This window comes from Alteromonas sp. IB21 (assembly GCF_016405965.1).
In the GTDB taxonomy this organism is placed as follows: Bacteria; Pseudomonadota; Gammaproteobacteria; order Enterobacterales; family Alteromonadaceae; genus Alteromonas.
In genome coordinates, this window is record NZ_JAEFCD010000036.1 from 1 (window position 1) to 48,153 (window position 48,153).

Sequence of the window (48,153 nt, forward strand, 5' to 3'; positions counted from 1 at the left end):
ATTGTACCCACGTTTACGTGGGGTTTCGTACGTTCAAACTTTTCTTTTGCCATTTCTATTATCCCAGCAAAGTTACATTAAAAAATTTAGAGTTTTTTACATGAGCTGGGGAGAAATAAACTGGTGCTGATAGGCAGATTTGAACTGCCGACCTCACCCTTACCAAGGGTGCGCTCTACCAACTGAGCTATATCAGCACTGATTTGGAGCGGGCAGCGGGAATCGAACCCGCATCATCAGCTTGGAAGGCTGAGGTAATAGCCATTATACGATGCCCGCAATCCTAATTCTCTGGCCACCTCATAGAGAAAGTGGTGGAGGGGGCAGGATTCGAACCTGCGAAGGCTGAGCCGGCAGATTTACAGTCTGCTCCCGTTGACCGCTTGGGTACCCCTCCAGATTGATGGTGCCGACTGCCGGAATCGAACTGGCGACCTACTGATTACAAGTCAGTTGCTCTACCAACTGAGCTAAGTCGGCACTACATCAAGTGGGTGCGCATTCTAGAGTATTGTTTAACTCTGTGCAAGTGTCTTTTTGAAAATTTTTCAATTTTCTTTTTTGACCAATTTTTCAACTAATCAAAAACTTACGTCGATGTTCACTTTAAAAGTTCACTTCGAGCGTAGCGGGCAAGACCCTGCATCACCAAATGAGCGAGGCGCATGTTATCAGCAGATTTTAAGAATGCAAACACTTTTTTGTCTCCACCCCCTAAAATTATGTCAAAATCGGTTTGTTTGCTTGATATGTAATCAACCGCGCTCAAATAAACACCATATAGGGCAGCATGACACCCTGTTGCCACACAATCTTCTGTGTCGGTCCCTACCCCAAAGGTGGTCGGAATTTCGTCATTCGCGAACACTTTTTTAGTAGATGCCACCAGTGCATTACGCATAACTTGAAAACCAGGCACGATCCAACCGCCTAAATGTTGACCATCTACAACAAAATCTACCGTTATTGCCGTACCCACATCCATCACAAAAAATGCTTTTTTTGATTTTTCTGCAGCGCAGATCATGGCAAGCCATCGGTCAACGCCCATTTTTTGAACATTCGCGTAACTATTTTTTATGCCGAAAGCTTCTTTCTCTGTGTGTTTTTCTACAAAAATAATGTTTCGCTCATGACACATGCTGGAAATTTCATCAACCAGTTCCTGGTTTCTCACCGAGGCGATGTATAAATGAGAAATATTTTTCTGCGAATCGATAAAAGAGAAAAGAGATATGGCATCTTCACATGCATTTGGCTCTTCTTCAGCGTGACAAAGCAGTGAATATTTTATTCGGGTGTTACCAATATCCACCAAAATGACGTGGTTTTCTTCAATGTTGTTCATATTTTTTAGTTTCAATCGCAACGCAATGCGTAAAACGAACGGATAAAATATTTTATAGAAAGCATCATGGCCAGCTACGAAGTGCGTTCATAGCGAAATTTTCAAAATCGTCGCCGTTCAACCATGAAACGAAACACTAATTGCCCCTCAGGCTAACTTCGCCACCGTGGAATCGTGTAATACCGTCCTGCGTTTCAACGAGTAGTGCGCCGCTGGCGTCCACGCCCCTATCAATACCGGAGAAACGCTTCTCGCCCATTTGCAAAACAATGCGTTTATCAGCGTATAAGTCGAGGGCTTCCCAATATGCAGTAAATGGCCCAAAACCTTGTTGAGTAAATTTAGGTAAATAAGACCACAGCGATTTAATAATTTCTGCTGCTAGTTCGTTTCTATCGGGAATAGTGCCTAAGTAAGAAGCGAGATCGCTATGGGGCTGACCCACATCGTATTGGTTATCCGGTACACAAACATTTAAGCCAATGCCGATAACACTATGGGCGGTAGCCCCTATCTGCCCTTCTACCTCAATAAGTACACCCGCAAGTTTTTTGCCTTGCAGATAAATGTCATTCGGCCACTTTAATTCGGCATCTTCTACACCAAATTCTTTTAACGCGTCGCAAACGGCTAGCCCTACCAACAAAGAAAGACCCGCCATGCTCTGATAACCATCAGGAAAAGACCAATACATAGAAAAAGTTAAACTTCCGCCAACCGGGGCTAGCCAAGTTCGACCGTGACGGCCCCGCCCGTCAGTTTGAATTTCAGCGAAAACCACATCGCCGTTTTCAAGGTCTTCTCGTTTACTCGCAATACGTTTTTTCATTTCTGTATTGGTAGACGGTAACACTGACTCCACATCAATAACTGCACGCTTTGTATTGCCTAAATGGCGTTTAATGCTGTCGGCGCTTAACAATGGAAAACCTCGTTCTAAACGGTAACCTTTACCTTTAACTTTAAATACATCTAACCCCCAATCGGCAAGTTGAGATATATGACCTGCTACAGCGGTACGTGAAAGACCCACTTGCTGGGCAATAGTTTCACCAGAGTGAAAGTGACCGTCAGACAACAAAGCCAGTATATGTTTTCTTATAGCTTTTGATGCTTGTCTCATAGCGAAATAAGTCCTTTGCTTCCTAATAAGCGCACTTCTGGCTCAAGCTGTATACCAAACTTACCCTGTACGCTTGCTATGATATCTTTTGCCATGGTTATCACGTCCCCTCCGGTGGCTCCACCTAAGTTAGTAAGCACCAATGGCTGTGTAGGGTGGCATCTTACTTTATTCAAAGTCTTGCCTTTAAAACCTGCTTGGTCGATAAGCCAAGCTGCCGGTATTTTTATTTGTTGTTGAAGTGCTGGCAATTCAGTACTTCCGCTCACCACAAAATGTGGCACTGAATCGTATTTCTGTGCAATAGCTTCATACAACGCTTTTGGCACGACTGGGTTTTTGAAGAAGCTTCCTGCATTACCTAGCTCATCAGGATTTGGAAGTTTGCTCTTTCTAATTTCTATTACCTTACTATACACCTTTTCTGGGGTAGGCTCAGAAAGTGCAGCTAACTCACCGTAACTGGTTTCAAGTTCGTAATGTTTCGGTAGTTTAAAATTCACATGAGTGATCAGTACTTTGTTTGCGAGCGCATGTTTAAACACGCTATCTCTATAACCAAATTGGCAGTCTTCATTACTTAGTAATACCTGTTCGCCGGCTTCAAGAAATACGCATTCTACCTTATCGATTAATCTATTCACCTCTACCCCATAGGCGCCAATATTCTGAATGGGGCAAGCGCCAACCGAACCAGGTATTAACGCTAAGTTCTCAAACCCATACCACTTCTCTTTCATACAGAGGGTTACAAAGTCATGCCAGTTTTCGCCAGCACCTACTCTTAAGTAATGGTGAGCTTCAGTATCGAAATGACTAATACCTTTAATTTCGTTAACTAGTACTGTTCCATCAAAGTCATTGGTAAAAATGGAATTGCTTCCACCTCCTAATATGTAAATGGCGTTTTTATCATTTTTAGAAGTATTGAAAACAGACAGAAATGAAGCAACATCGGTAAACGACTGAATAGAATCACAATAAGCGGCAAGGCCGAATGTGCTGTAAGTTTGTAATGAAGGCATAGAATTTTACGAACTGCGAACAATCCGCTAATGGTAGGGGAAGGAATCTTTAAATAAAAGTGTAAACACGCAAATAAGTAGTATGTGGATTGGCCTTCAGACTTTTTAAGCGTTCTGCTCATGTGGTTTCGAATTTAAAATAGATACTAGAGAACATGCTCTCTTAGGCTCTCAATTAGCTTTATGAATAGTACTGGAGTCAGAGCAATTACTCTGACTCCGGTATTTTTAACTCTTTATGATCGCTATAAGTTCTTTCGCTTTACTGTTATTAGGGTCTATCACCAGTATGCTTTCTGCAACATCCAATGCTTGTTTTTTCTTACGTTCTTTATATAACGCAAACGCGTAAGCTATTCTGCTGCTTGGCTTAAGGTTGTCTAGAGGATGAGAAGTTCTGAAATAGGTGATTGCCTTTTTGTAATCACCCAGAGTTGTAAAAATCACACCTAGATTTTCTTTAACGAGCGAAAGTGTTACTGGATGTAACGGTTGTAAGAGCAAGCTCTCACCAAGCTTCGCGGCTTTTCTATATTCTTTTGTCCCCATTAAGTAAACAAGATGAGTGTTAACCATTACACCATCTAACTTACCATCGCTGTTCTCATACATTCTATCGAGTAATAAACCAGCTTTTACCTTGTCATTATCTAAATTACCTTCCCGTATAAGATACTCAGCAAAATTATGCATAGTTCTAACATTATTCGGGCTCCGTTCAAGCTCTTTTTCATAGAAAATCTTTGGGTCTTTCCACTCACTAACTCTAGCGTGAGTAATGCTTGTTAAACCCAACACTACGATAGCTGCCGGAATAATGAACCATGCTTTTACTAAACTATCGATTTTCTTCTTTGAAGTAACCAAACCACATACTGATACTAAACAAAGTACAAGAGCAAAATTTGGGAGGTAGCTTCTGTGCTCAAAGGCTAGATCAGTAATCGGAATAAACCCAGATTCCACAGAGTGGAATGTATAGAAAAGCAATATACCTAAAGATAATAGTGGGGTTTTATTCCTAAAAGCGAGTGCACTGATTAATATCAGCAAATGCACAATTAATGCTCCAACTTTCTGAAAAGACGAAAAAGACGCCAAAGTTAACCCATAATCCAGATGCAAATTCATGGGCAAAAAGAATTTCTGGATGTAAACGGTAATTATTGAAGACTGAACGAGTAAATATTCTAAACGACTTATGTCGTTACTTTCCCTAGTTAGAGCATCGACTTGATGAAAAACGCTACCTTCACCAGAAAAAGCAAGGCCAGTAAAAAAAATAACAACAATGGTTGTTAAGAAAATTAATGGATATCGCAAACGAATTGACCTGAAAACAATCACTTCTATTAGCACGAGGGCAACAGGTATCGTCACTGCATTCTGTTTTGTGAATAAAGCTAAACAGGATACAAGAACGCATAACCCAAAATAGAGATTTCTTTTTGCGGCATCACTAGATGTTCTTGCACAAAGGTACAAGAGAACAGCACCAAGGTAGAACATTGTAACCAGAGAAGCTAATCGCTGAACGACGTAAACAACTGCTTGCGAGTTTAAGGGATGAGAAAGGAATATCAGTGCTGCCAATCCACTTAGCAGCATAGTTCCATTTTCAGAGATATCCAACGTCGAGAGTTCAAGAAGCTTTCTCGTAAGGCCGAATACCAAAAAGCCGTTTATCAAGTGGATAGCTACATTAACTAAGTGATAGCTTACAACCGCCTCTTCAGCATACATGTAATTTAACCACAATGTGAGATAACCTACAAAGCGCATACCATATGCTTCAAAAAGCGAGGTAATACTTGCATTTTGAAAGTTAACATTGTGAGTAATTGAACTTCTATCATCTAAATAGAATGGAACCTCTAAGGCACCATAGTAACCAACGGCGGTGACCAAGAGAGAAACAATAACAAAAATATAAATGTTTTTACTACCTGACACGCATTTTCTCCCTATGCGAATTTCTTGTGAATGTCTTAATCAGTGGTGTAATGGTATCATTTGTTAGTATCTGTATTCATCATTTAACTAACGTTCTTCCGAAAACAAAGGGGTAAGGGTTGTTTCTCAAGCCGGAATCACTTCACTATTTAAATAGTATATTGAACAATAGCGACTGGTTAACTTTTTCCAAAGACTTACACCAGTCGTTATCTGTCCGACGAAAACATATATCTTCAGATAGTCACATTAAGTCGATACTTCCATGCACAGCCCCCTCGGGAGAGTTGGAGCTTTTTGATGTATTGGGGGTAATAGTCGAATCTAGAAACCATCCAAACTTAATTCCTGTCGTTGAAGAAGCCTTGAAGTATCTTAAAATTCCTGTGCAACTTTTCCACGGTCCTAGTAATGGCGAACAGCTAAACAATTATTTCGCGAGTTATATCAAAGAAAGGAAGCTATTTTTATCCCCTCTTGCCACCGATATATTACCGCCGTCAGACTACAACCGCCTACTTTTATCTCACTGCTTCTGGGATCAGCTAAAAACAAGGTATAAAGTTTTATTTTTTCAATGTGATGCTGCTTTTTGTGTTCATTCAACATACACGCTTTCGGATTTTTACTCTTTTGATTACATTGGCTCATGGTGGCCCTGCGAAAGACCGGTAGGCGTTTATGCGGAAGGTGGGAATGGTGGTTTAAGTTTCCGAGACTGGAAAGCTCACTACGAGTGCCTCAATAGATTTAACGCGGCAAACTGGCCTGGCGCAGAGGATACTTTTTTCGCGTTCTACCTATCAGTAATGAAGGCTAAAGTGGCAAGCAAAGAGATGATGCTTAAGTTTGGAACACAACATGTATTCAAGTGCAATAGCTTTGGAGCTCATAAAATCGGCTGCCTTCCGGCGGAACAGCAAGCCCTATTTTTAGAATACAGCCCTAATGCTGAAAGGATATTACAAAACCCATAAATAAACGGAGGAGAAGAGCACTTCTCCTCCGTTTATAGAGATAATGACCAACTCTGCATTTATTCGTGACTATTAATCACTCTCATCCTTTCAATTTGTAGCTCGTCAACTAACGATTCAGCTTCTTCCGGTGAGTTAAGAATATAAGGAATAATCATCACCATTAATTCAGTTCTTGTCTGCTCCATATTCTCCCCTCTAAACAGGCGGCCGATACCTGGTAGCTTGCCAAGGACGGGAACACCAACTTCGCCATCACCGTCGTTTGACCGAATCAGACCGCCAATAAGTACAGAGCCTCCATCACGCAATGTCAATGTGGTCGTAATATTTCTTGTTCTGATCGTAGGAGAATTAATACTGCTAGAGCTAGTAGACAAAGCTTCACTTAACTCCTGAGAAATTTCAATGTCTACAAACCCTGTCGCGTGAACAGTAGGTTTGATATCTAACAATACCCCAGTATCCTGATAAGTAACTTGTTGGACGATTTGAGCGTTAGATGAATTAGTACTTTGCACGTTCGACGTGATAGTCGGCACGCGGTCACCTACATCAATCGATGCTTCTTGCCCACTTTTAACCATAACCCTAGGTCTTGAACGAATTTTAGAGCGACTATTCTCGTACAAGAAATTTAATGCGGCTCGAGTTTGGTCCCCGCGCGAAAAGTTCAAACTCAGTCCGCCGCCGGTAACACCAAGGGCGCCATCTGTAGAAGCGACAGCATCGTAAGCACCAATAGCTCTATCAACAAACCACTCAATAGCAGATTCTTCTTTTTCCTCTAAGCTTACTTCTGCCAATATCACTTCTATCATTACCGAAGGCGCTGGCTTATCTAAGCGTTTAATCATTTTAAGTGCAGTAACCCAATCCTTGCCGCTACCACTAAACAATATTGTGTTAAGCTGTTCATCAACCGCGTACCTTCCAGTTGAGGCTCTTGTTCGTTGACCGTCTCCGCCAGCACTTCCTTGAATTCCATTCGAACCACCAACTCCCAATTGATTCAACAACTCTACAATATGGCTAGCTTGAGTACTTTGAACCTGATAATCAAACAAGCCATTTTCAACATCTTCCTCACGCTCTTTTTCAAGTTTTTTCGCCCAATCGACAATATGGTCTAAAATTTCAGAGGTAGAGGCGAAAACAGCAAGTTGGCCCACGCTCGTTAGAGGTAAAAGCTTTATCGGCGCCCCACCAGAACGTTCTTGTACCGCAAAACCTTCTGTTTTCAAGATATCTGTTAACGTATCAGCAAGCTCTGTCGGCGTATTTATTGATGGTTGAAGAATAACGCTACTCATTCCCTCCATACTTGGAACATCCAATAACTTGGCTGCTTCTACAATAGCAAGCACCTGTTGTTCTTTTCCTGATATTATTAGTGCATTACGTTCAATGTCTTCTTCGATTTTTGCGCCCGACCGTGAAAACAACTTGTACAACAGACTCCTAACCTGCGCAGTTTTAAGGCTTTTTAAAGGATAGATAAAAAACACCGGCCGATTACCTGCCGGTACTTCAGGCAGTGCGTTCCCTGTCATCAAGATAGGGGCATCGTCCGAAGCCTGCGAGGAATAATCGAATATTAAAACACCATCTGATAAGTATGTGGTAACTCCGTAACGCATCAACGTTTTCGTGGCAAGGACGTAAAAATCCTTTTCGTTCATAGTACCACTGACTCTTAGCGTAACGAGATCAGGCGCCTTTTGTAACGCAGGCTGAATGACATAGTTTAAACCAAGTTGATTCCCATAGATTTCATTAATAAAAGCAGGGATTGGCAAATTGTTGTAAGACTGCTTATTGATGTTAGATGATTTTAATTTGGGAACAACGAGTTTTTCTGCCTCTTCTACCGCTTTCTCTATTGGCATAGAGGGAGGACGAATAACTGTTAGTTCTTTTGAACTTGGGTCTTCATCTTCTTCATTTGCAGCGTTAAAAAAATCAGTATTAACTTCTTTGGGTTCTCTTAACGGTTTGCCGAACGAGGCATCGTCTTCTTGTGCTAATTTGTATGCAGGTCCTCGCAAGTTTGCACAACTCGCAAGTACAACAACTGCTAGAGAAACAGACACTATTTTTACACAGCTACGAAGCGAAGACGCTTCTATTAAATTACACATACCTTGGCTGATATCCCATTAAGTACTATTTAAACAAATATTGAGTGAATTCTTCTTTCGTTTTTTGATTTACCCATAACACGTTATCGTTTTCCGCCCGCTGAAGACGCCAAGGAGCAAGCCACCCCTCACCTAAAGGGACTTCACGTATATTTGGCTGATTACGAACGACAATTAAAGCCTTTGCGGATGGTTCAGTAACCACCCCCACTAGAGTACCGTCTTTTATCGACCATACTCGCTCTTTTCTTTTAGGTTTAGTCTTGGGCTTCTCTTTTGGAGGTGGAGTAAAGTAATCACTAACTTTCTTAAAACTCGCTTGCCAGTCTGCATTAACGTCAGTATTTTGCTCAACAGTTGCAGACTCGCCATTTGACTGAGACTGGGGCTTCGAATAAGAAGAATAAGTTAAATATGATGCCATGAAGATAACAACAAAAACTGCCGGTACCAATACTGCAAGCTTTTTCATCACACAGCCTTTTTATACAAATAATCGACGACAGCACTAATTCTATCCCCAGATTGAGGAATATATTCAAGGGAGTTTAACCTTATATTCGTCTTCTCTCCGTCAAAATTGCTTAAGAAAGAGATAAGCGACTTTTCGGGTAAACGCCCTGTAACTTGAATTCTTACTTGCCAGTATTCTGACTCACCGATGAATATGGACTCACTCCCGACCAGTGAGATACGAGAAGAAACTACGGAAGTCGCAAAAGTTTCAGCGCCCACTTTCAATGCTTCGGCCTCGGCTACATTTACGCTCACTGAACTTGGTATATTGCTTGTTAAATTAGCAACTTCCGCTTCTAGTGCCTCTAATTCATCTACATCGACATTTTTGTTCGCGGCATCCTTTAGCTTTTCAACCATGACAAACTGTTGTCCAACTGCTGACTTTTCTTCAGAGATGCTATCGAAAATACTTTTAGAAAGACTGGCAAGTAAGATTACTGCAACGACGAGCAACATCCACTGTAACCTTGGATTTGCCTTTACTTCAAGGTAAAGACGGCTTGACATAAATTGCTCACGCATCTTTTACTTTAACCTCTAAATTCCATGTACCAGCGCGACTGTTTGGCCTTATCGATACGGTATCAAATGCACCGGAACTTTCCAAATTCGCAACTAACGCAGCGATGTCTAATTCAGACGTTCTCAATACCACTATCAGCTTATGTCCTTGCCAGTCAATAGCATCAGCATGCCATTCGGTTTGCTCAACAACATTATCTATCACTGTAGCTAAGCTTGTAGGTAAAGAGGCATTTGCTAAGGACCATTGAATTATTCCGTTTTTTGCAGCTTGTGCGCGCTGAACCCTGTCTTGAAGTGCCAGTTTACCCCCTAGCTTATCTTGAATCAGTATCTCTTCAGACTTCAACGTTGAGCTTGTTCTTAGATTTGCTAGTTGTGCACCGCCGAGAAAAGCAAAAATCATTAAAAAAACAACAAGAACAATACACGCCCAAAAGGCTGGAGTTATCGACAATTGATCAATTTTTCTCTGGTGTGCCCAAGCTCTCCCTTTCTCTTCAAAATCTGCCAAAGAAGAAAAGTGTGCTCCGTCGGGGAGATACGATAACGTCTCACAAACCAGCATTTCCTCATCTTTCCATCGCTGTCTGTACAAAAACGTCTTTCCTTTGACGTAATGAAGACCGTCTGGTAATGGAGCTTGAAGCGCAGTTTCAGGGGTGCCTTCCAATTCTTGTTTAGAAAACCAAAGGCATAGATTATTAGCACCCCTAAAGACATGAGTATTACCATTGTTAAAGGGGTTCAGATGCCTTTTCTGTAAATCAACCCAATTATCTAAATTCGTGCCACGCAGGCCCGAAGGATAGGGTTTAGACAAGAAAATAGTATTGGTTGTGCCATCTATGCTTGACTCCTCACCCCAAAAAGTATTCTCTATCAAATCGAGAAATTTCGAAACCCACTTGGAATTATTTAGCGCAATTATTGTCAACCTAATCTCTCTCATCTAGCTTAAAGCTCTGAGTTAGTTTACCATACACTCTACTTTTGGATATACCCTGAAGCAGAGCTTTTCGTCTTTTAGACAACTATTTATATCGGAAATTTCGCAGTCATTATGTCAATCCACATTCCCGTAAATCTTGACCAACTAATTCTGAAAAAACTTTTAAATACTTCGGAAATAGATGAACGTCAGTTTCATCAGGTTAAAAATACAGCCGAAGATTTATCGTCGGATGAGTTGACCGCCATTTCTCGATTAGGTTTCGTTGGTGATGATTTTTTATATGAAAATATTGCGAAAGAGCTTGAGTGGCCTTTAGTAAATAAAGTCGAGTCATGCCCGGCTGCAGAGCGTGTGCTAATTACGACAAAAGAGTATGAATTAAATATAGATTGGTGTATTGAAAATCATTTTTTTATCGTAAAAGAAGATAACACAGCTCTGGTTTATACAGATAAACCGAGTTCGTTTAATGCCTGGAATGTGATAAACCTTAGCTTTAAGGGGGATGTTGAGCTCAAACCTATTTTGCTCACCCCTGCGATGGCTGCAACCATAGAAGACAGCATAGCGCAAGAAAGGGCGGTTTCGGAGCTTTTTGGCAGCTCCACGACAGACATTGCAGCGCTAGCGGAAGAAGCGCCTGTAATAAATTTAGTAAATAGTATTGTTGAGCGAGCCATATATTCAGAAGCGTCAGATATACATATTGAAGCTGGTGAGAAAAAAATGACAGTTCGATTCAGGGTAGACGGCAAACTTACAGAGTTCATGCAGCAACCTGCTTCGAGATTTTCTGCCATAGCTTCTAGAATTAAGCTACTGTCCGAACTCGACATAGCTGAAAGGCGACTGCCACAAGATGGTCGATTTAGCACTCGTGCAGGAAAAAGAGAGTTCGATGTTCGTGTCTCAACGGCTCCAGATGTTCATGGTGAGTCGATAGTAATGCGCCTATTACCAAAAAAGCGCGATAAGCTCTCGCTTGAATACTTAGGCTTTGAAGATGACCACCTTACGCTTATCCGTAAGTGGGGCAAACTGAGTAATGGTATAATTTTGGTGACAGGGCCTACAGGTTCAGGTAAATCAACAACGCTTTACGGTTTACTATCGGACATTAAAACCGGGGAAGAAAAGATCCTAACTGTTGAGGACCCTGTAGAGTATCAGCTAGATGGGATTACTCAAGTTCAGGCGCGCTCTGATATTGGTTACACATTCGCGAGGGCACTTCGCACCTTCCTGCGTCAAGATCCAGACATCATAATGGTGGGTGAAATCCGGGATAAAGAAACAGCTGATATTTCAATACAATCTTCTCTTACCGGCCACCTAGTGTTGTCTACCCTCCATACTAACGATGCAAGCTCCGTATTTCCCCGCCTTTCTGATATTGGGGTTGAACCCTATCTAACCGCGGCAACAATTCAAGGCGTTCAAGCTCAGCGTTTAGTAAGAAAGCTTTGCCAAGATTGTAGCGTCAATTCAGCGGCACCTGAATTTCTTGCCTCAGACCCTCGTTTAAAGGAAGTATTGAGCCAAGTAGAAGCGCCAACTTGGAAAAAGCCTGTTGGTTGTTCTAGCTGTCATGGAAAAGGGTACAAAGGCCGTGTCGGAATCTATGAATTAGTTGCTGTGACTCCTGAGATAAGAGAGTTAATTTCAAAAGAAAGTGATGTCACTAGCATCAGAGAGCTAGCCAGGGCTCAAGGGTTTCGCTCATTGTTCGAAGACGGTCTGTTAAAAGCAGCTAAAGGCATGACAACGATTGAAGAAGTGCTTCGTGTATGCTCTACATCTGGAGATGAAGAGTGAAGTACGTCTATTCTGGAATTGATACATCAACACAAAGCGAAGTAAGTGGTGATATAGATGCTTCTTCAGAACAAGAGGCCATACGATCACTCACTAAAATGCGAATTGAGGTTTACAAGCTAACGCCGAACGAAAATCTTCAGATTGGCAGTAAGAAAGTATCTGCATCAGACCTTGTTTTACCTCTTCAAGAGCTTTCTACCCTATGCGAATCTGGCGTGCCCTTGGTGGATGCAGTAGCAGCATTGGCACGAAACAAAGAACATCCTGGATTGGCCAAAGGCTTCAAAAAAATTACGAGCCTTATTGAAGGTGGGAGTAGCTTTTCACAGGCTATTGAAGAGTCAAAACTCCCCTTCCCGCCTTATGTAAAACATCTAGCTAGTTCAGGAGAACTGAGTGGAAACTTAGCGCAGGCTTTAAAAAATGCCTCAGAGCAGCTCAACTACGAGCAAGCATTACGGAACGATTTTAAAAGTGCTCTCACCTACCCATTAGTGCTTATCGGTTCTGGCATAGCAGCTATGCTAATCATTTTTTTTGCCGTTGTACCAAAATTTTCACACATGCTTGAAGAGGGAAAAGAACTTCCAACGTTAGCATGGCTTGTATTAAAATCTGGTGCAGCGGTGAATGAAAACCCAGTGCTAGTGCTTGGCACTATAATTGTGCTGATACTCTGCGTAGCGGGTATTTTTATGAACAGCAAAGTGCGTATTGCCACGTTAAACTTAGCGCTTGAACTACCTGTCATTGGCCCTTGGTTGTCAGAACAAGATACCGCTCGGTGGGCATCTTTGTGTGGTGCAATGTTGGAAGCGAAGGTAAATCTAGTGACAGCACTAAAGCTTTCGGCAGAGTCGAGCAATTTTGAGAAAAGACGTGTTAAAGCGAAACAATTAATAGGAGATGTACAATCCGGGACATCGTTAACTGAGGCGCTATCTCAAACAAATCTCGTGCCTGGAACATCACTCAATCTCATATCTGTAGGAGACAAAACCGGCAGGTTGGCTCAGATGATGACCGCGGTTGCAAAGCTTCATGATGAGGCGTGTAAACGTAAAATGAAGCAAGTACTGACATTGGTTGAGCCCGTTGCGATCCTTGTCGTAGGTGTGATGATAGGGATTATGATTTTAGGCATTGTTCTGGCGATAACGTCATCTACAGATATAGCAATTTAATTATAAGAAAGTTAAGGAACTATTGTGAAAAGACACGTACACGGTTTTACGATGATCGAACTGTTAGTTGTATTGGTAATTCTCGGGTTACTTGCAGGTCTTGTAGGCCCTCAATTTTTCGGGAAAGTAGACAGTTCAAAAGTGAGAACTGCCGAAACGCAAGTGAAAATGCTGAAAATGGCACTCCAAACTTATAGGTTAGATGTGGGGACTTATCCGAGTTCACTTGAGGCTCTCTCGACGGCGCCAGCTGCAGATAAAAATTATTGGGACGGCCCGTACCTAGAGGAAGAACTCCCCTTAGATCCGTGGAACAACCCTTATGTCTATCTAAAAGATAGTTCAGCTCCTCAAGGCTTCTACCTTTATAGCTACGGAGCCGACGGAAAGTCTGGCGGGGAAGACTTAAACGCAGATGTAGGATATGTTCAGGAATAATTCGCACTCTGGATTTACGCTTATTGAGCTTTTGGTCGTATTGCTTATATTGGGGATGTTAACGGGGCTGGTTGCTCCTAATGCGTTTTCTTGGCTAGACAGCAGAAAAGCTGCGACTCAAAGGGATGAAATAATAGCTATGTTGGCCACGTTACCTTTAAAAGCACGTCTTAATACCCAAACATATGTATATGAAACAGGGGAGGATTTGTTACCGAACGTCGAACAAAGTGACGTAACTATTACATTTACTCCCCCGCTTGTTGTTATGCCTAACGGCTACTGTAAAGGAAGCCAGATGGCAATTACCATAGATGGCAAAAGTTACACTTATCCAATTTCAGAGCCAAACTGTGACGTATCGAAAGAGTAACGTTAATAAAAAAGCTGGCGGCTTTACACTCATTGAATCGCTTGTCGCTTTAGTTATTTTATCTACTATTTTCGCTGTGACATGGGAATGGTTTGGTGTAGCCGCAACCGCTACAAAAAAAATTGAACGAAATTTAATTCTACCCGATGCTTTTGAGTCTTTTTTAACTCACCTAAGTCAACAAAAGCTCGAAGAAGTAAGAGAGGGTTCATACTCTCAGCGGGGACTAGAGTTTGCTTGGAAAGCTTCGATAAAGCGCATTTCCACAGAAGAATATATCCGAAGACAACCCGCATGGGTCGTTGCATTATTCACAATAGAGGTAAAGGTAATTGCAGAAAACGAGAGCCAAATGACAAACTTCAGCTTTGATTATCTTCACCAGTGGCGAGATAAAAATTACATAGACGATAGATTTTTCCCGAATGAAAGCTAAAGGTTTTACACTTATCGAAGTTCTCGTCGTTATGGTTATCCTAAGTTTAACTACAACTTTACTTGTCAGCGGACTTTCTACTACATGGTCAAATTTTGAGAGATTAAACACAAGGCAGCTAAAAATAAATGCCTTAGAACTACCTAAAGTTTGGTTTAATGAGAGTTTTGCGAATGCGCTTCATTCTCATCCTCACTCTGTCACTCTTCAGGGGGCAGAAAAAAGCGTTTCATTTGTAACATTCTCGGTACCAAACGATCGTTCTAATACACCTCAAAATGTTACTTGGCTCATAAGATCCATTGAGTCACGAACCGAGTTATCATTTTCATCCAACGGCGACGAGGTTGTTATTGCTACAATTCCCCCAGGCGCTACTTTTCGTTATTTACACAGTGGGACATGGGAAAATACCTTTTCCTACGCAGGAAAACTGCCAAAAGCGATTAGAATAATCACGCAAAGTGGTGAGGTTTGGACAGAGAGCGAATTACACCGAGATACTGAAGCGTATTACCCACCTGAACTCAAGTACTTTGGTGCGTATGAATACTAGACTTTCAAACCGGCAAAACGGTGCAGCATTGGTTACCGTTATTGTAGTCCTGCTAATTTTAACTTCATTATTAATGGCTGCAACGCGCATTATAGAGACTAGGTTAGACCTTGCAGCACAAGCGAAAGCTGCTTTTCAAGAAGAAGTCAACATAGTATCGCATATGAATAATATTGGATACTTGGTAGCAACCCAGCGCTCCACGCGCGTAGGTATTAGCCAAGGAACCTCCGAGAAAGGTGCCATGAGATCGGGCGTAGACTGGATGCACCAAGTTATTGGGGACGAGCTGAGAGTTGACGGCACGTACAGAAAAGTAAATAACACGAGCCAGGTATTGTATAGTTTGCAAGACGAACAAGGGCTTATTCCTGTCAATACCTCAAATAACTTTTGGAAAGAGCGCTGGTTAATGGCATACGGCATTAATGGGATTGAGCAACGCAAGCTACTCGATGCGTTAATTGACTATTCTGACGCAGACAACCGCAAAGAACCGGCCGGTGCAGAGCTTAATGAATATGATTCTAGCAAAATGCTCCCTCCAACAAATTACCTTCTTCAAACATGTACCGAGCTAAATAATGTTATGAATTGGGAGTCACTTTTAAAAGTTTATCCAGCCATGCTTACACAATGCAGTTTATCTCGTCGACCTTCAATAAATATAAACGCAATGCCTGAAAATTTATTACGTTTGCTATGGCCGAGCGAAGCTGATTCTGTGCTTCGTAGTAGAGAAAACGGAAGGTGGTTTGCCAATCAATTTAGTGCAGCAGCGAGTATTCGTGACTTAGGCTCCATGCAAGATGACTTTGTGAGCTTTAATCCAAGCAATCGCTTTATACTCATTTATAGCTTGGAGGGAGAGATAAAAAAACGAGTAATGTTGACGCGTGGCGACGGAATTTTACCCCCTCTGATACGTGAGAATTTGCCGATAGCAGCTATATAAACTAACTGTAAGCAACATCAAATACTCGAGGCACCTAATACACGACTGACTTTTTGAATAAAAATCACGCTAAAAATGTATTTTACACACAGTAATATATCTGTAAAATGAAGATGTTATGTTGTGTATAGAATTGCAGGAAGCAGTCGTGATTCACTACATGACACGTAAAAATAACAATTGCGAATAAAAAGTTGATCACAAAAGCTTCGTGATGTAGCTTTATACACGCAGTCTGGTGCATTGTGTCACTAAGGACTAGGTGGCGTAAGCCATGACATTTAAAACTATAGTTACTCTTGCAGGAGTTAAGCATGTTAAATAAAAAAATCTTAGCCGCGGCTATCGCTGCAGCTATGTCTAACGTTGCTGTTGCAGCCGTCGATCTAGACGCAGCTGCTCCAGTTGCAGCAAATTACGCTCAAGAACTAGCATGGGGTCAAAACCCTGTTCTAGTTGAGAACATTGAAGGTACGCCTACGTACGTAACAACTGAGGTTGGTTTTACCATCTCAGAAGGTACTTCAAAATACCTACGTTACGACCTTGAGGGCGGTGCTACTTTCGCTGCGCAGCCTACGCTTTCATTCTCTAATCTTGGAACTTCACAGCCTCAAGCAACAGTTGCTGTTGGCGGTGATGGCGAGTCTTTCGTTATCTTCGAACTAACTGCATTTGAAGACCAACCGTTGGTAAACGAAGATATCGCTTCAGACCTACAGGTAGAGCTGCAAGTAGCTGCTTACAACCTACCAACTGATGTTGACACAATCGTTCACTACCGCTTGTACGAAGACGCTGTTGACGCGTTCACGCTAGGTAATGCTAGCCTAACTGACACAAGTGAAACGCTTAAAAACGAATCTGCTGTATTAGCAACATTCGGTGCTGGTGTTACTGGTGAGTTCGCTAACGAGAACGACAACACTGCGTCTGTAGACACAGAGTTTACTCGTTTCCTCGGTGATGCTGCGGCAGTTGATTCTGTAGTAGCGTGGGACGGTGCTTCAGTTTCTGCAGAAACGGCAAACGTTGGTGAAGTTGACGTTGATCTTCTAGCAAGAACTGGTTTCTTTAACCTAGACGGTGGTGTATTAGACGGCGCAGATATCGTAGGCGCAGACCCAGTACTTACATTTAACGGTGATTTCTCGTTCGGTACTTGGACTGTTCACGAAATCGCAACTACTGCAGCGGCGGCATGTGCTGACGGTACTACCGAAACTTCACGTACGTATACAATGAACACTGCGATGAACACTATCACAATGTCTTTCGCTGGTGATCAAACAGTTCTTGAAACTACTGACTACGCACTTTGCGTTGACGTTTCTAACCTAGATCCTACTCGTGACGACGTTATCGTTGACAACGGTTCAGGTGCAGAACAGCCGTACGCTAACAACCGTATCCGTAAAGGTAACTACACAACTACCCTAGTATGGGACACTGTAACTCCAAGTGCTACATACAATTGGGATCAAACTGACGGTGGCATGGGCTCACCATACACTGACGGTCTTGGTTACATCCACTACGATACAATCACTGTAGAGGTTCCTTACCTAACTAACCTAAGTGACTACAACCAGCGCGTTGTTATCGTAAACGATGGTCCAACAGATGCTAGCTATGTTGTTGAATTCATCGCTGAAGAAGGCTTCACTGCAACTGGCGGTTCACAAGCTTCTGGTTCAGTAGCTGCTGGTACTACTCGTATCCTACGCGGTTCTAACATCCTTGATAACGTAACAAACGGTGTTGCAACTCGTACACGTTCTGCTGCTAAACTTTATATTGACGGTAAAGATGATGACATCCAAGTTATGATCCAGACTGTTAACATGAATACTGGCGCGACAGATACAGAAGTACTTAACGCGAACAGCGTAGTTGGCGAAACAACTAACTACCTAAACGAAAAAACGCCTAGCAGCCTAGACTAATAGGTTAAAACGTATTAAAAAACCTCGCTTCGGCGAGGTTTTTTTATTTTAACTCAGACACAATATGAAAAAATACTTACTCACCGGAATACCTCGTTCCGGCACCACCCTTTCTTGTAAGATACTTAACTCGCTTCACAACGTGATTGCTCTTCACGAGCCTCTGAGCCCTAATAAACTGACTAGTATTACGCCTGAACACGCGATTATTGAAGTTAAACACCAAATCGATAGTATTGAAGGGAAGCTTGTGAGAGGAGAACCCTTCGAGCACGGCAGTACTGCCTCACTCATCTTAGACAATCCAATACAAGAAAAACATACCGGTGAGCTACGAAGGTTACGGGCCAGACGAGGGTTGCTTGCACTACCACCCCAAATTGAAACAGCTAACTTGATCATAAAACAAAACGCGCTGTTTGCCGCACTGTTACCGCTGGCTATTCAGTATTATCAAGTAGTATCAATAATTAGGAATCCGGTAGATGTATTCTTGTCTTGGATGAATGTTGACTTACCTGTCAATCGTGGACGAATTCCTGGCGGAGAGCGCTTTAACAACGAACTCAAGCAAAAACTTGAAGCAACATCACGCGTCTCTGAACGTCAGGTAATAATTTACGAGTGGTTTATAACGCAGTATCAGAACTTTGCAAGTCGAGTTTTGAAGTACGAAGACATTGTTGATACTCAAGGCGCCATACTAGCTAATGCGTTTGGCTTTACTGAAAAGCCGACTGTTGAAATAAAGAATATTAAGCGCAGTTACGACAAGAAAACTATCGACCAACTTGAATCCGTAATCTCTACCAATTCAGAGTCACTCTCCTCCGAACACTACAGCATCAATGATATTTCACATAGGCTTGAAGAAGTTTGCGCCTCCAAGCAATAGATGATGTTTAAGCCATGTGGTATATTTCGAGATAAATAACTTCTATTAAGTCGCTAGCAAAGGGAACAGCGTGAACAAAATAAAAAACGTAGCAAAAAGACTACTCGGCAAAGAATCTCCGAAGCCTTATGTTATAGACAGCGTGGCTAGGACATCTTCTGGCTATTGTATCGTCGGCTGGTACGCTACCAATAGCGTAAAACGTGTCGGCATAATAGAGCAAGCTGGCTCCCCTATCGCATCAGACGTTACAAATATAGAAAGGCCTGACGTTGTAGCAGCAACTGGCAAAGCAGCCAAAGGCTTTCAATTGGTTTGCAATACCTCTCTCGACATTAGTGAAATTCAGTTCGTTGCAAGTTGTACTGATGGCAATGACATCAAAGTTGCTCTCACTCTTAGAGGGGAAATCCAGCCGGTCAAGGGAATTGACAGCACAACAATAGATTTCGATAAAGTTGCTTCAAGTGACACTAAAGGCTCTTTCGAGTACGCATTGTTCATCGATAACTACCTCTATGTTGCAGGCTGGTTGCTTGATGGAGGTAAAGCTCAGAGACTTGAAGCGAATGTCAAAAAAGCAAAGCTTATTGATACTACAATTATACGCTATACAAGACAGGACGTAGTAAACGCTTTCGCTAGTGAAAAAACGAACACTATAAATTCTGGTCTTCTGCTCGTTGCAAAGTATGACAGTACTTTGCTTTTAAATTCAGCTAAAGAATTGACATTAACATTTGAACTTGAAGGCGAAAACAAAGAAATATCAACGCATCAAGTATTCAATGCTAAAAAAGAGCCTATGATTAATGCCCAGCGATTACTAAACGCTTGGCAAGCTCACAGTCCATCTCAATTAGCAAAAGCTGACATGTTTATACCTATACTGGATAAAATGTATTCCGCTAATATCAAGCCTAGTGTACGTAGACTTGATTTCGGAACTGCACCATCGACCCCTAAAGTATCCATGGTGATACCACTATACGGGCGCATTGATTTTATGCGCTATCAACTATCCAACTTCGAGCGATTTTTAGATAAAACGCTGGTTGAAGTAATCTACGTGTTAGACGACCCGAAGCTAGTTAACGAAACAACAAAATTAGCTAGGGAAATGTCTCAAATCGTTACAATGCCATTTTCCGTGCTAATGCTAGGAAAAAATGTAGGTTTTGGAAGGGCCAACAACATTGGAGTAGAGCACGCAAAGGGCGATACATTACTGCTATTGAATTCAGACATTCTACCCAAAACTCATCAATGGCTTGAAAAGCTGTTAGAAAGTGCAGAAAAAGACGATGTGGGCATCGTAGGTTCTAGACTATTGTTCGAGGACGAAACGTTACAGCATGATGGAATGGCGCCAATGACCGTTAGCGAGTACCCGGGTTTACTCTTTAATGATCACCCTCGAAAAGGATGGCCACTGCAACTCGCTCCTTTTACTGAGAACGAATCACCGTGCACACTACTTACCGCAGCTTGTTGGATGATAAAGAAATCGGACTTCGAAGCTGTGGGTGGGTTCGACCCCATGTATATTTTAGGTGACTTTGAAGATTCAGACCTTTGCCTTAAAATTGAAGAAATAGGCAAAACCAATGTAATAAGACGTGATGTCGAGCTTTATCACTTAGAACGTCAATCTCAAAACTTGGTAGAGCCTGGCCGCTGGAAACACAATATCACAGTAATTAACGCCATCAAGTACAACAAAAAGTGGAAGAGTAAGTTAAGCGCAATGGAAGAGAAGCTGTAAGAAAATGAAAAAAATAATATTTATCTCACACGGCCATCCTGAACTGAGCAAAGGTGGCGCTGAAGTTGCCTCTTGGAACCTGTATAAATTACTCAAGGAACAAGGTTACAATTGTCTATACATAGCAAGAACAGACGGTGCGTCTCATGGCGGCTCTACATTCTCAAGCCGTGGTGAAGAAGTTTTGTTTCACACAGGCATGTCAGATTGGTTTAATTTAAGTACAAGTCATCTTAAACCGCTGTTCACCGATTTAAACGAGCTTATTGCGCAATTTTCTCCAGATGTTGTTCATCTCCATCATTATGCTCATATGGGTATCGAGCTGTTCCCTGCTATCCGTAAAGCAGCGCCTAAAGCCAAGATAGTATTTACTCTGCATGAATTTATGGCGATGTGCATGCATAATGGTCAGATGGTTAAGAGAGAAACACTTAAATTATGTAACAAGGCACTTCCTGCCGATTGTCACAAATGCTTTCCAAGTCACTCACCTGGTGACTTTTTCTTAAGAAAAAATTATGTCCTTGACCAGTTTTCTTACGTCGACGAGTTCGTATCACCCAGTGACTTTTTAGCGAAACGTTATGTTGAATGGGGGCTACCTGCAGAAAAAGTGCACGTAATTGAGAACGTGTTACCGAACCTTGAGCCAGCAAAGCCAAGAGTGTTAAACCATGGTGAAAAACGCACCAAGCTGGCTTTTTTTGGTCAAGTAAACCCTTACAAAGGGCTAGATATTTTGTTAAAAGCTATTTCTTTGCTACCTGAAGAAGTGAAAGAACAAATTCAACTTGATATTCACGGTGCTAATTTAGATATTCAAACGAGTGAATTCAAAGAAAAGGTTGAAGCACTACTCGATGATGTGGCCGACATAGTAGACTTACGGGGTCCCTATGAATCAGAACAGCTTCCCAGCCGAATGGCAGAATGCGATTGGGTTGTAATTCCGTCTATTTGGTGGGAAAACTCACCGGTGGTAATTCAAGAGGCTATTCACCTCGGCCGCCCATTAATCGGTTCTAATATTGGTGGAATGAAAGAAAAAATTGATGGGATAGCAGGACTTACCTTTGAAGCACGAAGCGCCGCCTCTCTTGCATCAACCATCGTTAAAGCAATAGAGCCTGAAGTGTTCGATTATTGGCATGCAAAGTTGGCCAACGAACAGCCTGCTATTGATCAGCATTTAAAGTTTATAAATCAACTATGCAACAACCAAGAAGTATAGTGTTGTAGATAGGAAATAGAATGAAAATTGGTGTAATTACCAACCTTATCAAAATTGATGAGTTCGTAGCAAAAAAAATGGCTACTGCCGATACAGACAGCTGGATGGAAGCAACCGGTGGAAATACCGGAAATGTGGCGTTCGTGCAAGGCATTAAGAATATTCTTGGCGACGAGTTCGGCGTGGTCAACTGGGGTGATAACCCAGAAGCTGTTAATAGATACTATGATATGCTTGTTATCTGCTGCGCCAACCAAATTGGTGCTCACGTCGACTTGTCAGGCTGGGCAGACAGACTGAGGCACTTTGATCTTCCAACGGTATTTATTGGCTTAGGCGCCCAGAGTGAAGCCATAGGTACTATGCCTGATATTCCTGAAGGAAGTAGAGAGTTTTTAACGCTAACGAAATCACTCAGACCTGATGACACTAAATCAAACATTATCACAAGAGGTACTTTTTCGACTGAAGTGTTAGCCCACTATGGTGTTGAGTCATCGCCTTTTGGATGCCCTTCTCAATTTATTTCAACAGAGTTGGACTTAGGACAAAAATGTTTGGCTCATCAGCAAAGAACAAAATTCGATAGGATTATGACTGCTGCCGGTAATCCTTGGCATCCGTCTGCGACTCTAGAGAATACGTTAACTGAGATTGTAGAAAACTATCGTGGCGACTATATTCTCCAACATCCCCAAGCTTTGATTCAACTTGCTCTAGGTGAAACAGAAGGGATTACGCAAGACCAAATTAAGCGCTTAGAGAATGTGTACTCGCGTATAGGCGACTGGGAACATATTAAAGCGTGGTTTGAAAGCTTTTCTGTTTTATTTGCAGACGCGCAAAACTGGATGCACTACTCGAAGCACTTCACTCTAGCAATTGGGCCACGTTACCATGGAGTAGCACTGCCTATTCAAGCTGGTGTTCCTGGAAAAGTTATTAGTATTGACTCTCGTACAGAAGAGTTGTCTGTTACAACTGGTATCCCTACCGTGAAATATAAAGATGTTGAAAATATGACAGCTGAAGAGCTTATTAAGTCTTGTCGATGGGAGCAGAGTGACGCAGTAAACTATGATGACATTCGAAGCAAAAATGCAGTGAATTATAAACAGTTTTTAACTGACAACGGACTACCTGTAAGCGAAGCGATAGAAAAGCTGGCAATATCGAAGGAGACGAACTAAGTGGCAAAATTAATGGGGTTGGGGTCAGGCAATAACAAGCTTGTGTATTCTTACAAAACGCTTTACGAAGCAGCATCGAGCAATACCGGTAACTTGTTATTTAATTTTGCACTAGAATCTCTAATTGAGTTAGCTGGGACCGATGTTCGCTGGGCTACACCAGCAGATAGCATTAATGCCGATGGGCACGACTTGCTTATTCCAATGGCGAATAACATTGGAAGACATACAGATTTAAAGAAATCAGGACCAAAATTAGACGGCGTTTCTGTACATAAAACAGTAATGGGGCTAGGTGCTCAGTTTCAACTTGATGAAGATTTTGAGTCTGCCTTTGACGCAGTACCAGAAACATCAAAAGAGTGGCTCGTAAACCTGTGTAACAGTTCTGATGTTCCCAACGTGTCGGTACGCGGAAAGTTGACCCATCAAGTTTTTAAAAAACTTGGGGTTGGCGATAAAGCGGTGCCACTGGGCTGCCCATCACATTTTTTAAGTGCCAATAAAACACTTGGGCAAACATTAAAAAAGCGCGCGGCGTCACTTTCTATAGAAACGCTTAGCAATGGGATTGCAGTTACTGCAGGTAACCCCGCTATACCAAATTTAGTAAAAGCAGAGCAATATCTTATTTCTCTGCTTAATGACTTCAAAGGTCGCTACATAGTTCAACACCCTAAAAACCTTATTTGCCTAGCTGAAGGTTGGTATGACGATTTGAGCGATGAAGAAATTGAAGTTGTTCGAAGTCGATTTTTCCCAGCTTTATCGACAGAACAAATGAAAAATTGGCTAAAACTATACGCAAGTACGTATGTTTCAATCCCACAGTGGTTTAGTGACATCAGTAAAGTTGATTTTGTTGTAGGTACTCGCATTCACGGTTGCCAACTTGGTATTCAAGCGGGTGTCCCTAGTGTAGTACTTCATATAGACTCTCGAACTAGAGAACTGTGTGAAACCATGCATATTCCTACAATGTCAGCTCGTGAGTTTCAAAAAGCGCCTTCGCTGGAGCAATTGATCGATATTGTGAAAAGCTGGGATTGGGATAAATATGATGAGAACAGATTATCTCTGGCGCAGCAAACACATGATTTTGTTGTTCAAAACGGTCTCACACCATCGCGTCATTTTAAGGCTCTCATAAAGTAGCAACTTTATGCAAAGCGAATTACCTTTTCTGTTTATAAGCGGCTTTCATCGCAGCGGCACATCACTTGTGGCTCAAACACTCTATTCCAATGGAGTTAATATGGGCCACCAGTTGATGGGGGCAAGTTTTGACAATCAGAACGGGCATTTCGAAGATTTACCCCTTGTAGAACTTCATGACAAAATTTTGGGTTCACAGGGGTTAGATTGGCAGACCACTTTCGACAAAGCTATCGAACCACCTGCTTTTTTAAGCCGCAGGTTAAAAGATTACGCAGAACACCGTGAATCACTAAGAGAAAGTTTCTTTGGTGCAAAAGATCCCAGAGCACTTTACTTCTTAAACGCATGGGAAGAAGCCTTCGAAGGCAACATACTCTTTCTTCTCGTATTTAGAGGCTGGAAATACAGCGTATCTTCGCTGTTAAAACGCCACAGCAGAAAGCTATTGAATACTACTGCCGAGGTAACTACTAGGCCAGAAGACTTTCTATTCTGGCAAACGCCAGACTTAGCTGCAAAAATGTGGGCAGCATCAGCAAAACTTATCTTATCTCAGTATGAGAAAGCGCCAGAAAAAACACTGCTTATACCACTGGAAGACTTATTAGTAAGAAGCGATACATTCATGCAACGTGTATCTGAAAAGGGCCTACCACTGACGCTATTTGATACTGAAAAGTCATTTTCTGAAGGCCTTCTACAAAAGCAGATACCTGCTTCGGCCATGAATATGATATCGCCTGATGTTTATAATCAATGTGAGGCGCTTGAATCACAATTATACGAAGCGTTTGGTTCAAGTAAAAGCCGGCAAACGATTACGTTAAGCAAGCAAATTGACTTAGCCAAACAATTTTTAGCGAGCCAAGAAAATATAAGCGCTGCTATAGCACTTCAACCAACCGCCCCTATAAAGCTTGAAGGCTTTACTGTAGATGAAGCAATAGAGCTTATAAATCAACTTCCCACCACATCGTTACCGTATGTAAAGTGGGAACAATTAATAGATAGAGGTGAGCTCAATAATAGCGATCTTCAGGCAATTTTTGAGTTGGCTATGCGAAAGCGGCAGCTCAATATCGCTGAAATAGCCATGCAACGAGCAATTAATAACCACCCTGCCCCTTGGCGATGGATGAACTTGGGCGACGTTTATCTGCAAAAGAGACTTTTTGGCACGGCGCGCAAATGCTATGTAAAAGCAAAAGAACTTGACCCAACTAATTCTACATTTATCGCAAGACTTGCCGATGTTGAAACATTGCAAGGTAATGTAGAAGAAGCACAAAACCTTATAAATAAAGCCATAGAACTTGACGACACGAAACCTGCGATAAAGTCGGCGATTAAAAGACTGGAAGAAGCCGCTAATAAAAGCGATAAGTCGCAAGGCGATGATAATAGATTTTTGCAAATAATTAGTGACTACCAGCGTGTTGTTGAACTTATGTCATCTAACAAGCAAGCTGGCTTGGCTTTAGATGAGTATGTAGTTAAAAGCGCTTTTGTTACTAAAAATATTAAAGCCTGGCTATCTTCTGCATTATCCCAGCTAAATCGCCTACCGGGTGAATGTTTACTCGATTATCTACTTGCTCACTTTTCTCGATATTGGAGTGATGTTGTTATAGAAACTGAGTTACTTGGAGATGTGCCAGTAGATGATAATCAAGTAGCACACCTCACCAACGTAAAATGTAGTGACTCAGCATCGATAGGGGTTCACATACACGTATTCTACCCTTCCTTACTACCAGAAATCCTTAGTTTTTTAGCAAACATCAACCGGCCAATAAAACTGGTTTGCACATGCACATTAGAAAATAAAACGTATGTTGAACAAATACTTCCCGGTGGTGCCATTATAAAAGCATGTGAAAACAAAGGTAGGGATATTGCTCCTTGGCTAATACACGCAGCACCAGCGCTTAGCGATTGTGATATCGTTTTGAAGCTTCACACAAAGTCATCAAACCACGATAGCGCACTATATGGCTGGCGATTACAACTTCTATGGTGCCTGTTGGGAACAAATAACGTAGTTAACGAAGTCATTGAACGATTTAATTCCACGTCCGAACTGGCAATACTGACCGCACCATATCACCCCGTTTTAAAACATGATATTAATTGGGGGAAGAATAAGGATATTGCAACTGCGCTTGCGAATCGGCTGGGCATCTCTCTTCCAGATGTAATAAATGACTTTCCTGCTGGAAGTATGTTCTGGTATAAGCCGAGCCAGCTAAGCGCAATAACAGAGCATGAATGGTGCATAGACGATTTTCCTGCAGAGGAAGGACAAATTGATGGAACTGTTATGCATGCTATTGAGCGGGTTTTGGGCGCATTTAATCTACAACAACCAGCGCACCACCTTTTAAATAAAGCAGCTTTTTTTTAAAGAATACTATTTCTAAGTAAAAACTCTCGTCGAACTTTAATTGTGAAAGCCAGTGAGTTCAAAAAACTAGGACACCAAACATAATTATGCACTTTAAATAAAAAGGAATTTTATGCAAGACTCAAAAACTCATTTCGACTCTTCACCTCTTACTATCGCAGCACGGAAAGCCCGCTGGATCTTTGATGGCCTCGACACAGGTCAAGAAGATAAAGTAACACTTTTAGCTCAAGCTATGACAGCCGTTGTCCATGGATATGATATAGCCTCTGCGCTTCCCAATTATCAAGGAATCAATTTCAGAAAGTTTACACGAGATACGGCAGGCGCATTTTCATTAAAAAGCGTCAAGGAAATTTTTAAGCAATGCTTCTCTATCTTAGGCGTAGGCGAGCGCTGTAGACTGGAGTCGGTGCAAAATAACCATGAGGGAACTGTTTCAGTCGTTTGTGGAGATAGTGTTGAATTGAAAAACGTTAGTTTCAAAGGGAAAAATTCTAGGAATCTTGTTGTTATTTGCAATAACGCGAAATTATCAGATGTCTCTTTTAACCTTAATGGTATGGGTTTAGTAATTATAGGTGCTAACGCAAATATAACTAATTGTAGTTTCGACACTAATGCCAATAATAAAAATGGATGTATTCTTCATAAAACTCTTCTGGTCTACCCAAATGATGTCCTAATAAATAGCAACATCGATAGAATACTCAGAAGAAAGGTAATTAGTTCGGCGCCGAGCAAGCCTCAAAACGATACCTTAAGCACCGCCCCCCCTCTACCCCCGACAATAAGTCATGTTTTTTCAACCGCAATGTCAAATCAGTATTCAGAACATTTGCGCAACATTGAGGATACCAAAGAGTATCGACGCGAATTGATGTCAAAAGATGAGTTGTTTCACCAAATTTTCTTAATTCATAATACACACTTCGCCTCTAAACCCGATATAGTCTCCAGAAAAGGACAGCCTCGTGTAGCCTGTTTAATGATGCAAAGGAATGAAGAAAGTCTACTTAAGCCTTGGGTCGAGTATTATAGTGAGCTTTTTGGTTCGTCTAATTTATACATTTTTGACAATGGAAGTACAAATTCAAAAGTAACAAATTACCTAGCAAGTCTGTCTAACAATTTTGGTATTCACGTAGACTTCTCTCATCAAAGCTCAGCCGACTTTAGAAGAAAGGGCGTTATTTTCCAAAAATTAATAAAAGAATTAGAGGCGCTAGACTACTACGACTTTTTTATTCCATTAGATTGCGATGAATTTATATCTCTTAAAACATCTGAAAACGAGTTTTGTAACTTTACGCTATCTAGGGACGAGATATACACAGAACTTAATATGTACAAGTTCTCCGAAGCAGCGCTTAAAGTCACAACTTTTTTCAACAATAAACCACATTGCAAAGACAAATTCTATGAACAAAAGGGAGAAAAGACTTTTTTCACTGCAAATACAATTTCTTCTCTCGACCATGGCTTTCATAAAGGTGAAACCATATCAAAGGAAACGAAAGTTACAGCACTATCATATGTTCATTTCCACAATAAGCCTTTGAGTGAGCTAAAAGAGCATGCTTACAACAAGCTCATACCATTTTTCGATATAGACGACGAAAAGGTCCTAGCTGAATTAGTCTCACAAAGAAATAGACTTGCATTAAATTTATTGGACTCAAAAGAAACCTACGAAAAACGATTCGATGGTAAAGCCACAATTGTAAACGACACTCTCTGCTCTTTAGTTAATATTGAAGAGTTAGAACGAGTTTAATATCGCTCACAATTGTCAACTTCTGAAGCGATGCAATACTGCATAAAGCAATGAGAAAAACGTGTCCAATGGGATGGACTCCTCCTCAACTTAAATTATTGTCCTTTTTTTGGTCAATATAGTGATGGTGAGTTACCCATATTCAAATTAGGAGAAGGCCATGCGGCAGATTGCTCGAGTCGATGTTGATATTGCAAAGTCCGTGTTTCATGTGTACGCATCTGCTTAAATTTTAATCCATCAAAGTAAACTATAACGGTACTTTAAAACCAACAAGGAAGGTAGATAATGGGTGAATGGTCAGATTACTTCGAAGATTTTCCAGAAGAGGCGCCACAAGGCTCCACCTCACATAAAAATGTTAAAGAACAACGGGAAAAGGTCTTACAATCAATGAATGCAGAGGCTTTTGCATTGATAGCAAAAGCTCGACAAAAACAAATTGAAGCGGATGAAGCTGCGAAAAAACCTTATTTGAAAAGTGTAGAGCTATGCCCTCAGTGCGGTGAAAACGCTTTAAACTTGTACAAACTTAAAAATTCGGCATACCTTTGCGAATGTCAAGATTGCGGTATATACGGGAAAGGCGAAGATTCGTCTCTTGCACTACAAGATACTATCGCTGCAATTAGTGAAGAAAGGGATTGGCGAGTCAGTTCACTGTTTGTTGAATAACGTGCTATTAGTGTGGCGGCCTTGCCAGTTTAAGCACCATCTTGTATTGCAAAATCAATAACGTAAAAAGTGGCGCTGGTTAATCGGCGCCACTTTTTGTTACTCGGCTATTTATTTAAATGTTTGCTCATGCAGGACACAGCATTAGCAGCTAAAGTTAGGCAACAAGTCACTTCACTAGTTGGTATGTTGAGCACGACGCAACGAAGTGAGTTAAATACCCATCAATAAAACTCACTTTCAGTTTCTAACACTTCAGGCCGCCCGACTTCAAACTCTGAAGGCTTAATTTTCTCAAATTCTGGATAATCAGTTAATGAACTTGAACTTGTAAAAGGCTGAGGGGTTTCTATTTGCAACTTTTGCTTGGAATCAGCGCTAAATAATAGTGCAAAGCTTGTTAAGCTAGATGCTCCAGTGAGATAGTTTACATCCGAATAAACACCAGCCATTTCCATACGATAAAATACAGGCGCAGCAAGGGGGATATCTTCTTTTTGGCTTCCAAAAAACAACCTAGAAAAGACGTAATTACTGCCACTTTCGGCAACAATATTCTGACCCGTTGATGAACGTCTGAATGCTAGGTCATCCCTTCCATCACCATCGTAATCAGCTGGCATCGGAATATCATCTTCCATTGAACCAAAAAATATACGAAAAATACTGCTATCACTGCTGTAGCGGATGAACCAAAAGCCAGAATCTGGCCGTCTTACAGCAAGATCTGCAATGCCATCTCCGTCATAGTCACCCGGAAGCGGAATGTCACTTGCCTCTCCACCAAAATATGTTCTTACTATGCTGTTGCTTGAAGAAAGTCGGTAAACCCAATGTCCTGTTGATGGGCGCCTTATTGCAATGTCATCGACTCCGTCGCCATCGTAATCTGCAGGTACCGGAATATCGTCGACATTAGCACCAAAAAAAATACGCTGAATATTTGATGGAGAGCTTGATTGACGAATTAACCACTGACCGGTTGAAGCTCTCCGTATAGCAATATCAGTAATTCCATCCCCATCATAGTCTGCTGGAACTGGGATGTCGCCACTTTGGTTTCCGAAGGTCACTCTATCTATATTACCGTCACTTGAGCGTTTTATGAGCCATTGACCAATACCTGCTCGATAAACGGCAATATCTGCAATTTTGTCACCATCAAAGTCACCAGAAACAGGGATATCTGTATCTGAGCTACCAAAAAACACTCTATTAATCGCCCCGTCAACCGAGCGTTTAACAAACTGCATCCCGCTCGAAGGGCGACGAACGGCAATGTCTGCGATACCGTCACCGTCATAATCGAATGCTACAGCAGCTGCACTCTGCCCCCCTGTAAAGACTGGTTGTGCCCACTCACTTTTGGGCTTTATCCGCCCTAGCTCTACGCCAACACCATCGAATTCTAAAGCTAAATAAATTCTCTCACCGTAAACTTTTGCTGAGTCATTGATGTACATAGTATTGTTAGCCCTTACATTATCGCTTAATCTCCACAACGACTCAGAACTTTCTTCATATGCCCATAATTGCATACTAGACAGGTAGCCACCATTTTCATTTTTAGCCTGAAAATATAAAACGCCATCAATGACAAAGGGCTCTAATATTTCCGTTATTCTTGCAATTCCATCTTTAAATGCGGGTACACGTTCAAGTATTTCACTCACGTGGTTGTATCTGAAGATATCGCCTTCATAAGCCTGATTTGGATAGGTCGCGTAGAAATAGAGTGAGTTTTGGTATTCAATAAATTCACTTATCAAGCCTAACTCTTCAGCACCTAATTGCTTCGCCTCCTCTGTTTCAACATCGTACTTCCATATTGTCTTTCCGCTATTTCTTTCAACTGCAAAAAATATTTCACTATTGATAATTTCAAGAACGTTTACAGAGTTAGCGTCAGTTTCTGGTATTAGCGTATCTATTGGCCTATCTTGCATATCGCGCAAGTCGATATAGCGTTGGCGATAAGTGTCATCATCATAATAAGCCTCATATAAAAATATGTGACCTACCTCTCCAGTCTTCCTATTTAGCCCAGTAGAAATGGATTTTATGCCATCGCCCAATTCAAGTTCAGTTATTGAGTTTGTAGTTATGTTATAGAGTGAGTATTCATATATGCTATCCGGGTTGTAAATGTCTCCCGTATCGATAGGTGTCTCAAATACCAAGATTACAAAATCACTCCCTCTATAAGTAATTCGAGACCGAGAAACGACGCCTTCATTTTCTATTGAATAAAATAAAACTGGGGCGGATGCCCCTTTATTTAATCGATAGTACTTGGTAGTTCGCCTAGGGGTATAAAGGTCTTCGTTCGAATTGACAACCACACTAAAAATCAAGGCGTCTTTCCCAACTGCTATGTTACGTGCAGTTAATTCGGATTCCCCTTCAGCTCCAAAATAAATTTTTTGTAGCGTATTAGTCTCTTCATCTAAGCGAGATAACGTAGCTAAGGCAGTTTGTGACGTTGGTCTATAATTGAATACGTACAACTCATCATCGAATTCATACGTTTGTGTATAAATCTCAGTACTGTCAGAAGAGATTGTAAAAGTAGCCATGTCTACTTCAAACGCACCTTCGAAAGTACGCACATAAAGTCTATCCCCTTGAAAAATAGGGTGATACCTATCTACAGAGACTATTTTACCCGTGTCACTGTAAGTGAGAATCTTATTTTCTTGAGTTTTTTTGTCGAACATCCATAACGTTGAGTCATCTTCGTAATTAACCAGCGCTATTAACTTTTCTTGATACAAAAACATCTCTCTAGGGTTACTTCCGTCATTTTCATCATAGCCCTTCGTTACTTGGATGATTTCCTTATTGACTGGATTATAACGCCATAACTCTTCGCCTGAATGCCCATCGCTAGCGTAGAAATAAACCTCATCATTGTAGCCATATATAACTCTACCACCTGATGATTTCTCTCTAAAAGCATTCTCTGGGCCCACTCGTAAATCAGTCACTAAAGATACTTTTTTACTTTCAGAATCGTAAAAGTACAGTTCTGTTCCAGAGATACCGTCGTCATGCGGGAAATAAACACGACTACCAACCACTTCTAGGGTTAGATAATCACCAAAAATAATGCCTTGGTTTAGGTCAAAAACATGAGAATATTGTTTCGTATTAACATCTAACACCCACATTTGATGTGGGGGACTATTTCCACCGGTAGTCGAAAAGATTAATTTATCGTTAACAGGGGTGAGAGTTGGAGAACGTCTTCCAATATCTGTCGAAAATGGAAGTTCTGTAATTCTTCCGTTAGCGGGATCATAGGCAAATATTGCCCTGCCTTTCTCTCCATCTGCCCAAAAGTATAATTTGTCATTCATCACAACTAGGCTTTCCGGCGATAGCCCGTCTGAATAAGTTACCTTTCTCACCGTCTCTTCTTTAGTCGAGAAGTCTAGCTCCCACAATGCTTGGCCATCTGAGAAATAAATTTTATTTTTTAACAATGTTAAAGAGTTTACATATTGTGTGTCGCTACTCTGAAAATCAATCTGCGTAATCGTATTATCCATAATGTCATAGCTGAACAAATACGTACTGAAAGACTGATCGCAAGTAACCGCTCTTTTGCACCCGTTGAAATAGATTTTTCCGTTTACAGCAAGCGTTTCGGTCATGAAGAGAAAACCGCCGCTTTCATCATCAAATAAATGCAAGACTTCATGCAAACCAGTATCAATATTTATTCTCGATATCCCCCCCCAATCCTCGAAAGGCTGATCCCAATAGCCCGAGATTCCATAGATGTATCCATTTTCTACTGGCTGGTACAGACTGGAATAAGTGAGCCCTCTTATCTTGAACACTCTGTCCTCATCGAATAGGTAAGGAGTTGGGTCGATAAAAAGGCCGTTCTCTCCCCTAAACAATTCAACCAACTCATGGTGGCCATCGGATAGATCAAACTTGAACGCGCGATCTACAAATAAATTTGAACGTTCGTCGTAAACTGGATAGGAAAAATAAAAACTATCGCCATGCAAATGCATAGCACGTTTGATATGGCTTGCTTTGTTGATATCAGAAACAAGCTCAATATCGCTAGCAACGGCTTGCGTACTTAAAATAAATACCAAGCTCATTAACCTCATCCAAGTCTTCATTCGTAGTCCCTTATTGATGTTGTTTAGAGGTATTAACTTGCTGAAGTTAGCAGCAATTATATAGCTTTGTTAACTTACTTTTAAATACCCAGTTATAAATATGCATACCAATGTTATTTAAGTAATAAAAGTATGGTAAATACAACAGCTTTTAGCCACATGTACACCCCGTCGTAAGCTTGTTGTAGCTAACGACCTCAACGTTTACAAGTATGTTGGATTGCGTTAATTGGCGCAGCCAGTTCGAATCAAACAGTTGCTGTTATAGATAGCTTGATAAACGTTAAATCGGAGCGCCTGACGGTGACGGCTAATCTCTCGTTAGAAAGCAAATTTCCTATATTCAACATTTACTTATTAGTAAACATTGAGCTATGTTTACTAATAAGTAAACCGCCACACTTTAACAAGGACCGTTTATGCTGAAGAAAGCATTTCCAGCTTTGCTATTTATGTTATCGTCTTATTCAATGGCTAGCCCACTTCTAGACGAAACGTTTGAGAAACTACAAGGAAACTCTCCTGTTTCATTTAGCGCTACCCCCGTTCAGGGCTTTGCCAAAGAAAGTTATAGCGTAATGATTCCAGAAGACAATAATCGCGGAACCGTCTACGTCGCCTACGATACCGATGCGTCGTTCAAAAAACAGTTTCCCGTAACAATTAGCAAAAATAGTGAAGAGATTACATTTTCGGTTGATGAATCACAAAATGTTGTAGTATCGAATACATCATTTGATATTTATTCTCCTCTATTTGCCGAACAGTGGGATGAAGAAATAGCATCATTATTACAACAAGCACACCAACAGGGTTTGTTACAAAGTACATCTTTTATAGAAAATATGTTGTATGTTTCATCCCGCATTTTCGAAGAAGACAATAAATTATATACCTCTGGATACTATGAAATTGAGTTGGTCATTCCCCAGCGCGTTTTTGACGATTTTGCTGGTGGCTGGCCTGGTCCAGCGCGTATTGCGAAACCTACTTACTTCGCCAATGAAGTAACAGAAACTCAAATAGAAACAGTCGAACACACTGCTTTTAAAAACAGTCAGCACTTATTAGATAAATGGTTGCTTCCACTATATATCGACTCTGATTTATATGGGCTCGGTAAACGTCGCGAGCTTAGTCATGAACTAATAGATCTCTCATCTCCTGTTCATAGCTCGCATTTGTTTGATATTTCAATTAATGTTCAAACTTCATCACAAAGTATTTTATTGACTTACAATGATACTTCAGTTCGTTATTCACCTATCTCATATACAGATAATCACTATGTTTTTTACGTAGAAGTAGAAACAAGTGAGGAAACATTTAAATTTGTGGCCGCTGGTTACAAACTACTCGAGAATACCGAAGCATTTACGAACGCCCTATCAAGCCAGTTTCCTTTTGTGCAAACCTCACACTTAGGTATGGGAATAGAGGAACGGTTTGACGGAGACCAAATAGCTTGCGAATGGATGGTAGGTTATGAATTTCTTTCAGACGGCTCTATGAAGTGGACTCTATGTACAGAGCGTCTTACTGGCGAAAAAAATGTAATTGATAGAAACCCATTCATCAGCGGAACAGAAGGATGGCAATGGCAGATCAGCAATGACATTATCGAATTTGAAAATAATCAACCATATACCGAGCTAAATAAGCAAACATGGGTACCAATACAAACCAATGAGCAAGGCTACACGATTATTTTAGAGTATTGGGAATATGCTGCAAACTATGAAGGTGCTCCCCCCAATGGCTACGCGCTAACTCCTAGAGCCAACATGATAAAACTGGTCGACGTTAGCCAATATACCGAAGCATACGCCAACGGTGGCTTTGGCGGCGATGCAGACGGCGACGGCATTGAAGACGGGCCTGATACCGATGACGACAACGACGGCATGCCTGATTACTATGAAGAATCGTTCTCGCTTAACCATTTGAACAGTGCCGACCGCGATGAAGACCTAGACGGTGACGGCTTAACTAACTTTGAAGAGTTTACGTTGGGTACCTATCCTAACGACACTGACTCTGATAACGACGGCATTCCTGATGGTGAAGACACTTCACCAGTGCCAAGAGATAATGAGCCGCGTACCTCGTTTGATTACGACGGCGATGGCATTTCAGATATTGTTATTCGCCGCCCTGAGATTGGCCAGTTTCTTGTGGCTCGCTCGTCTGATGGTGCCATTATGCGTGCGTTCTTTGGCTCACTAGGTAGTGATATTCCCCTAGCCGGTGACTTTGATGGCGATGGCACAACAGACCTTGCTATTCGACGCCCTTCGGTAAAACAGTTTATTTCCCGTACGTCTTCTGACGACAGCATTAACCGTATTTTCTTCGGCTCTCAAGATGAAGACATTCCGGTTATTGCCGATTACGACGGTGATGGTGTTGATGATATTGCCATTCGCCGCCCTTCTAGCGGACAGTGGTTTATTAAGTACAGCTCCACAGGTGACATTATGCGTGAAACCTTTGGTACGAGTACGTCTGATATTCCTGCCGTGGCCGATTACGATGGCGATGGTAAAGCGGATATTGCTGTACGCCGACAAGATGCAGGCCAGTTCATTGTTAAGTATTCAAGCACTGGTGAGATAGACCGCATCTTCTTTGGTTCAGAGGCCACCGATATCCCAGTACCCGCCGACTATGACGGTGACGGCAAGGCCGATATTGCTATTCGTCGCCCTGAAAGCGGATTCTGGTTCGTGAAACGCTCTACTGATGGCGTTATTGAACGCACTTTCTTCGGCTCACAGGAAGATGATATTCCTGTTGTGGCTGATTACGATGGTGACGGTAAAGCCGATATCGCTATTCGCCGCCCTGCTTCGGGAACCTGGGTAGTTAAACAGTCGTCAGATGGCAGCTACACGCGCCTCTTCTTTGGCAGTAAAGCCACCGACATTCCGTTGGCAGCGCCGCTTAATACCGTTTTAGGTATGTCAAATTATACAAGCGCGACCAGTGCAACAGAGTCGCTTGCTGGGTTTGAAATTGATAGAAGCGAAACGCTAATTAAAGAAGCAATTCGCGGTGAAGAGAATTGGCTCACAGAAGAGGTAACCAATCCAGACATAGGCCTGTAAAGGGCTAAGTTAACAGAATAGCCGCTTTTTCAAGCGGCTATTCTTCAGGTAATATCAACCTCACCCCCCCCACTTTAAAATAAACAGCCTTTTATATTTTGGATATAATTTCACGTTAGATAATTGGTGAAAAGAGCTTTAAAGAATTAGTATTGAGTATGAACAGGGATAGTTGTTGTGACGAAAAAGTTGTCGCATATCCTTATAATAAAAAAGGAAAAAGGATACATAATGAAAGTAAATGCTAGCCTAACAACTGGGCTTTACGCACTGGCAATTCTAACTCCATTTGCTAATGCGTCCTCGATAGAAGATTTCATTAACTCAGATGAGCGGTTCTACACAACTACGCAAGCTGCTGAAGGTTTCGGTATTAATCCAAGTTTTACACTGGAAAAAGTATCTGAAAGCGACTGGAAATTTTCTTCGGTGTCACCAACTAATGCGTGGACGAAGCAAGGAAAGTTGATAATTGATGGTGAATCAGCTTTCATTGAGTTTCCTAGCGAACAACAATTCACAATGGAAACTTTTCCGGTTCTTAACTGGAACTCTGACGAATTTAGAAACAAATGGGGCGACCTAGTTGCTGACCAATTGATAGCGGCGAATGATCAGGGCCTCATCTACAACCCTCAACTGCGAGTAAACCATCTAGATACAGCCGTTGAGATTCAAGCCATAAATGATGCTGATAAACTTTATACTATTGTTACTGTATCCAAAGCAGAGCAACTAGTTATTGACCAACATATAATCGACAACATCGAAGGTGGTTGGCAAGGAAGCACTGCACCCACAGTTAACGTTTCTCCACTAATTTATGGGGACAATGACTTCCGCCATTATATTGAGGGTTTTGGAACTAGTAGCGTAAATGCTAAGGAGTTATTTACTGGGGAGTGGGCGATTCCAATTTATACCGACCTTGAAGTTGCGTTTGGTTCTGACTACCCAGGCATTGCATATGACATCGTAAACTTTGATGATACAAAAACACCATCAGTAGAGTTTGCAATTTCAGCTGACGTCAATGTCACTGACAATTTAGTTCAGCTAATGTACGAAGATAAAATCCTAACCTATCAGCCCATATCAGAAACATCCCAACAAATACTGACGTTAATCACTGTCGAAAGCGAAACGAATAGCTTTACTTTCATGTCAAACTTAGTGAAGAAAACCGACACCTATGAGCGCTTTGCGCGAGGTATTCATACTCACTTTCCATTCGCACAAATTGCTTATACAAATGGACGATATGCTGGTCAGTATTATGACGAAGGGCAACTAGAGTGTTTTAGCCTTTGGGGGCATATCTTCAATATCGACGATTTTTCTATGCATCGTGGTGTGGGCTGTAATGACGGCCCCGGCGACGGCAGAGATTTCGACAGTATCATTTTACCTAACCCTGACACTTGGGAGTGGGAAATGAACAATGCCAGACTCACTATGCGTTATGTTGGCGATAACTATGAAACCTTTAGAGAGCGTTATTGGGATCCTATCACTTTTACTCAAGATGGTTACGGAATAGTTTTAGAACGTAGCCTTCGTGATGACGATGGATCAGGTGAAGCGGGTTATTTTATACGCCCACGCCTTAACTATATTAAATTAACCGATTTAAGCAAATACACTCAAGAATACGCCAACGGTGGGTTCGGTGGCGATGCAGATGGCGATGGCATTGAAGACGGGCCTGATACCGATGACGACAACGACGGCATGCCTGATTACTATGAAGAATCGTTCTCGCTGAATCATTTAAACAGTGCCGACCGCAATGAAGACCTAGACGGTGACGGCTTAACTAACTTTGAAGAGTTTACACTGGGTAGCTACCCTAACGACAGTGACTCTGATAACGACGGTATTCCTGATGGTGAAGACACTTCACCCGTGCCAGTTGATAAAGAAGCGCGTACCCCTTACGACTACGACGGCGACGGCATTTCAGATATTGTTATTCGACGCCCTGAAATTGGACAATTTATTGTAGCGCGTTCTTCAGATGGCGCTATTATGCGTGCGTTCTTTGGCTCACAAGGCAGTGACATTCCCCTTGCTGGTGACTTTGATGGGGACGGTACTACCGACCTTGCTATTCGTCGTCCGTCTGTAAAACAGTTTATTGCACGTACGTCGTCTGACGACAGCATTAACCGTATTTTCTTCGGCTCGCAAGATGAAGACATTCCGGTTATTGCCGATTACGATGGTGACGGTATAGATGATATTGCTATTCGTCGTCCTTCTTCTGGTCAATGGTTTATCAATTACACCACAACCGGTGACATTATGCGTGAAACCTTTGGTACCAATGCGTCTGATATTCCTGCTGTCGCCGATTACGATGGCGATGGTAAAGCCGACATTGCGGTGCGCAGACAAGACGCTGGCCAGTTCATTATTAAGTATTCAAGCACTGGTGAGATAGACCGCATATTGTTTGGCTCTCAGTCTACCGATATTCCAGTACCCGCCGACTATGACGGTGACGGCAAGGCCGATATTGCTATTCGTCGCCCTGATAGCGGATTCTGGTTCATTAAACGCTCTTCTGATGGCGTTATTGAACGCACCTTCTTCGGGTCCCTCAGTGATGATATTCCTGTTGTCGCAGACTACGATGGTGACGGTAAAGCCGATATCGCTATTCGACGTCCAAGCTCTGGCAGTTGGGTGGCTAAACTATCTGCTGATGACAGCTACGCACGCTTTTATTTCGGTAGTAAGACTACTGACATTCCATTAGCAGCACCGCTTAATACCGTTTTAGGCATGTCAAATAATACAAGTGCAAGCAATGCGACAGAGTCACTTGCTGGGTTTGAAATTGACACTCTTAACTTACTATTAAAAGAGTCGATTCAACCTGATTCGTCGTGGAAAACAGAAGTGGTTATTGAAGACTAACAATTGTAATTACATCGGCCACAGTCTGTGGTCGATGTATTCCCCCGCTACCTATCTGAGACTAAAAAATAAAAATACATTAACATTCTCGCCCATCTAGGCACATGAACAGATTGATTTGAAGCGAAAACTCTTTCATCTTTTATGGTCTGTTGTGGAAGCGATAGAAAGTCGAATATATCTTCAAGGGTTTCAGTATGCTTGTTCAATAAGCATTCTTGAGTAATGACCTTAACATTGTTTTTGGGAAAGAACCGATAAAGCGTTCTCAATTGCCGCTTATATCTTCCTCTTATCAAATAAGAATGGTCGCGGTACTCACTTTTAAATTCGCTTGTTGGAAGGTTCTCGTAAAAACCAATCATTCGCTGGCGCTCGCTCCAAAACGCAGCTAGTGGCTCAAGGTCTTCTCGACCTTTCTTCTTAGACATAGCGTAATGCGAAATTGCACGCTCGACAGGATCTCTTAGCATTACAACATGCATTGCGTTGGGGCATGCCCCAGCACACTCTTTAACAAATGTTGGATGCAGCATAGTTATTGGTGTCGCGTCTAAAATATAGCGTTCACCTTTATAATGTCCCAGCTTACGCATGTATGCCTGTTCGATAAATGCTTTTTTATCTTTAGTTCTCAAAAGCTCAGGAGCATCAAAAACGTGAGCTTCTTTGTTATCAACCAAGCAAATGTCTTCATGCTGAGATAAAAAAGAAGCTAAAGCTGTTGTTCCGGCTTTTTGGACGCCAGGAATAAAAAGGTTGGGTAACGGAAAAGTATTGTGTGACATGTTATGACAGCGTGCTATTTGGGGTAGTATTTCTGTATAATTTAAATTCTAGATTCATTTTGCTAAGGCTTTGGCTTTATTTTTTCATGGAAAAAAAAACAGTTTCATTTTATCGAAAATATTACAGTTATACTGGCGGTCATCAGAAGGTAAAAGATTACATTCACCATTTTATAGCGAGCAACTACCAGCCGCTGCTTTTCACTGAAGGCGAAGCAAGCACGTGTCCAGACCTTTTTAAAAACTTGGAAAATGTCACTTTCCAAGAACACTACAAGCCTCAAGATGCAGACATAGTTATGCTGGCAGGCATGGACTGGAAAGCTTACATGGACTCAGGCGCTAAACACAATAACATCTTTAATCTAATTCAGCATGTTCGCCATGCTGATAGACAACTCCCACTTTTCGAATATCTAGAAAAACCAGCGGTAAGACTATGCGTCTCTAACTCAGTGAAAAATGCAATACTTCCTTTTGCCAATGGCCCTTGTCACACTATTAATATGGGGATCTATTTACCACACCTAAAAAACCGAAAAAGTTCTGATTTATACATTCTCGCTAGCAAGCAACCAGAACTTGGCCATGAAATTTTAGAATGGGCCAATGGCAAAGGCATAAAAACAATACTTCATGACGCAAAAAAAGAAAGGATAGACGTACTAAGCGCAATGTCTTCTTCAAGAGTGACTTTGGCACTTCCCAATATTTCAGAAGGTTTTTTTCTTCCTAGTTTGGAAGCCATGCACTATAGTAATTTCGCTGTAGTTCCCTATTGCATAGCCAACAATGAATATTATCACCCATGCGCTAACTTAATTATTCCTGATTATGAAGTCGATGATATAAAAAGCGCCATTTTACGCGCGTTAAGCTCACACCACTCTGTATCCACTGTAAAAAAATATATTGGACAAAGAATTGTAAGAAAGTATTCACTTAAAAAAGAACAACAAGAGCTACAAAAAATACTTAAGCTATATGTCTAGGTTACTTATTTTTCAGACGTCGAAGTAACTTAGGCAAAATTTCATTTAATTTATTCTTGTAATACTCATAAGCACTGGGAGCCGTATGAGAACGTATGATTTTATATAACCTAGAATCATCTATATCATGTGCTTTATGTGAAATTTGTTTATTTAAGGCCAGGGCCAAATCTAAACGCTTATTTTTCAGCCTATCCAAAACAAACTTAAGATCTTTGACAGTTTCACTTTCATTGTAAAACGGCAAATGATCGAAACTCGCAAGTAAGGCGTTAAATTTGTTTTCATCCAAGTTTTTTTCTGCAGAGAGAACCTTCATTGCGCTTTCTTTAAGCGCATGTTTTAGTTCTGCCACATCGCTTGAAGATAGAAGGGAAAAATTTTCTCTATTTTCGCTTTCTTTTTGCAAAAAGAAATCAAGTTCACGTAACAGCCATTTCTCTGCAAAAGTGTTTGCGAAGCGCATCAATTGTAGCGCGCCAGCAGAATATTGAGTGTTCAAGCGCTTTTCCAACTTGGGCGGCGGAATAAACTCTTCAAAACAGCAGCTGAAGTCACTGTAAAGCGACCCTCCCTCGAACGACTTGTCTCCATAATAGCGATATACGATGTCAACTCCAAATGCCCGAGCTAAATTCGATATAATAGACAAATTAGTAAAAGTTATTTTTTGGGGAACTGAGAAATCAGCGGTTCTGCCATGCCGCTTTACTTCTTGATGAAAGCCTGACTCCAAACTTGAAATGGGGTGTCTTATATAAAAAATATATTTCGACGACGGTAACCGACTAAAAAACCACAACAAGTAATAAAAAAAGTGCTCCGATGAAATAAGTAATGTTCTGAAATTGCTTTCATTAAACTTGTTAATAATAGCGGTAGCTTTGTCATCATCAAAAAAACCCTTTCCATCTTCAGCAAATGTAACAAAATTTTCGAAGTTTCCAGAACTAACACCATTTTTATCAATCTTATGAGGAGGATAGAATATACCTAATTTTTCGAGAGATTGTGTAGACCTATTGAGCCACGACTGAAGTGCTGATGTACCCGTCTTAGGTGGTCCGACATGGACATAAATTTGCTTGCCTTCATGAACATTCATAGCCGCCCTTTTAGAATAACGCTCCCACCTTTTATTGAAGACGCGCTTAGCTTCGCTATAAATCATATAATCATTAGCGTAGAGCTCTCTTATTTCACTGAGTGTTTCTTCACCGAGTAATTTATTTAAGGTGTCGCCATTGTTATATGCAAATTCGCTTTGTAGTAAATGCCCGTACTGGATGCGTGTGAGCTGAGACAAATGCCACTGCTCACTGAGTAAAATTGAATGATAAAAGGCTTCATATATGCCTACAAAGCCAATTTTTTCAATAGGCATGTTTTTAAATGTACGGTAGTAGAGTTCAATTCTATTCTTATCTCTATAAAACTCTCCAAAACTCTGCTGAAAAGAAGGGTCGCTTTTAAAAGCACAGAACGCTTTCCATAGGCGTGTTGCAGGGTCTGCTAACACAATCCCGACATTTACGTAATTAGCCGGTTTCAAACCGGCAACAAAGTTTTGCGGGCTTGTGTTAAGGTTCAGACTAACGTTGTCTAAAGTACAATCCGCTATGAGCTTTATAAACTTCGATGCTTCGATATTGGGAAAAGAAAGGATAGTTTTTTCTGGTGCGCTAAGCATTGAAGCAGGTATGTTGTTCATTGAAAACTTCAGATATATTTCAAGTTTGGTAATGGAAAAAGGTTCATGGCTGAACCCCAGCAAGTAGATGATTACTGACTATAAGTGTCCTGGAAGCTTGAACCAATCATGAAATGTAATAATACCATTTGCACATGTCGTTGCATATTCTTCTCTATCACGCATATCTACAGGACAAAAGCGTTATCTAGTGTTTACTGCTCATCCTTAATTAACTGAGTGCTCTCAAATTTGCTTAACAAGGTGTCCCCCCTTGTATAGCCCTTTTAAATCTATCTAATCGAAACCATCTAGAAAAAGCTCTGCCTCATCATCTTTCAAATACGACTTTGCGTAGTCAACCGCGCTCTTTTTAAAGGTGTTTTTTATACGAGTACGCACATCTTCATCGATGAGAAAAAGGCGAGGGAAAAAGTTATAAACTGTCGTAATATTCTCAGCTTTTGACTTTAACAAAGACTCTTTAGAGGCAAAGCCAAACGGGAGTAAACGTTTGAAGTCACTTATTATGTCTCCCTCTGCTAATACACGTTTGTTGTAAACTTTGGTTAGCATCGATTGGCGGCCATAAATATCACACCAAAACTCAGACAAATTTGCTGAATAATCAAACTGCCTCGTTGGCGCTGTCTTTAACCAATCCTGTGGCTTTATATCATCGTTAAAATATAACTTAACTAAAAGCTTTCTTGCACTTAATATCATTTCGGAATTACCAGAGTTCAGCGCGTCATATAAAGAAGAGTTGTTCATCTGCAAGTATTGTAAAAACGCTGACTCTATTATTTCAAAATGATTCCGAACATAGTACACCACATAAACGTCTGCTATGTTCGACAAAGCTTGAAAGAATTGATATTTGTAATCTCCACGCTCCGAAAAGTTTCGCATATTTGGTAAGCCAGACTCAGAACTTACTACGATATTTTTTTGTGAGGCATTTTCAATTTCATAATAAAGTGATTTGTATTCATCAGGTGTTGCGTTGAAGAGTCGATGATGAGCGTCACTCTCATCTCTCGTTGTCTCAGGATATAAAAAATCACTCTCTTCAGTTTTTGAATGAGACATCAGGTACTTTTGTATGGACGAAGTGCCCGTCTTACCATGACCTATATGAAAAACTAGTTTCTTACTCACGCGGTTTCCAGTTAAATAGCTATCAAAGTATATTACCACATGGTATTTCTGTGTGCTTTGTACTTAGAGATGTCCAGTCTCTCTGTGTCTAGAGAGAAATGATCGCACAAATCATTAAATCGTGTGAATGCCTCTTCGCATGAAATTGAAGGGATTTCCTTGTAACATAATATACTGTGCGCGGGATGGACAAGCCTCGACTTAACTTCTGCCCATGCGTCGAAGAGCGCGCCTACGTCTAGCGCTATTCCTCCTCTTTCTTTAATTATTTGGCAGTATACTTTTCCGAGTCCCCCAGCACCAACTAGATAAATTGCACCTCTATAGGGAGGGTCAATGTTTTCTGAAGTTTGTAAAAAGCCTTCAGGAAAATGCGGCGTTAACTGATCCCCAGCAAACCTAGCCTCACCCTGGATAGGGTGATGCTTTATATTTTTAACGTGAAAATTTTGTCTCAGTTCCTCGCAAACATCTCTAGGTGTTATTAAACCTAAAAACTTTTCTCCATTTAATAGCTTCCTGAATAGGAGACAAAATTGTAGATAGCGATGAATTGCGGCATCTGTAAAAATTTGTTTTTCATTCACTAAATCATAATGTTGTAATGAGTCAAAAACAGCTTGATAATAGGGATGCCTTAGAATTTGCTTATCCCGAGGTATACCCACTATATCAGCATTTTTTACTGCGTTTCGTATGCGGTCTGCGATGAAATTAGCTTCCTCATCACTAACTACCTTACTTCCAAACCATACTTTAAAACTCCTGTTGATGGCATTTCTATTCGTTATTTCAGGATATCCCATCAATGCACCTTCACCATCTCCCAAACGAATTAAAGACATTGGGGTCTTATTTGCGACAGCCTCTTCAATCTTTTGGTACGTATCAAAGCAGTTAAGTTTCCTGTAACTATTGTTTTGCATTCTAATTTTCAAAATCCCATTGATTAACGTTCTAACAAGCTATGGCATATCTTGTTATCGCATTGTAGTTTTGTCTTTTTTCTTCATTTATCATACGATTATTGAACAGCCATAAAAAAGAGCTTCATTTGAATTCAATAGCTTATTTTATCGAGATCGACAGTCCAAACATTACAGAGGACTTTATAGAAAAACCACTCATCGGTGTTGAATCTGCTGAACATTTCTTCTCTTGTCAGATTAATCATGATAAGGATGTCGATTTAAACCTTCACATTTATTCAGAGAAATGGGCTATTAAAACGGTTGCGATAAACGAAGGACTAATTAGAATTCCGCTAAACAGTGAGCGTAAAGATATTCACTTCAAAGTTACAAGTCTAGAAAGTGCTGCAGAAATTCTAATTTACGGTTGTATTCAGTTCGTAGATAGATTGCCAACCCCAGTTTTTGTAGTTGGTTCTCCTCGCTCTGGTACGTCTATAGCGGCTAATACTCTACGAGAAGTTCTCCATTCAAAACACTCTAGTGAGACACATATTATTACAGCATTTGCCGACATAGAGACGCAACTGAATAAAAACTTCTATAACAGTAGAGCAAGCCAAATTAATGGGATGGCTCTTTCTTCCTTTCCTAAAAGCTACGTAAAAGCAGAACTAATTAAACTAATAAGAGGCGCCTTCTCAACTACATACATGAATTCATTTTTCATCGATAAAACCCCCGGGAAATTAATGATCTCAATGCTTGATCTAGCACTTTATGCTTTTCCAAAAGCAAAAATAGTATTTTGTAAAAGAAGAGCCATTGAAAATGTTATTTCAAGAATGGACAAGTTCCCAACAATGAGTTTTCAGCAACACCTTGAAGGATGGGTCAAGTGTTTTTCAGAATGGACAGCCATCAAGCTCAAGATGTCAAGCATCCTTAAAACACGAAATTGGTATGTAGAGTTAGACCAGTATCACATCGCTAATAGTCCTCGCTCTGCAGCCTCAAAGCTTGCTTGTTTGTTAGGCCTTGATATTAAATTGGAAGTTAAAATTTCTGAAAAGTTCTCAACAAACAAACCGGAAACAAAGAATTTATCTATTCGTCCGATTAAAAGCTTAGCGAGTGCGGAATGGAGTGATGAAGAAAGGTCTCTTTTCTTAAAAATATGCCAACCCACAATGGCAGAGCAAGGATATTCATTAGATGAGTATTATTTTTCAAACAAGTGTTCCGACACATAACTCAGTCACTTAGGCAAACATAGGTGAATTAACCTTACAGTCGTAAATCTAAAAAGATTATAACTCTTGTGCTTTATAACCGATACGAAACCCGCCCCAGTGCTTACCTTTAACATAAATAGGCGCTGATAGATCGTGCATTATCTCACCGGTATCCCGTTTATATGTCTGGAGTAAAAAAGTAGAGGTATTACTACCACAACGACTTCCCGTTTTATCGCTAAATATACGTTTCGTGCGATTATTCGCTAAGTCGGTTTCGTAATCACCGGTAAGGGGCTGGCTAAACTTTTTATTGTGAGTAGGAAAATAGCCATTCTTATCTACTGCTCCAGCGTAAATAATATAGATGTAATTATCTAATATGGGCTCCTGCAACTCAGGAAGCGCCTTGTCAGTGAAGCTATCAAAAGGAGTAGTGTGCTTCTCGGGGTTGGTGTTTGGCATCGGTGTATAATCAAAACTAAACAATTGTGACTCGGATATCTCACCGTTTGATATTGCTTGTTCGAAGCGCTTACCTATTTTTTCTGCTGTTGATATCGCGATATCCCTTACCTCACTATTCCTGTCGTTTACATCGAAACTCTCCAACAGTCTGAATATATCTTCTGCTTGGCTGCTCAACGCGAGCGCTCGTGTTGCTACATCATTGAGATCTCGCTCTAGATTTTCCGTCGTGCTATGTAGCTGTAATATATTGGCACTAATACCTGCACTGTGTTCAGTATTACTCTCTACCATGCCTTGCATAGCGCCCATTGATTCGCGAGCTTGCGTAGATAATGAGCTTGAATGAGAGATGGCATTTTCACTTTCTTGTAACTGCACATTCATATCGTCACTAGAATTAAGCACAGTTTGCATTGTCTCGACCGCGGCTTGACTGCTCGTGTTCATATCTTTCAGCAAGCTTTCAATTCCTGATGTGGCATCTGTTGTTTTTTTTGCTAATTCTCTTACCTCATCCGCAACAACGGCGAAGCCTCTTCCCTGTTCACCCGCTCTTGCCGCTTCAATAGCGGCATTTAACGCCAGCATATTTGTTTGATCGGCCAACTGATTAATTGTATTGGTAATAGTACTGATACCCTCAGCCCTACTTTTTAAAATAGTTAATGCTTCTGAGGACGCATTTATATTCTTTACGAGCTGCTGTTGCTGCTTCAACACTTCTTTTAAAGACGAACTACCTAATTGTGTTTTTTCGTCAGACTCACTCATTGATGCATAGGCATTCTTTGCAAGCTCATCTAACGAGCTTGATGAAGTTTCTAAGTGCTGAAGTCGCCCGCTCATTTCACCAATATTTGCGACCTGTTCATTAAAGGCTTTTGATAATTGTTCGAGGAAAAACGAAATAGAGGCGCCGCCTATAGCAATGTTACTTACAGCATGACTCACCTTCGTAGCATCGTTATTTTTAAGATTAGTTACATCTAACTTTATTGATGCGCTGTCATTTTCTATTACCTTTTTATCAGACACGCTATAAACAAAATACGCCCCAACTAGAGCACTGACAAAAGTAATGCCAGAAGCTATCCAATTATTATCAGTGACCCAATGTGCCGCCAAACTGCTTAACCCAGCGATAGCCGCCATCAATAAATACTTCATCAAACGCACTTAACATTGATTTAACATCTTTCAAATGTAGTCTGATCTCGATCTAATTTCTATAAGCAGTTGGTAGTAGAACTTTATTTACTTCAATGCAATTAATGGGAGCAATGTGTATTACTTTGAATATTGGGGTCAGAGTCTGAGGGATCCCCACGAATTTAATTTCATGTGCCTGCGGCCCAAGCCCCGTCTAC

At 41.1% G+C, this 48,153-nt stretch carries 35 protein-coding genes and 4 tRNA genes; 21 read left to right on the forward strand and 18 right to left on the reverse strand.

The genetic code is table 11. The features are described 5' to 3' along the window. Window positions 1-121 precede the first annotated feature (121 nt). The 8 genes from JC525_RS18295 to JC525_RS18330 all read right to left on the reverse strand — a co-directional run bounded on the left by JC525_RS18295 (window position 122) and on the right by JC525_RS18330 (window position 5,449). Window positions 122-197 (reverse strand) — tRNA-Thr (locus tag JC525_RS18295). A gap of 7 nt (window positions 198-204) precedes the next feature. Then, window positions 205-279, reverse strand: a tRNA-Gly gene (locus JC525_RS18300). A gap of 33 nt (window positions 280-312) precedes the next feature. Then, window positions 313-397 (reverse strand) — tRNA-Tyr (locus JC525_RS18305). A 7-nt stretch (window positions 398-404) separates the two neighbouring features. Further along, window positions 405-480 (reverse strand) — tRNA-Thr (locus tag JC525_RS18310). Window positions 481-601: 121 nt separating this feature from the next. Next, complete coding sequence (locus tag JC525_RS18315) at window positions 602-1,348, reverse strand: type III pantothenate kinase (protein WP_198817357.1); 747 nt, start codon at window positions 1,346-1,348, stop codon at window positions 602-604. A 136-nt stretch (window positions 1,349-1,484) separates the two neighbouring features. Then, window positions 1,485-2,471 carry a bifunctional biotin--[acetyl-CoA-carboxylase] ligase/biotin operon repressor BirA gene (birA, locus tag JC525_RS18320; RefSeq protein ID WP_198817359.1) on the reverse strand — a complete coding sequence of 329 codons (987 nt, stop codon included), beginning with the start codon at window positions 2,469-2,471 and terminating at the stop codon, window positions 1,485-1,487. Then, on the reverse strand, window positions 2,468-3,496 hold the full coding sequence (gene murB, locus JC525_RS18325) for a UDP-N-acetylmuramate dehydrogenase (protein ID WP_198817366.1): 1,029 nt from the start codon (window positions 3,494-3,496) through the stop codon (window positions 2,468-2,470). Before murB ends, birA begins: the two co-directional genes overlap by 4 nt. Before the next feature lie 228 nt (window positions 3,497-3,724). Continuing rightward, the gene (locus tag JC525_RS18330) at window positions 3,725-5,449 is read right to left on the reverse strand and encodes a tetratricopeptide repeat protein (protein WP_198817368.1); all 1,725 of its coding nucleotides are present in this window, start codon (window positions 5,447-5,449) and stop codon (window positions 3,725-3,727) included. 287 nt (window positions 5,450-5,736) lie between these two features. Between JC525_RS18330 and JC525_RS18335 the strand changes: the two genes are divergently transcribed. Continuing rightward, window positions 5,737-6,426 (forward strand): DUF5672 family protein, encoded by a 690-nt coding sequence (locus JC525_RS18335; RefSeq protein WP_198817370.1) that lies wholly within the window; start codon window positions 5,737-5,739, stop codon window positions 6,424-6,426. 59 nt (window positions 6,427-6,485) lie between these two features. Here JC525_RS18335 and JC525_RS18340 read toward each other — a convergent pair whose 3' ends face one another. Genes JC525_RS18340 through JC525_RS18355 form a run of 4 tightly spaced genes read right to left on the reverse strand, consistent with a single transcriptional unit; the run spans window position 6,486 to window position 10,545 of the window. Beyond that, on the reverse strand, window positions 6,486-8,567 hold the full coding sequence (locus tag JC525_RS18340) for a type II secretion system protein GspD (RefSeq protein WP_198817372.1): 2,082 nt from the start codon (window positions 8,565-8,567) through the stop codon (window positions 6,486-6,488). Between the two features lie 25 nt (window positions 8,568-8,592). Beyond that, the gene (locus tag JC525_RS18345; RefSeq protein ID WP_198817373.1) at window positions 8,593-9,039 is read right to left on the reverse strand and encodes a hypothetical protein; all 447 of its coding nucleotides are present in this window, start codon (window positions 9,037-9,039) and stop codon (window positions 8,593-8,595) included. Then, complete coding sequence (locus JC525_RS18350; RefSeq protein ID WP_198817375.1) at window positions 9,039-9,593, reverse strand: hypothetical protein; 555 nt, start codon at window positions 9,591-9,593, stop codon at window positions 9,039-9,041. The genes JC525_RS18345 and JC525_RS18350 overlap by 1 nt, the downstream gene beginning before the upstream one ends. Window positions 9,594-9,600: 7 nt before the next feature. Beyond that, window positions 9,601-10,545 carry a hypothetical protein gene (locus JC525_RS18355; protein WP_198817377.1) on the reverse strand — a complete coding sequence of 315 codons (945 nt, stop codon included), beginning with the start codon at window positions 10,543-10,545 and terminating at the stop codon, window positions 9,601-9,603. 126 nt (window positions 10,546-10,671) lie between these two features. Between JC525_RS18355 and JC525_RS18360 the strand changes: the two genes are divergently transcribed. The 16 genes from JC525_RS18360 to JC525_RS18435 all read left to right on the forward strand — a co-directional run bounded on the left by JC525_RS18360 (window position 10,672) and on the right by JC525_RS18435 (window position 29,367). Beyond that, window positions 10,672-12,378 (forward strand): GspE/PulE family protein, encoded by a 1,707-nt coding sequence (locus JC525_RS18360; RefSeq protein WP_198817379.1) that lies wholly within the window; start codon window positions 10,672-10,674, stop codon window positions 12,376-12,378. After that, window positions 12,375-13,565, forward strand: a complete 1,191-nt coding sequence (locus JC525_RS18365) for a type II secretion system F family protein (protein WP_198817380.1) — start codon at window positions 12,375-12,377, stop codon at window positions 13,563-13,565. Before JC525_RS18360 ends, JC525_RS18365 begins: the two co-directional genes overlap by 4 nt. Before the next feature lie 24 nt (window positions 13,566-13,589). Then, window positions 13,590-14,003 (forward strand): type II secretion system major pseudopilin GspG, encoded by a 414-nt coding sequence (gene gspG, locus JC525_RS18370; RefSeq protein WP_332874133.1) that lies wholly within the window; start codon window positions 13,590-13,592, stop codon window positions 14,001-14,003. Then, a complete protein-coding gene (locus tag JC525_RS18375; RefSeq protein WP_198817382.1) occupies window positions 13,990-14,376 on the forward strand; it encodes a prepilin-type N-terminal cleavage/methylation domain-containing protein in 387 nt (128 codons plus the stop codon). Before gspG ends, JC525_RS18375 begins: the two co-directional genes overlap by 14 nt. Then, a complete protein-coding gene (locus tag JC525_RS18380; protein WP_198817384.1) occupies window positions 14,357-14,812 on the forward strand; it encodes a type II secretion system protein in 456 nt (151 codons plus the stop codon). The genes JC525_RS18375 and JC525_RS18380 overlap by 20 nt, the downstream gene beginning before the upstream one ends. Further along, window positions 14,802-15,368 carry a PulJ/GspJ family protein gene (locus tag JC525_RS18385; RefSeq protein WP_198817385.1) on the forward strand — a complete coding sequence of 189 codons (567 nt, stop codon included), beginning with the start codon at window positions 14,802-14,804 and terminating at the stop codon, window positions 15,366-15,368. The genes JC525_RS18380 and JC525_RS18385 overlap by 11 nt, the downstream gene beginning before the upstream one ends. Further along, complete coding sequence (locus JC525_RS18390) at window positions 15,358-16,323, forward strand: type II secretion system protein GspK (RefSeq protein WP_198817392.1); 966 nt, start codon at window positions 15,358-15,360, stop codon at window positions 16,321-16,323. Before JC525_RS18385 ends, JC525_RS18390 begins: the two co-directional genes overlap by 11 nt. A gap of 314 nt (window positions 16,324-16,637) precedes the next feature. Next, a complete protein-coding gene (locus tag JC525_RS18395) occupies window positions 16,638-18,269 on the forward strand; it encodes a hypothetical protein (RefSeq protein WP_198817394.1) in 1,632 nt (543 codons plus the stop codon). A gap of 64 nt (window positions 18,270-18,333) precedes the next feature. Further along, entirely contained in the window at window positions 18,334-19,164 is an 831-nt protein-coding gene (locus JC525_RS18400) for a sulfotransferase domain-containing protein (RefSeq protein WP_198817396.1), read from the forward strand. A gap of 70 nt (window positions 19,165-19,234) precedes the next feature. Continuing rightward, the gene (locus JC525_RS20215; protein ID WP_198817398.1) at window positions 19,235-20,929 is read left to right on the forward strand and encodes a glycosyltransferase family 2 protein; all 1,695 of its coding nucleotides are present in this window, start codon (window positions 19,235-19,237) and stop codon (window positions 20,927-20,929) included. 4 nt (window positions 20,930-20,933) lie between these two features. After that, on the forward strand, window positions 20,934-22,163 hold the full coding sequence (locus JC525_RS18410; protein WP_198817400.1) for a glycosyltransferase family 4 protein: 1,230 nt from the start codon (window positions 20,934-20,936) through the stop codon (window positions 22,161-22,163). A 20-nt stretch (window positions 22,164-22,183) separates the two neighbouring features. After that, window positions 22,184-23,353, forward strand: a complete 1,170-nt coding sequence (locus JC525_RS18415) for a polysaccharide pyruvyl transferase family protein (protein WP_198817407.1) — start codon at window positions 22,184-22,186, stop codon at window positions 23,351-23,353. Further along, window positions 23,354-24,508, forward strand: a complete 1,155-nt coding sequence (locus tag JC525_RS18420) for a polysaccharide pyruvyl transferase family protein (protein ID WP_198817409.1) — start codon at window positions 23,354-23,356, stop codon at window positions 24,506-24,508. 7 nt (window positions 24,509-24,515) lie between these two features. Next, window positions 24,516-26,915, forward strand: coding sequence for a rhamnan synthesis F family protein (locus JC525_RS18425; protein WP_198817411.1), 2,400 nt, complete (start codon window positions 24,516-24,518; stop codon window positions 26,913-26,915). Window positions 26,916-27,027: 112 nt separating this feature from the next. Further along, window positions 27,028-28,692 carry a glycosyltransferase family 2 protein gene (locus JC525_RS18430; protein WP_198817413.1) on the forward strand — a complete coding sequence of 555 codons (1,665 nt, stop codon included), beginning with the start codon at window positions 27,028-27,030 and terminating at the stop codon, window positions 28,690-28,692. Between the two features lie 288 nt (window positions 28,693-28,980). Next, a complete protein-coding gene (locus JC525_RS18435; protein ID WP_198817414.1) occupies window positions 28,981-29,367 on the forward strand; it encodes a hypothetical protein in 387 nt (128 codons plus the stop codon). Window positions 29,368-29,591: 224 nt separating this feature from the next. Here JC525_RS18435 and JC525_RS18440 read toward each other — a convergent pair whose 3' ends face one another. Next, window positions 29,592-33,509, reverse strand: coding sequence for an FG-GAP repeat domain-containing protein (locus JC525_RS18440; protein ID WP_198817416.1), 3,918 nt, complete (start codon window positions 33,507-33,509; stop codon window positions 29,592-29,594). 419 nt (window positions 33,510-33,928) lie between these two features. Between JC525_RS18440 and JC525_RS18445 the strand changes: the two genes are divergently transcribed. Then, window positions 33,929-36,616, forward strand: a complete 2,688-nt coding sequence (locus JC525_RS18445; RefSeq protein WP_198817417.1) for an FG-GAP repeat domain-containing protein — start codon at window positions 33,929-33,931, stop codon at window positions 36,614-36,616. Window positions 36,617-36,847: 231 nt separating this feature from the next. Continuing rightward, window positions 36,848-39,538 (forward strand): FG-GAP repeat domain-containing protein, encoded by a 2,691-nt coding sequence (locus JC525_RS18450; RefSeq protein WP_198817419.1) that lies wholly within the window; start codon window positions 36,848-36,850, stop codon window positions 39,536-39,538. A gap of 47 nt (window positions 39,539-39,585) precedes the next feature. On the opposite strand, the gene JC525_RS18455 is transcribed toward JC525_RS18450, so the two are convergent. Further along, window positions 39,586-40,326 carry a sulfotransferase family protein gene (locus JC525_RS18455; protein ID WP_198817421.1) on the reverse strand — a complete coding sequence of 247 codons (741 nt, stop codon included), beginning with the start codon at window positions 40,324-40,326 and terminating at the stop codon, window positions 39,586-39,588. 86 nt (window positions 40,327-40,412) lie between these two features. Between JC525_RS18455 and JC525_RS18460 the strand changes: the two genes are divergently transcribed. Next, window positions 40,413-41,318 (forward strand): glycosyltransferase, encoded by a 906-nt coding sequence (locus tag JC525_RS18460; RefSeq protein ID WP_198817423.1) that lies wholly within the window; start codon window positions 40,413-40,415, stop codon window positions 41,316-41,318. Window position 41,319: 1 nt separating this feature from the next. On the opposite strand, the gene JC525_RS18465 is transcribed toward JC525_RS18460, so the two are convergent. The 3 genes from JC525_RS18465 to JC525_RS18475 all read right to left on the reverse strand — a co-directional run bounded on the left by JC525_RS18465 (window position 41,320) and on the right by JC525_RS18475 (window position 45,095). Then, window positions 41,320-43,029 (reverse strand): hypothetical protein, encoded by a 1,710-nt coding sequence (locus JC525_RS18465; protein ID WP_198817425.1) that lies wholly within the window; start codon window positions 43,027-43,029, stop codon window positions 41,320-41,322. A 276-nt stretch (window positions 43,030-43,305) separates the two neighbouring features. Beyond that, window positions 43,306-44,169, reverse strand: coding sequence for a hypothetical protein (locus JC525_RS18470; RefSeq protein WP_198817427.1), 864 nt, complete (start codon window positions 44,167-44,169; stop codon window positions 43,306-43,308). Between the two features lie 32 nt (window positions 44,170-44,201). Beyond that, the gene (locus JC525_RS18475) at window positions 44,202-45,095 is read right to left on the reverse strand and encodes a GT-D fold domain-containing protein (protein WP_198817428.1); all 894 of its coding nucleotides are present in this window, start codon (window positions 45,093-45,095) and stop codon (window positions 44,202-44,204) included. A 128-nt stretch (window positions 45,096-45,223) separates the two neighbouring features. Between JC525_RS18475 and JC525_RS18480 the strand changes: the two genes are divergently transcribed. Continuing rightward, entirely contained in the window at window positions 45,224-46,333 is a 1,110-nt protein-coding gene (locus tag JC525_RS18480) for a sulfotransferase (RefSeq protein WP_198817436.1), read from the forward strand. 57 nt (window positions 46,334-46,390) lie between these two features. Here JC525_RS18480 and JC525_RS18485 read toward each other — a convergent pair whose 3' ends face one another. Continuing rightward, window positions 46,391-47,953: a methyl-accepting chemotaxis protein gene (locus JC525_RS18485; RefSeq protein WP_198817438.1), complete on the reverse strand. Its 1,563-nt coding sequence runs from the start codon at window positions 47,951-47,953 to the stop codon at window positions 46,391-46,393. Between the last annotated feature and the right edge of the window lie 200 nt (window positions 47,954-48,153).

Excerpts from the sequence above, each read along its gene's own strand:
- JC525_RS18375 (WP_198817382.1), top strand. The coding sequence starts at position 13,990 with ATGTTCAGGAATAATTCGCACTCTGGATTTACGCTTATTGAGCTTTTG.
- JC525_RS18395 (WP_198817394.1), top strand. The coding sequence starts at position 16,638 with ATGTTAAATAAAAAAATCTTAGCCGCGGCTATCGCTGCAGCTATGTCT.
- JC525_RS18435 (WP_198817414.1), top strand. The coding sequence starts at position 28,981 with ATGGGTGAATGGTCAGATTACTTCGAAGATTTTCCAGAAGAGGCGCCA.
- JC525_RS18460 (WP_198817423.1), top strand. The coding sequence starts at position 40,413 with ATGGAAAAAAAAACAGTTTCATTTTATCGAAAATATTACAGTTATACT.
- JC525_RS18390 (WP_198817392.1), top strand. The coding sequence starts at position 15,358 with ATGAATACTAGACTTTCAAACCGGCAAAACGGTGCAGCATTGGTTACC.
- JC525_RS18385 (WP_198817385.1), top strand. The coding sequence starts at position 14,802 with ATGAAAGCTAAAGGTTTTACACTTATCGAAGTTCTCGTCGTTATGGTT.
- JC525_RS18350 (WP_198817375.1), bottom strand. The coding sequence starts at position 9,593 with ATGTCAAGCCGTCTTTACCTTGAAGTAAAGGCAAATCCAAGGTTACAG.
- JC525_RS18445 (WP_198817417.1), top strand. The coding sequence starts at position 33,929 with ATGCTGAAGAAAGCATTTCCAGCTTTGCTATTTATGTTATCGTCTTAT.
- JC525_RS18430 (WP_198817413.1), top strand. The coding sequence starts at position 27,028 with ATGCAAGACTCAAAAACTCATTTCGACTCTTCACCTCTTACTATCGCA.
- JC525_RS18360 (WP_198817379.1), top strand. The coding sequence starts at position 10,672 with ATGTCAATCCACATTCCCGTAAATCTTGACCAACTAATTCTGAAAAAA.
- JC525_RS18340 (WP_198817372.1), bottom strand. The coding sequence starts at position 8,567 with ATGTGTAATTTAATAGAAGCGTCTTCGCTTCGTAGCTGTGTAAAAATA.
- JC525_RS18455 (WP_198817421.1), bottom strand. The coding sequence starts at position 40,326 with ATGTCACACAATACTTTTCCGTTACCCAACCTTTTTATTCCTGGCGTC.
- JC525_RS18465 (WP_198817425.1), bottom strand. The coding sequence starts at position 43,029 with ATGAACAACATACCTGCTTCAATGCTTAGCGCACCAGAAAAAACTATC.
- JC525_RS18475 (WP_198817428.1), bottom strand. The coding sequence starts at position 45,095 with ATGCAAAACAATAGTTACAGGAAACTTAACTGCTTTGATACGTACCAA.
- JC525_RS18410 (WP_198817400.1), top strand. The coding sequence starts at position 20,934 with ATGAAAAAAATAATATTTATCTCACACGGCCATCCTGAACTGAGCAAA.
- JC525_RS18315 (WP_198817357.1), bottom strand. The coding sequence starts at position 1,348 with ATGAACAACATTGAAGAAAACCACGTCATTTTGGTGGATATTGGTAAC.
- JC525_RS18415 (WP_198817407.1), top strand. The coding sequence starts at position 22,184 with ATGAAAATTGGTGTAATTACCAACCTTATCAAAATTGATGAGTTCGTA.
- JC525_RS18400 (WP_198817396.1), top strand. The coding sequence starts at position 18,334 with ATGAAAAAATACTTACTCACCGGAATACCTCGTTCCGGCACCACCCTT.
- JC525_RS18485 (WP_198817438.1), bottom strand. The coding sequence starts at position 47,953 with ATGAAGTATTTATTGATGGCGGCTATCGCTGGGTTAAGCAGTTTGGCG.
- JC525_RS18440 (WP_198817416.1), bottom strand. The coding sequence starts at position 33,509 with ATGAAGACTTGGATGAGGTTAATGAGCTTGGTATTTATTTTAAGTACG.
- murB (WP_198817366.1), bottom strand. The coding sequence starts at position 3,496 with ATGCCTTCATTACAAACTTACAGCACATTCGGCCTTGCCGCTTATTGT.
- JC525_RS18425 (WP_198817411.1), top strand. The coding sequence starts at position 24,516 with ATGCAAAGCGAATTACCTTTTCTGTTTATAAGCGGCTTTCATCGCAGC.
- JC525_RS18345 (WP_198817373.1), bottom strand. The coding sequence starts at position 9,039 with ATGAAAAAGCTTGCAGTATTGGTACCGGCAGTTTTTGTTGTTATCTTC.
- birA (WP_198817359.1), bottom strand. The coding sequence starts at position 2,471 with ATGAGACAAGCATCAAAAGCTATAAGAAAACATATACTGGCTTTGTTG.
- JC525_RS18450 (WP_198817419.1), top strand. The coding sequence starts at position 36,848 with ATGAAAGTAAATGCTAGCCTAACAACTGGGCTTTACGCACTGGCAATT.